Origin of the sequence: Shewanella sp. LC6, from assembly GCF_006385735.2 — a bacterium.
Classification (GTDB): Bacteria; Pseudomonadota; Gammaproteobacteria; order Enterobacterales; family Shewanellaceae; genus Shewanella; species Shewanella xiamenensis.
In genome coordinates this window covers 4,509,432-4,567,102 of the sequence record NZ_CP043902.1, presented here as the reverse complement: position 1 = coordinate 4,567,102, position 57,671 = coordinate 4,509,432, and the positions used below count along the sequence as shown (strand labels likewise).

At 46.7% G+C, this 57,671-nt stretch carries 51 protein-coding genes and 2 pseudogenes (2 of these 53 cut by a window edge); 34 read left to right on the top strand and 19 right to left on the bottom strand.

The window, feature by feature from the left end:
- On the bottom strand, positions 1-1,158 hold the 5' portion of the coding sequence (locus FJD32_RS20465) for an MFS transporter (protein WP_047535132.1). The gene continues 15 nt to the left of window position 1, outside the view; the window shows 1,158 of its 1,173 coding nt (coding positions 1-1,158); it begins with the start codon at positions 1,156-1,158; its stop codon lies beyond the left edge, outside the window.
- A 651-nt stretch (positions 1,159-1,809) separates the two neighbouring features.
- On the opposite strand from FJD32_RS20465, the gene FJD32_RS20460 reads away from it, so the two are divergent.
- Positions 1,810-3,210 carry a DASS family sodium-coupled anion symporter gene (locus FJD32_RS20460; protein WP_037413570.1) on the top strand — a complete coding sequence of 467 codons (1,401 nt, stop codon included), beginning with the start codon at positions 1,810-1,812 and terminating at the stop codon, positions 3,208-3,210.
- Between the two features lie 66 nt (positions 3,211-3,276).
- On the opposite strand, the gene trxC is transcribed toward FJD32_RS20460, so the two are convergent.
- A complete protein-coding gene (gene trxC / locus FJD32_RS20455) occupies positions 3,277-3,699 on the bottom strand; it encodes a thioredoxin TrxC (protein WP_140906839.1) in 423 nt (140 codons plus the stop codon).
- Between the two features lie 190 nt (positions 3,700-3,889).
- Here trxC and FJD32_RS20450 point away from each other — a divergent pair, with 190 nt between their 5' ends.
- Together FJD32_RS20450 and FJD32_RS20445 are read left to right on the top strand one after the other, a co-directional pair.
- Entirely contained in the window at positions 3,890-4,225 is a 336-nt protein-coding gene (locus tag FJD32_RS20450) for an FKBP-type peptidyl-prolyl cis-trans isomerase (RefSeq protein ID WP_140906838.1), read from the top strand.
- Between the two features lie 143 nt (positions 4,226-4,368).
- Positions 4,369-5,358 (top strand): diguanylate cyclase, encoded by a 990-nt coding sequence (locus FJD32_RS20445; protein WP_140906837.1) that lies wholly within the window; start codon positions 4,369-4,371, stop codon positions 5,356-5,358.
- A 46-nt stretch (positions 5,359-5,404) separates the two neighbouring features.
- On the opposite strand, the gene FJD32_RS20440 is transcribed toward FJD32_RS20445, so the two are convergent.
- The 5 genes from FJD32_RS20440 to FJD32_RS20425 form a co-directional block, all read right to left on the bottom strand.
- The gene (locus FJD32_RS20440; RefSeq protein WP_140906836.1) at positions 5,405-5,803 is read right to left on the bottom strand and encodes a DUF1850 domain-containing protein; all 399 of its coding nucleotides are present in this window, start codon (positions 5,801-5,803) and stop codon (positions 5,405-5,407) included.
- Between the two features lie 35 nt (positions 5,804-5,838).
- A complete protein-coding gene (locus tag FJD32_RS20435; RefSeq protein ID WP_140906835.1) occupies positions 5,839-7,872 on the bottom strand; it encodes a TRAP transporter permease in 2,034 nt (677 codons plus the stop codon).
- 102 nt (positions 7,873-7,974) lie between these two features.
- Positions 7,975-8,931, bottom strand: a complete 957-nt coding sequence (locus FJD32_RS20430; protein ID WP_037427369.1) for a TAXI family TRAP transporter solute-binding subunit — start codon at positions 8,929-8,931, stop codon at positions 7,975-7,977.
- A 502-nt stretch (positions 8,932-9,433) separates the two neighbouring features.
- Positions 9,434-9,556, bottom strand: a complete 123-nt coding sequence (locus FJD32_RS25285; protein ID WP_037413559.1) for a hypothetical protein — start codon at positions 9,554-9,556, stop codon at positions 9,434-9,436.
- Between the two features lie 317 nt (positions 9,557-9,873).
- Positions 9,874-11,367 carry a helicase HerA-like domain-containing protein gene (locus FJD32_RS20425; RefSeq protein ID WP_037427367.1) on the bottom strand — a complete coding sequence of 498 codons (1,494 nt, stop codon included), beginning with the start codon at positions 11,365-11,367 and terminating at the stop codon, positions 9,874-9,876.
- A 202-nt stretch (positions 11,368-11,569) separates the two neighbouring features.
- Between FJD32_RS20425 and FJD32_RS20420 the strand changes: the two genes are divergently transcribed.
- The 6 genes from FJD32_RS20420 to FJD32_RS20395 are packed head-to-tail and all read left to right on the top strand — an operon-like array spanning position 11,570 to position 15,783.
- Positions 11,570-11,803: a hypothetical protein gene (locus tag FJD32_RS20420; RefSeq protein WP_140906834.1), complete on the top strand. Its 234-nt coding sequence runs from the start codon at positions 11,570-11,572 to the stop codon at positions 11,801-11,803.
- A 10-nt stretch (positions 11,804-11,813) separates the two neighbouring features.
- On the top strand, positions 11,814-12,239 hold the full coding sequence (locus FJD32_RS20415; RefSeq protein ID WP_037427364.1) for a hypothetical protein: 426 nt from the start codon (positions 11,814-11,816) through the stop codon (positions 12,237-12,239).
- A gap of 47 nt (positions 12,240-12,286) precedes the next feature.
- Complete coding sequence (locus FJD32_RS20410) at positions 12,287-13,165, top strand: neutral zinc metallopeptidase (protein WP_037427362.1); 879 nt, start codon at positions 12,287-12,289, stop codon at positions 13,163-13,165.
- A gap of 34 nt (positions 13,166-13,199) precedes the next feature.
- Positions 13,200-13,607, top strand: coding sequence for an NUDIX domain-containing protein (locus FJD32_RS20405; RefSeq protein ID WP_037427360.1), 408 nt, complete (start codon positions 13,200-13,202; stop codon positions 13,605-13,607).
- 42 nt (positions 13,608-13,649) lie between these two features.
- Positions 13,650-14,654 carry an SEC-C domain-containing protein gene (locus FJD32_RS20400; protein ID WP_037427358.1) on the top strand — a complete coding sequence of 335 codons (1,005 nt, stop codon included), beginning with the start codon at positions 13,650-13,652 and terminating at the stop codon, positions 14,652-14,654.
- Positions 14,655-14,664: 10 nt separating this feature from the next.
- Positions 14,665-15,783 (top strand): hypothetical protein, encoded by a 1,119-nt coding sequence (locus tag FJD32_RS20395; protein WP_037413538.1) that lies wholly within the window; start codon positions 14,665-14,667, stop codon positions 15,781-15,783.
- Between the two features lie 146 nt (positions 15,784-15,929).
- Here the strand turns inward: FJD32_RS20395 and FJD32_RS20390 are convergent, their stop codons facing one another.
- A complete protein-coding gene (locus FJD32_RS20390; protein WP_088586205.1) occupies positions 15,930-17,243 on the bottom strand; it encodes an AAA family ATPase in 1,314 nt (437 codons plus the stop codon).
- Positions 17,244-17,717: 474 nt separating this feature from the next.
- Between FJD32_RS20390 and FJD32_RS20385 the strand changes: the two genes are divergently transcribed.
- The 3 genes from FJD32_RS20385 (at position 17,718) to ubiA (ending at position 22,407) form a co-directional block, all read left to right on the top strand.
- Complete coding sequence (locus FJD32_RS20385) at positions 17,718-18,764, top strand: hypothetical protein (protein WP_088586204.1); 1,047 nt, start codon at positions 17,718-17,720, stop codon at positions 18,762-18,764.
- Between the two features lie 488 nt (positions 18,765-19,252).
- Positions 19,253-21,421 carry a DNA helicase II gene (gene uvrD / locus FJD32_RS20380; protein ID WP_088586203.1) on the top strand — a complete coding sequence of 723 codons (2,169 nt, stop codon included), beginning with the start codon at positions 19,253-19,255 and terminating at the stop codon, positions 21,419-21,421.
- Positions 21,422-21,546: 125 nt separating this feature from the next.
- Positions 21,547-22,407, top strand: coding sequence for a 4-hydroxybenzoate octaprenyltransferase (ubiA, locus tag FJD32_RS20375; RefSeq protein WP_069453723.1), 861 nt, complete (start codon positions 21,547-21,549; stop codon positions 22,405-22,407).
- 75 nt (positions 22,408-22,482) lie between these two features.
- Here the strand turns inward: ubiA and FJD32_RS20370 are convergent, their stop codons facing one another.
- On the bottom strand, positions 22,483-22,875 hold the full coding sequence (locus tag FJD32_RS20370; RefSeq protein WP_047536811.1) for a DUF4156 domain-containing protein: 393 nt from the start codon (positions 22,873-22,875) through the stop codon (positions 22,483-22,485).
- Between the two features lie 91 nt (positions 22,876-22,966).
- Complete coding sequence (locus FJD32_RS20365; RefSeq protein WP_088586202.1) at positions 22,967-23,383, bottom strand: DUF2541 family protein; 417 nt, start codon at positions 23,381-23,383, stop codon at positions 22,967-22,969.
- 389 nt (positions 23,384-23,772) lie between these two features.
- Between FJD32_RS20365 and FJD32_RS20360 the strand changes: the two genes are divergently transcribed.
- Complete coding sequence (locus FJD32_RS20360; protein WP_088586201.1) at positions 23,773-24,831, top strand: nitronate monooxygenase; 1,059 nt, start codon at positions 23,773-23,775, stop codon at positions 24,829-24,831.
- 279 nt (positions 24,832-25,110) lie between these two features.
- Positions 25,111-26,217 carry an AI-2E family transporter gene (locus FJD32_RS20355; RefSeq protein ID WP_088586200.1) on the top strand — a complete coding sequence of 369 codons (1,107 nt, stop codon included), beginning with the start codon at positions 25,111-25,113 and terminating at the stop codon, positions 26,215-26,217.
- On the opposite strand, the gene FJD32_RS20350 is transcribed toward FJD32_RS20355, so the two are convergent.
- The 5 genes from FJD32_RS20350 to FJD32_RS20330 all read right to left on the bottom strand — a co-directional run bounded on the left by FJD32_RS20350 (position 26,214) and on the right by FJD32_RS20330 (position 30,506).
- Complete coding sequence (locus FJD32_RS20350; RefSeq protein ID WP_037427347.1) at positions 26,214-26,504, bottom strand: helix-hairpin-helix domain-containing protein; 291 nt, start codon at positions 26,502-26,504, stop codon at positions 26,214-26,216. The two genes, FJD32_RS20355 and FJD32_RS20350, sit on opposite strands and share 4 nt — an antisense overlap.
- Before the next feature lie 58 nt (positions 26,505-26,562).
- Complete coding sequence (locus FJD32_RS20345; RefSeq protein ID WP_037413877.1) at positions 26,563-27,141, bottom strand: nucleoside triphosphate pyrophosphohydrolase family protein; 579 nt, start codon at positions 27,139-27,141, stop codon at positions 26,563-26,565.
- Positions 27,142-27,393: 252 nt separating this feature from the next.
- Positions 27,394-27,978 (bottom strand): TlpA disulfide reductase family protein, encoded by a 585-nt coding sequence (locus tag FJD32_RS20340; RefSeq protein ID WP_037413878.1) that lies wholly within the window; start codon positions 27,976-27,978, stop codon positions 27,394-27,396.
- Positions 27,979-27,994: 16 nt separating this feature from the next.
- Complete coding sequence (locus FJD32_RS20335) at positions 27,995-28,444, bottom strand: cytochrome c-type biogenesis protein (RefSeq protein WP_055648686.1); 450 nt, start codon at positions 28,442-28,444, stop codon at positions 27,995-27,997.
- Positions 28,445-28,448: 4 nt separating this feature from the next.
- A complete protein-coding gene (locus FJD32_RS20330) occupies positions 28,449-30,506 on the bottom strand; it encodes a heme lyase CcmF/NrfE family subunit (RefSeq protein WP_181159792.1) in 2,058 nt (685 codons plus the stop codon).
- Between the two features lie 502 nt (positions 30,507-31,008).
- On the opposite strand from FJD32_RS20330, the gene sirA reads away from it, so the two are divergent.
- From sirA to FJD32_RS20250, 16 genes and pseudogenes are all read left to right on the top strand, one after another.
- A complete protein-coding gene (gene sirA / locus FJD32_RS20325) occupies positions 31,009-33,138 on the top strand; it encodes a dissimilatory sulfite reductase SirA (RefSeq protein ID WP_037413884.1) in 2,130 nt (709 codons plus the stop codon).
- 61 nt (positions 33,139-33,199) lie between these two features.
- Positions 33,200-33,640 carry a rhodanese-like domain-containing protein gene (locus FJD32_RS20320; protein WP_037427342.1) on the top strand — a complete coding sequence of 147 codons (441 nt, stop codon included), beginning with the start codon at positions 33,200-33,202 and terminating at the stop codon, positions 33,638-33,640.
- Positions 33,641-33,733: 93 nt separating this feature from the next.
- Positions 33,734-34,513: an FKBP-type peptidyl-prolyl cis-trans isomerase gene (locus FJD32_RS20315; RefSeq protein WP_037413888.1), complete on the top strand. Its 780-nt coding sequence runs from the start codon at positions 33,734-33,736 to the stop codon at positions 34,511-34,513.
- Positions 34,514-34,590: 77 nt separating this feature from the next.
- Positions 34,591-35,265 (top strand): tetratricopeptide repeat protein, encoded by a 675-nt coding sequence (locus FJD32_RS20310; RefSeq protein ID WP_037427341.1) that lies wholly within the window; start codon positions 34,591-34,593, stop codon positions 35,263-35,265.
- 86 nt (positions 35,266-35,351) lie between these two features.
- Positions 35,352-36,059 (top strand): 4Fe-4S dicluster domain-containing protein, encoded by a 708-nt coding sequence (locus tag FJD32_RS20305; protein ID WP_037427340.1) that lies wholly within the window; start codon positions 35,352-35,354, stop codon positions 36,057-36,059.
- Between the two features lie 2 nt (positions 36,060-36,061).
- Entirely contained in the window at positions 36,062-37,009 is a 948-nt protein-coding gene (gene nrfD / locus FJD32_RS20300) for an NrfD/PsrC family molybdoenzyme membrane anchor subunit (protein WP_037427338.1), read from the top strand.
- Between the two features lie 117 nt (positions 37,010-37,126).
- On the top strand, positions 37,127-37,618 hold the full coding sequence (locus FJD32_RS20295) for a nitrous oxide reductase accessory protein NosL (RefSeq protein ID WP_037413896.1): 492 nt from the start codon (positions 37,127-37,129) through the stop codon (positions 37,616-37,618).
- A gap of 10 nt (positions 37,619-37,628) precedes the next feature.
- Entirely contained in the window at positions 37,629-38,903 is a 1,275-nt protein-coding gene (nosD, locus tag FJD32_RS20290; protein ID WP_140906833.1) for a nitrous oxide reductase family maturation protein NosD, read from the top strand.
- Entirely contained in the window at positions 38,900-39,946 is a 1,047-nt protein-coding gene (locus FJD32_RS20285; protein WP_088586199.1) for an ABC transporter ATP-binding protein, read from the top strand. Before nosD ends, FJD32_RS20285 begins: the two co-directional genes overlap by 4 nt.
- Entirely contained in the window at positions 39,943-40,839 is an 897-nt protein-coding gene (locus tag FJD32_RS20280; RefSeq protein WP_037427332.1) for an ABC transporter permease subunit, read from the top strand. Before FJD32_RS20285 ends, FJD32_RS20280 begins: the two co-directional genes overlap by 4 nt.
- Positions 40,840-41,053: 214 nt before the next feature.
- Positions 41,054-42,337 carry a helix-turn-helix domain-containing protein gene (locus FJD32_RS20275; RefSeq protein ID WP_205403015.1) on the top strand — a complete coding sequence of 428 codons (1,284 nt, stop codon included), beginning with the start codon at positions 41,054-41,056 and terminating at the stop codon, positions 42,335-42,337.
- Positions 42,338-42,557: 220 nt separating this feature from the next.
- Positions 42,558-44,684, top strand: coding sequence for a M13 family metallopeptidase (locus tag FJD32_RS20270; RefSeq protein ID WP_037427330.1), 2,127 nt, complete (start codon positions 42,558-42,560; stop codon positions 44,682-44,684).
- 145 nt (positions 44,685-44,829) lie between these two features.
- Positions 44,830-45,459 carry a flavin reductase family protein gene (locus FJD32_RS20265; protein ID WP_055648679.1) on the top strand — a complete coding sequence of 210 codons (630 nt, stop codon included), beginning with the start codon at positions 44,830-44,832 and terminating at the stop codon, positions 45,457-45,459.
- Positions 45,460-46,379: 920 nt separating this feature from the next.
- Positions 46,380-47,216 (top strand): annotated as a pseudogene (locus tag FJD32_RS20260) (ISAs1 family transposase); the annotation flags it as partial.
- A gap of 95 nt (positions 47,217-47,311) precedes the next feature.
- Positions 47,312-48,211, top strand: a complete 900-nt coding sequence (locus FJD32_RS20255; protein ID WP_088585327.1) for an IS982 family transposase — start codon at positions 47,312-47,314, stop codon at positions 48,209-48,211.
- Between the two features lie 13 nt (positions 48,212-48,224).
- Positions 48,225-48,497, top strand: a pseudogene (locus FJD32_RS20250) (ISAs1 family transposase); the annotation flags it as partial.
- Here FJD32_RS20250 and FJD32_RS20245 read toward each other — a convergent pair.
- Positions 48,472-49,917, bottom strand: coding sequence for a P-loop NTPase fold protein (locus tag FJD32_RS20245; RefSeq protein WP_240199975.1), 1,446 nt, complete (start codon positions 49,915-49,917; stop codon positions 48,472-48,474). The pseudogene FJD32_RS20250 and the gene FJD32_RS20245 overlap by 26 nt on opposite strands.
- A 581-nt stretch (positions 49,918-50,498) precedes the next feature.
- On the opposite strand from FJD32_RS20245, the gene FJD32_RS20240 reads away from it, so the two are divergent.
- Positions 50,499-51,161 carry a DUF3313 domain-containing protein gene (locus FJD32_RS20240; RefSeq protein WP_037413939.1) on the top strand — a complete coding sequence of 221 codons (663 nt, stop codon included), beginning with the start codon at positions 50,499-50,501 and terminating at the stop codon, positions 51,159-51,161.
- A 283-nt stretch (positions 51,162-51,444) separates the two neighbouring features.
- On the opposite strand, the gene FJD32_RS20235 is transcribed toward FJD32_RS20240, so the two are convergent.
- A complete protein-coding gene (locus FJD32_RS20235; RefSeq protein WP_037414026.1) occupies positions 51,445-51,756 on the bottom strand; it encodes a metalloregulator ArsR/SmtB family transcription factor in 312 nt (103 codons plus the stop codon).
- 225 nt (positions 51,757-51,981) lie between these two features.
- Here FJD32_RS20235 and FJD32_RS20230 point away from each other — a divergent pair, with 225 nt between their 5' ends.
- Positions 51,982-53,163 carry a permease gene (locus tag FJD32_RS20230; RefSeq protein ID WP_037427326.1) on the top strand — a complete coding sequence of 394 codons (1,182 nt, stop codon included), beginning with the start codon at positions 51,982-51,984 and terminating at the stop codon, positions 53,161-53,163.
- A gap of 236 nt (positions 53,164-53,399) precedes the next feature.
- Here FJD32_RS20230 and fre read toward each other — a convergent pair whose 3' ends face one another.
- Together fre and ubiD are read right to left on the bottom strand one after the other, a co-directional pair.
- Positions 53,400-54,098, bottom strand: a complete 699-nt coding sequence (gene fre / locus FJD32_RS20225; RefSeq protein ID WP_037427324.1) for an NAD(P)H-flavin reductase — start codon at positions 54,096-54,098, stop codon at positions 53,400-53,402.
- 101 nt (positions 54,099-54,199) lie between these two features.
- Positions 54,200-55,681 (bottom strand): 4-hydroxy-3-polyprenylbenzoate decarboxylase, encoded by a 1,482-nt coding sequence (gene ubiD, locus FJD32_RS20220; protein ID WP_037427322.1) that lies wholly within the window; start codon positions 55,679-55,681, stop codon positions 54,200-54,202.
- 158 nt (positions 55,682-55,839) lie between these two features.
- On the opposite strand from ubiD, the gene FJD32_RS20215 reads away from it, so the two are divergent.
- Positions 55,840-56,598: a hypothetical protein gene (locus FJD32_RS20215; RefSeq protein WP_037427320.1), complete on the top strand. Its 759-nt coding sequence runs from the start codon at positions 55,840-55,842 to the stop codon at positions 56,596-56,598.
- Between the two features lie 95 nt (positions 56,599-56,693).
- On the top strand, positions 56,694-57,671 hold the 5' portion of the coding sequence (locus tag FJD32_RS20210; protein ID WP_088586198.1) for an MFS transporter. The gene runs 240 nt beyond the window's last position; only the first 978 of its 1,218 coding nucleotides appear in the window; its start codon is at positions 56,694-56,696; its stop codon lies off the right edge, out of view.

The following is a 57,671-nucleotide window of genomic DNA, read 5'->3' as shown; positions in this document are numbered from 1 at the left end:
GGGTAGGCGAGCTTTACTTCGGGCCAGTAAGTGCGCACTGAGGTAGCAAGCCGTGACTAAAAAACTTGCGGCTAAATACAGTGGTAAGCCATGTTCTACATCATCGAAACGACTGGCGGCAACCGGACCAATAACCGAACCCACAGAATAGCTGAGCAACATAATCTGAGTGGCGGAGACGATTTGGCTGCTGGGTAAATGATCGCACGCCAGACTGATGGCGATGGGATAGAGAGCAAAGGCGCAGGCGCCGAGTAACACAAAACCCAACCATAATCCCACAAGCGATGTTTGCATCAGTAACAACAGCGCCGCAGCACCCACTAAGCAAAAGGCGGTCATCAACACACTCTTTTGAATGCGGGGAGATAAATAGCTCACTAAGGGCTGGACTATCATGCCGCCCAAGATAATTAGCGCCATAAATTGCCCGGTTTGCTGGGCAAAACCCATGTCTCGCGACACATACACAGGCAATAAGCCGTAGATGGGGCCTAGTAATAATCCCGAGACTAAACAGCCGATCACGGCGGGTTTACTTAAGGTTTTTAGGTCGGAAAGGGCAATAGCGTGTTGTTCACTGGACTGTGGTTGGCCACGTTTAACCAACAGTGCAGGCAAACTGGCGGCGGCCAGCAAACCGATCACCACCAAGTAGGGTAAATTACCCGTGGTGCCTAAATAATCTACGGCGAGTTGCCCGATGGCGGTGCCACCGTAGAGGGCGGTCATATATAAACCTAAACGTTTTGCCCGTTGTTTTTGGGTATCGGCCATTAGTAACCAGGATTCAACTACCACAAAAATCCCCGCCACGGCGATGCCTGCAATCAAGCGTGCTGCTAACCAAACACTGCTCTGTGGCAGCAAAACCATCACCACAACGCTGCACAGTAAGATATTTAAGAACAAAATAAAGGCCTTACTGTGCCCTATGCGGCTGACAATCGGTGCAATACAAGGTGCGCCCAGTAATAAGCCAAGGTAGAAAATACTCGCCAGCCAAGGAGCAAGATCAAGGCTCAAATCAAAGTAAGTGAGTGAGAGTGGGATCAAACTCATCAAGTAGCCTGACGCTAAAGCAAATAGACTAAGTCCTGCCACTGGAACAAACAGCCCTGGCTTTTGATTGGGTTGAGCTAACAGCGTATTTTCCACAAGCGGTACCAAAACAGGTAAAAAAAATAAACAGAAGGCACGATTACGGTCGCGACTCTAGGCTGGATTGCTGACGGGGTAAAGTGAGTTAGATTGACTGAGATGGTGAATAATATTTGTGTTTATTATTCATATAGATATTGAAGTTTAAATGTTATTGGTTTGGGTGAAAAAGCAACATTCAACGCGTTGTTTGGTGATCACTTACTTATCAGAACGAACAAAATCTAATCTCGAAATATTAACACGCTCTAGTGCTCATAAGCTTTGTTATTAGCGATGAAAAGTCAGTGGGATGATTATCTGGATGTTATGCAATTAATTAGCATTTTATATTGTTAAAAATTAATATTAAATTAAGGCTTTTATCACTTTGAATTACGCTGTGATTTGATCTTTGTCATAGTTTTAAATATTTATTTAGTTACAGCTTTATCAAGCTTTTGTAGTATTTTTATCCGTTTGAAAGTTTTGTTCATCACTTAAGATCAAAAATAGGTGGTTTTTATCGCGAAAATGGGTTTTTTGCGTTTTAAGTCTTAGCATTTTGTTGTTGCCATGTAGCTAAAGTACAAAATAAACTGCTTTTACTAGTGTGACCTATGCCCTAAATTTGCTAGAAAAAATAATGGTATGAAGGTAGTAGTCACCATGTCCTTAACGCAATCAACGTCGGTTCCCCCTAATCATTCGCCCGCCAATACTGGGCTTGAAAAGAAAAATATGCTGGTCTTAATGGCGGATATTGTGCTGCTATTTGCACTGTATTACGGATTACCCTTTGAGCAGGGAGTGAATACGGGGCTTGCGATTTTAGTCTTTGCAGCCATTCTGTGGTTAACCGAAGCGATTCATATCAGTATTACTGCGATTTTAGTGCCTATTTTGGCGGTATTCTTTGGGGTATTTGAAACCAAAGAGGCCATGAGTAACTTTGCCAATCCAATTATCTATCTATTTTTCGGTGGTTTTGTGCTTGCAGCTGCATTGCACAATCAAAAGATTGATACCTTAATCGCGCAAAAATTACTGCTGGCCTCTAAAGGCAAGCTGAGTATTGCCTGCTTAATGTTGTTTGGGGTAACTGCGCTGCTGTCGATGTGGATCAGTAATACCGCAACCACGGCAATGATGCTGCCTCTGGCACTGGGAATTTTGCAGCAATTAGATCGTAAAACCTATCACAGTACCTATGTGTTCCTATTATTGGGGATTGCCTATTCCGCTAATATCGGCGGCATTGGTACTTTAGTCGGCAGTCCGCCCAACGCGATTGCCGCAGCGCAGGTGGGGTTAAGTTTTAGCGATTGGCTAAAATTTGGCATTCCAACCGTGATCTTAATGCTCCCAATGATGCTCATTGCGCTCTATTGGTACTTTAAGCCAGACTTGTCGGCTAAATGCGAGCTTGCACTTGAAGATCAAAAGCTCACGTTCCAAGGAAAACTGACGCTGGTTATTTTCCTTGCGACCGTATGTTGCTGGATTTTCAGTGTGCCGTTGGCAAAAGCACTTGGCGGAATAACTCAGTTTGATACCGTCGTTGCACTCGGTGCTGTGGTATTACTGGCGGGGCTCGGCTTAGTTGGTTGGAAAAAAATTGAATCGACTACCGACTGGGGCGTGTTGATTTTATTCGGTGGCGGTTTGACCTTGAGTGCCGTGCTCAAAACTACCGGTACCAGTGTGTTCCTCGCGCACTGGATGACGGATATTTTTGGCAGCACCCACATGTCGCTGTTTGTGTTTGCGGTGATCGCCTTTGTGGTAATGCTAACCGAATTTGCCAGTAATACCGCGAGTGCGGCGCTGTTAGTGCCTGTATTTGCGGCGATTGCCGAAGCATTGGGGGTATCTCCCGTCATGCTATCCGTGCTAATTGGTATTGCAGCTTCCTGCGCCTTTATGTTGCCAGTGGCGACGCCGCCTAACGCTATTGTTTACGGCTCTGGCCATATCAAGCAGTCGGAAATGGTGCGGGTGGGTATGATAGTTAACTTCCTCAGCATGATAGTGCTGGGCATTATTGCTCACACCTTCTGGGAAGTGTAATCGCCTCTGATTCATCCAAATAAAAATACCCAGCTCAGCTGGGTATTTTTATGGGCGAAGCACACATTAACCATAACGTTTTAACCATTGATCGAACGCTGGCTTAGGTAAGGCTCCTGCTTGCTGCGCGAGGAGTTGTCCCTGCTTGAAAATCATTAAGGTGGGAATGGAGCGAATATTAAATTGAGCCGCAAGTGCTTGTTGTTCTTCAGTATTGATTTTACCGAAGCGGAATCTTGGCTCCCATACTTTTGCGGCCTCAGAAAATATAGGTGCAAAACTCTTACAGGGGCCGCACCAGCTGGCCCAAAAATCAACAACTAAGGGCAACTCTGATTTATGGGCATGATTGATAAAATTGGCACTTGTGAGTTCAATCGGAGCTGCCGCAAACAGATTCTGTTTGCATTTGCCGCAGGTCGGCTGCTCAGTTAACCGCTCTTGGGGCACGCGGTTTAAGGTGTCACAGTGGGGGCAAGCGATAATCATAATCTGGCTCCTAAGCTCGGGGATAATCTAGATATGGGGTTGAATAAGTCGAATTTAAAGGAGGATAGGATCAAGCAAGATTGGTATAAGCCACAAAATCCCTACGGCACGCCGACAAGTAGGAGTGCCGATGTTAGAATAAGCACTTTGATAAATCACTGTGTTAAGTGAAGAGTAAGAGATTAATTAAATGACTGAATTAGAAATAATCGATCTGGTTGTCGGTGATGGAAAAGAGGCTGTAAAAGGCGCGTTGATCACTACCCAATACCGCGGTTTCTTGCAGGATGGTACGCAGTTCGATTCCTCCTACGACCGTGGTCAGGCATTTCAATGTGTGATTGGGACTGGCCGAGTGATTAAAGGTTGGGACCAAGGGATTATGGGGATGAAAGTGGGCGGCAAACGCAAGTTATTGGTGCCAGCTCATTTAGCCTACGGCGAGCGCCAAGTTGGGGCTCATATTAAACCCAATTCTGATCTCACTTTTGAAATCGAATTGTTTGAAGTGCTGACTCGCGACTAAGTATGACAAGATAGTAAGAGTCTGTGTAAGCTCGATAGGGCGAGTATGATCTAGGGTCTTCTCGTCCTCCTCACTATGTCACTTCGGCATTGTTTGTTTTACACTGGACGAGGTTTCCCCACGTTAAGGAAAGAGATTTTTCTGTGGCATCGGATACGGCAGCAGAACAGATTAAGCAACTTCAGGCCGAAATTGCTCAGCTTCAACGTGAAAACGCTCAATTAACGGCGTTGAATCGTCGTGCCGAAGAGAAACTATTCGCCGCCCTTGATGGCAATGGTTTGTGCTTATGGGAACAGCATATTCCAAGTGGGAATTTAACCATTTTCAATATGCGCTGGGGCGAAATGCTCGGTTTTAGCCCCGATGAGTTAGCAGCCCATGTTGATATCTGGAAAAGCAAATTACACCCAGAAGATAAAGACTGGGTAATCAAAGCTTTTGAAGACCATGTGAATGGCAAGGCCGATTATTATCAGGTCGTACATCGCATGCTGCACAAAGATGGCAGCATCACTTGGGTGTCGGATCGTGGCCGCATTGTTGAGCGTCTACCCGATGGCACGCCGCTGCGGATGATGGGCAGCCATATCGATATCACTCAAGAAAAGCGCTACGAGCTGGATTTAGCTCGGTTAGCCCATAGCGATCCGCTCACCAACCTAATGAACCGCCAAGCCATCACTAAGGCCTTCGATGAGTTATTGCAACCCGGCCAGCGTGGGGCGTTATTCTTTATCGATCTTGATGGTTTTAAAGCTTTAAATGATCACCATGGTCACAAGTTTGGCGATAACTTATTGGTGCATGTGGCGCATTCCTTAGTGGAGCATTCGGGCGTGCAGGCGAAGATCGCGCGGCTCGGCGGGGACGAGTTTGTGATTGTCCTGCCCACTTCGGATATCGACGCCTTAGGTATGCTCGCGCAATCCTTATTGGATGTTTATCGACAACGTTTCTTACTCGATGGTTGCGAGGTGGCGATTAGCCTGAGTATTGGTATCGATATTTTTGAGTACGGTGATCGTTTTGCTCAAAGCTGCGATCGCGCCGATGCCGCTATGTATCGTATTAAACACCAAGGGAAAAACGGCTACAGCTTCTCTCGGAATGAGAGCGCTATTGACCGTTAATCGGCGGCAGATGCGCCTAGCTTGCGCGTTTTTATAAAGCGATATTTCACAGCTGACAGCCCCACACCTCAACGGCGGCATCTTGTTTGTTCGGTGGGCCAATCCAATGACTCATGGCTTGGCACTGCGTCTTCCCCGAAGCCTGAGTGAAGCACAGCTCAAAATCCCCCGCCTCGGGTGTGCGCCCTAGGCGTAATCTCGGTAGCACGGGCAACTTAGGTTGATAATGCCAACTGCCATTGTTAAACACCGCATCATCTGGGATTTCCATACCCGCACCTGTACCTTTCACTCTGGCTTCAACTAACACTAAGCCTTGCGGTGTGAGCTGATAATCTTCTTCCCAGCGGATTTTTTCGATGCTGTGGTTCCACGCGAGGGTGAACTGCTCTGTGGGCACCTGTGCCCACAGTGTGCCAGCTAGGCCTAAACATAGACCTAGCATGTTATTGCCTTACCTTCGCATAAAATTCCAAAACATTACCCCTGCTCGGCAAGACGTTTCAGTTTGCGCGCTCTAAGGCTGTGCTGCACGATAAAGAGTAGCGCCAGACCAAAGCCGATTTCATCACTGAGCGGTGTCGCAAGGATTAAACTGGCTCCTGCAAGGAAGCCGATAACGCGCTCCCACCAATAGAGTTTTTGCAGTAAGAAACCGGTGAAGATCACGCCCCAGATACCAATGCCTACGGTGGCTTTTAACATCACAAAACCCGTTGCCAACCAGCTATCGCTTTGCAGCATGAGTGCTGGATCGTAAACCGCCATAAAGGGGATCACAAAGCCTGCGATAGCGATGCGAATCGCCCACAGACTGATCTTAAGCCCCGATTCCTTTGCGATTGGCGCGGCCGCAAAACAGGCTAAGGCAACGGGAGGTGTTAAGTCAGCCATAATTCCGAAGTAAAACACAAACATATGGGAGACGATCAGCGGTACACCTAAGTCCAGCAGGGCGGGTGCGGCAATCGAGCTGGTAATAATGTAGTTAGGGATGGTGGGTATTCCCATACCTAATACCAGACAGGTGAGCATGGTTAATACTAGGGATAAGAACAGGTTATCCTGCCCTACGGCGAGAATATAGCTGGCAAAAGTAGAGGCAATCCCCGTGAGCGAGACAATACCGATGATCGCTCCCACTAAGGCGCACGCAATCCCAACTGGTACGGCATGGCGTGCACCTTCGACCAATGCATGTAAGCAAATAGTCAGAGTATCTTTACCGCCCTTGATAAACCAACAGATGGCCACGAGTATGGCAATGACTCCAAATACCACGCCAATCCCCATCTGGAAGAAGCCTGCGCACAGCACGCCAAGGGCAATCCAAAAGGCAAAACGTAAGGCATTAGAAGGCAGGCGCAGCACAATGGCTGAGCCTAAGATCACTATCGAGGTCAGCGCTAAACCGACCATGCCCGAGAACAGCGGTGTTCTGCCAGAAAACAGTAAATAAACCAAAATAAACAACGGAATAAGCAGATACCAACGCGCTTTAACCGCCGCCCAAGGATCGGGACACTGATCTTTGGGCAAGCCACAAAGATTGGCGCGTTTGGCTTCTAAATGCACCATCCAAAAAACGGAGCAAAAATACAGTAACGCTGGCAGCAAGGCGGCTTTGGCGATTTCAATAAACGGCACGTTAATGGTTTCGGCCATGATAAAGGCCACTGCGCCCATAATCGGCGGCATGATTTGGCTACCCATACTGGATGTGGCTTCAACACCACCGGCAAAGGCAGGGCGGTAACCAAAGCGTTTCATCAGAGGAATGGTAAATTGTCCAGTGGTCACCACGTTGGCGACGCCCGAGCCTGTGATTGTTCCCATCATCGCCGAGGAAACCACGGCGACTTTGGCCGGGCCACCCAGTTTATGGCCGAATAAGCCCATCGCAAAATCGGTAAACAAACGGATCATGCCTGCTTGTTCTAAAAAGGCACCAAACAAAATAAACAGGAAGATATAAGTGGCCGACACATAAGTTGGAGTGCCATAAAGCCCCTCGGTGCCAAAGGATAACTGGTTGATTATTTGATCAACGCCATAGCCGCGGTGCATTAAGTCGCCGGGGAGGTATTGGCCGAATAAGCCATAGGCTAAGAAAATACAGCAAATGATTGGTAATGCCCAACCCATCACCCGCCGTGCAGCTTCAAACACTAAGACAATCAACACCACGCCAATCACCATATCGGCATCGGTTAATTCACCCGAACGTTGGATCAAGTCGGCCTCAAAAATCCATTGATAGGCGGCCGTTGCCATGCCCGCAAGGCCAAGCAACCAAGCTAAGGGTTGCCAAGGTCGAGCTTTGCCCACGGCGGGATAACTTAAAAAAACCACTAAAAGTAAAAAACCAACGTGGGTTGCCCGTAGCACTTGGGTCGATACGGGGTGAAATGCGGCGGTAATGATTTGAAAAATGGAGAAAATAAGTGCCGTATAAAACAGCGCTTTGGGCCAGTCACTGGTGCTTGCACCTAGGCCTTGTTCGGAATCGCTCATATTTATGCCTCACAGCATTAGACAACAGAGGTCGACGCAGCACTTGGGTAAATCACCCAAGTGCTTAGTTGGAAAAGGGGCGCTCAGATTGAGGTTACACCCTTAGAGTGCGCCAACTTCTTTGAAATAACGCTCCGCACCAGGGTGCAGTGGCGCTGGTAGGTTTTTGGTCGCTTTGTCTAATTGAATCGCTTTTGCCGCTGAGTGCGCATTACCGAGACGATCTAAATGTTCAAACATCAGTTTGGTCATCTGATAGGCTAAATCGTCTGACACTCCCGCGTGAGTGACAAATAGGTTTTGAATCGCAACCGTTGAGACATCAGCAGTTTGACCTTCGTAGGTCGACGCGGGGATGACTCCATGCTGATAGGCAGGATTATTTATTTTGAGGATCACATCTTCGGGAACTTCAACAAAGTTGATTGGCATCGTCGCAGCTAAATCACGGATCGCCGCCATCCCTAAGCCCGAGGATTGTAAGGTTGCATCTAACTGACGGTTTTTAATCAGCTCAACGGATTCAGCGTAAGGTAAAAACTCAACCTTGCCCATATCCTCATAGCTTAAACCAGCCGCTTTGAAGATGGCGCGAGCATTGAGTTCAGTACCCGACTTAGGTGCACCGACAGAAATACGTTTACCTTTTAAATCAGCTAAGGTTTTGATACCTGATTCTTTACTCGCCACTATTTGAATATAGTTAGGATAAGCGGCTGCGAGCACGCGAACCTTATCTAACGGTTTTTTAAAGCCTGCATCGGCATCGCCCTGATAGGCCGCAGCCACTGAATCACCTAAGGCTAAGGCCAGCTCACCACGACCGGCTTGCAGCAAGTTAAGGTTTTCAACCGAGGCTTTAGTGGCTTGTACTGAGGTCTTCGCGTCTTCAATACCTGTACCATAAAGTTGCGACAGTGCCACACCAATCGGGTAATACACACCACTGGTACCACCGGTCAGAATATTGATAAAGGCAGGTGCGGCCGCCATCGTGGCTGCACTGAGTGAGAGAGTTAAAGCTGCGCCCACGGCGATAAAACGTTTGTTGATTTTCATGCTTAAATATCCTTATTTTTTATTGTGTTATATAGGGTAAGAACAATATATACCATTGATTATTTATTTTAGTATCAGACCTTATATACCCAAAACTGTTCAAAATACAAGCTTTGACACGCCTTTCGATACAAGCTAGACAGTGAGTTTTTACGGCTAATGTGCCGAGTTAATCGGTGTAACCATGAGTCGATAATGCGTAGATTACATCTGCATCTAGGAACATATCGGCAAGTGTGTTGCGTTCAGAATGTGTGGATTTAGGTGAATAAAACCATAGCAAAAGACTCAAGCATTGTAGATATTGCTTTAGTCTAGGTGAGGTCCTAAATAAAGGCGTTCTAGCTTATTAATGTTTAAAAAATCAGTATGTTAGCGTTTTTGTGTTTGCGAAATAAATTATCGTTAAGTGGGTGAGAATAAAAAACGGGCTAATAAAAAGGGCTAACCGTAGTTAACCCTTAATCAAGATATTGGAAGCGCACCCTAAGGTGTCACAATATTACTTAACGTTATCGAGGAGGCCTTTAGTCGCGTTTTTGGCGTGCTTTGCAGCGCGTTTTTCCTTGATCGACATTAACGGCTTTTTCTTGGCCTCTTTGCGATTTTTTTGCTCTTTACTCATAGTTAACTCCATGTACTTTCAGTGGTTGTTCATCAGGCTAATCATGTAAGCCATTTGCATAAAACCCGTTCCATGATGTCCTGATTAAAGCGAAACGTTTAAACTCGAATTACACCATTTTTAAATCACAACTATTTAAAACGATTGGTAATTTATTTGAATTTGTTTGCCTCTCTGAGCTGTACTCGCAAAATAATCTTATCACCGAAATCCTAAGGAAGATCCACTCGCTGCTTAGAATAATTCACGCTAATGCTAGTGCTAATCTGTATATAAAATATGCGGTTCAGAACACGGTATTTACACATTTCATTACCTTACCTGCGCGTCGATTTTCCGAGTATACCGCCGAGTAATCCGCGTAAAATTTGTTTTCCGAGTTGATTACCAACGGTTCTCGCCGCTTGTTTCGACAAGGTTTCGGCTAATCCTTGGCGGCGTTTATTACCAAAGATAAGCTCGCTAAACCAGCCTTGCTCAGCTGCTTTGGTCGTTGGCGTACTGGTTGTTTGCGCAGTACCGCTGCCATTCGTCTGTTCGGTATGACGTTGATTCAGTCGCTCGTAGGCGGATTCGCGATTGACTAAAGTATCGTATTTACCACCAATCGGACTCTGATGACGGATAGCGGTTAACTCCTCGGTCGTGGCTGGCCCCATCCGGCAGCGTGGTGGTGCTATTAAGGTGCGCTCAACCATAGTCGGCACACCTTTCTCGGCAAGGGTTGACACTAAGGCTTCGCCCACGGCGAGTTGTGAAATTACCTCGCTGACCACCAATTTAGGATTCGATACAAAGGTTTCGGCTGCGGTTTTAACGGCTTTTTGATCCCTTGGGGTATACGCCCTGAGGGCATGCTGAATGCGATTGCCGAGTTGACCGAGAATTTCATTGGGAATGTCGTCGGGGAATTGCGAGCAGAAATATACCCCGACGCCCTTGGAGCGGATAAGCCGCATAATTTGCTCTATGCGTTTAAGCAAACTTGCTGGGCAGCCCTCAAATAATAGGTGTGCCTCATCAATAAAGAAGACTAATTTAGGTTTATCGAGATCGCCGACTTCGGGTAAATTTTCAAACAGTTCTGATAGCAGCCAGAGTAAGAAGCTGGAATAGAGGCTAGGGGTCAAGATGAGTTTATTGGCGGCTAACAGGTTGATAATGCCGCGCCCTTGCAAATTAGTGCGCATTAAGTCTTCGAGTTGCAATGCTGGCTCGCCAAAAAAGTCTTTGCCGCCATCGCGTTCTAAACCAAGGACTGAGCGTTGAATCGCGGCAAGGGATTGGGCGCTGATAAGCCCATATTTGGCTGAGATGTCTTTGCGCTCATCGGCCACTAAGTTCAGCATGGCGCGCAAATCGTCAAGGTCGAGTAACAATAAACCTTGGTCGTCGGCCAGTTGAAACACTATGTCTAAAATGCTGCTTTGGGTGTCATTGAGTTCGAGAATTCGCCCGAGTAAGGTGGGCCCCATTTCACTCACTGTGGTGCGCAGTGGATGTCCTTGAATCCCTGCTAAGTCCCAGAACACAACAGGATTTGCCTCGGTTTGATAATCCACAATCCCGATTTCAGCGGCCCTTTTTAGTAGCTTATCGTTTGGAGTACCTGCAACCCCGAGTCCTGAAATATCGCCTTTGATATCGGTGATAAATACTGGCACCCCTTGGCGCGAGAAACCTTCGGCTAGGGTCATCAGCGAAACGGTTTTGCCTGTGCCTGTGGCGCCAGCGATAAGTCCGTGGCGGTTGGCATATTTAAGATTTAAGTGAACCTGTTGCTCACCTTTACCTAAGAGTAGAGTATTCAAGCGCAGTCCTTGTCTTCATTAATGCCGTAATGAATCGATGGAGCATCGATCGTGGCTGGATAAAAAATCATCATCCAGTGTTTGCCTTTAGCCAATTTCTGTCAATGCTGATGAATGCATAATTGATACAGCTCAAGTAAAGCTTGCCAATGTTAGTTTGGCTAAGTGTAGTTATTTTGTTGCATTTGTTGAGGCGCCGAAGATGAAAACCCCATTGATTATGTTAGTCTTGTCCGCATCACTGTTGACCTCTGCCTGCGCCGAGTTAGCCTGTTCCGCAAGGACGGATGTCGACCCCTACGAGCCAATGCTAGATAAGCAGCGCTGCGTGGCTGAGGCGGATAAGCAGTTAGCTGCCCATGAAAAGGTCAAAAAGGCTGAAGAGGAACAACAGCTTAAAGAAGCTGTGGATCGGGCGATCAAACAACGTCAATAAAAGGATTGATATGAAGGGAGCGGGTGGAACACAGGGCGGTATTGGCCAGTTCTTTATTGGGCTTGCCATGATGTGTGCAGGATTTTATCTGTTATTTAATGCGATACAGGTCAGTTCCAGTTTTGGCTTGGGCTATGGCCTCTACCGCATGAATGCCTTTGGGCAGGGATTTTCGATCACCACAGGTATGGTAATGCTGCCGTTTATCCTCGGGATAGTGATGGTGTTTTTTGATGCCAAGACTAAGCTCGGTTGGCTGCTTACCTTAGGCTCCTTAGTCGCCTTAATTGTTGGCGTGATCAGCTCGATTCAGTTTCACTTTAAAGCCATGTCGGCCTTCGATTTGATCGTGATTTTAGTGTTAGCCTTTGGTGGGCTAGGGCTGTTTTTGCGCTCGTTAAAAGCGGCGCCTACTGAGCAGAATGATCCCAAATAACAGCTAAACTGAAATGTCTATTGCATACCCATAGCCGAGGAAATCCAATGCGTTGGCGTGACAGTGATCGCAGCTCCAATATCGAAGACAGACGGGACCAACAGATGGCGTCGGCGGGTGTGCCCAGCGCGCTCTTGCTTAGGTTATTGCCTTTTCTGCTGCAAACTAAAATCGGCCGAGTGGTATTGCTGCTGGGCGGGTTATATTTTGCGTTTCAATACTTTACCGGCGGATTATCCCTCGAACCGAGTAATCAAGCGGGGTTTAGTCAGTCTCAATCGGCCAGTAATACCGCGGCTCAAGATGAAAATGCCCAGTTTGTGGCGGCGATTCTTGGCACGACGGAGACCGTTTGGAATCAATTGCTACAAGGGCGATATGTCGAACCTAAGCTAGTGCTTTATCGCAATATGACCTCAACCGGATGCGGTTTGGGGCAGGCGCAATCTGGGCCTTTCTATTGCCCCGCTGACGGCAAAGTGTATATTGATTTGAGTTTTCTCGAGGAGTTGAAAAAACTCGGAGCACCGGGGGATTTCGCCTTCGCCTATGTTATCGCCCACGAGGTCGGTCACCATGTACAAAACCTACTCGGCACCAGCACTAAAGTGCGTCAGGCCCAGCAAGCTGCTGGCAAGGCGCAGGCCAATCAACTGAGTGTTGCCCTCGAATTGCAAGCCGACTGTTACGCTGGCGTGTGGGGGCATTATGTCGATAGACAGCTCAATTTGCTTGAGCCTGGCGATGTAGAAGAAGGCATTGCCGCCGCTAGTGCTGTGGGTGATGATCGCCTGCAAAAAATGGCGGGCCTAGCCGTACAACCCGAAGCCTTTACCCATGGTAGTTCGGCTGACAGAGTGAAATGGTTTAATATCGGCTTTGCCTCCGGCAAACCTGCCAGCTGTAATGCTTTTAATAGCAAATAGCGAGCTGGTAATCGCGCCAACGTAGGATGGGTAGATGGCATTTGAAGATAGGTTTCGGCTCAGTAGTCATGCAGTTATCACCAATGAATTAGGGCAAGTGCTGCTGCTCAAAGCGAACTATGGCAATTTTGCTTGGGGTTTACCCGGCGGCGCCTTAGAGCTTGGAGAGACCATTCACGAAGCGCTGCTGCGCGAATGCCAAGAGGAATTGGGATTAGAGGTGAACATTCACTATCTTAGCGGCGTTTATTATCACAGCGCCTATCAATCCCAAGCTTTTATCTTTCGTTGTGAGTTTGCATCTGCCGATGTGATGATTCGCTTAAGTCATGAACACTCAGAGTTTGCCTTCCATGATATCGACACGCTTAGCGCGGTTCAGCAGCAAAGAATCAAAGATTGCCTTAATTTTAACGGTGTCGTCGTGAGTGCAAAGTTTTAAGGCTTTGCCAGTAAGTATCTACAACAATAAAAAGAGACAGCAATGAAACTCGGTCGTAACGATCCTTGCCATTGTGGCAGTGGTAAAAAGTTTAAACGTTGTTGTATGAACAGCGTTTTCCAGCAACATGCCCAAGTGTTCGATGATGTTGAGGCCATGTTGGCAATGAACCCAAATTTGAGCCTTGATGAACTTAACGCAGCTTTACAATACAAAGTGCAAGACCGCAATAATCAACCTCATCCCGATTTTTGTGGCGTAACACCAACACAAATGGCCAATTGGCTTTATGCGCCGTTTGAGCAATTACAGTGGGTGACAATCAGCACACCAGACGATCTTTCAACCAGTCCGGTGATGCGTTATCTAGCGCTAATTCTTGATGAGGCCATGGCGCAAGAAGGCTCCTTCAAAGCCACAAGTAAAGGCAGCTTACCGACTAAGTTGGTTAAACAGGCCAGTGAGTTATTACCTGAGTTTGCCGTTGCTCAGTTTCCAATAAATATTAGCATCAGCGAGTTTGCGGGCAGTAACGAAGATAAATTTAATGCCTTGCACTACACCCGAGTGTTAGCCGACATTTGCGGTATTATTTACCTTCGTAGTGGCCGTTATCACGTTAAAAAGTCAGCGCAAAAGCAGTATCAAGCTCTAGGCATACAGGCATTTTTTAAACCTATGTTAGAGGCCGCCATCAGCCAATATAACTGGGGATATTTGGACGGTTTTGAATACGATATCGACTTGCGACCCTTTTGGCTGTTTATGCTGTGGCGCCTACAAGGTCATCACAGTGTAGAAAAGCTGGTGAAAGAGGTGATGACAGCTTTCCCCGATTTACTTCAGTCCTTGCCTACGGATGATTACTTCTCGCCAGAAAGAAGTTTAAGCATGCTCATCGAATCAAGATTTATTGAGCGATTTTTACAGTTTTGGGGATTTTTGATCATTGAGCCAAGGCGTTACAAAGGCGCTGAACCGATCGGCAGAGTTGTTAAGGTACAGCCTTTGTTAAAACAAACTTTTCAATTCACCATTAACGCATAGCAAGGCCATCGTGAGCGAATATCAATACTATAAATTCGAGCGTCTGGATGGTTACTTAGATGCTAAGGCGCGCCAAGCACTCAGAACCATTTCAAGCCGTGCGGACATCACTGCTACGTCCTTTCAGGTGTATTACACCTACAGTGACTTAAAGGCGGAACCTTCTACGCTGATGTTAAAATACTTCGATATCGGGTTTTACTATGCCGATTGGGGCTCAATCGATGTATACATCAAGTTACCTGCCGGAACGATCCCTGAAGCGTTGCTTGCCTTTTCAAGCGATGGGCTTCATGTACATCAAAGCGATGAGTGGCAACTGCTGATTTTTTCCATCGAAGAGTATGGCGAGTATTTTGACGATGAACAGGCTGACGACTTTTTCCAGCATTTAGCTGGGTTACGTAGCGAGTTAATCCACGGGAATTGGTGTCTTGTGTACTTTATGTGGCTCAAAGCGTTTGATTGTAATGAAGAACCTGAAGAAATACCGTTAATTCAATACGATTTTGAGCATCTCAGTGAAGAGGTGCAGACGTTTGCGGCGCTGTATGATATTCCGTTAGCATGGGTTAAGGCACTTGCGATGGTGCTGAACGAACAACCAAGTCACCAAGCCAAACAAGCCCAATTTCAGTTTGATGCGTGGCTGCATAATCTCACGGATGCGGAGAAAGACACGCTATTACGCACGCTGTTTGAGCAAGGCCAGCTAACCCGTCACCAAGCCTTAGCACTGACGCGAAAAGAATCGGCCAACACCGACGAAATCTATCAATACTGGTTAACCCCCGACCTGATTTCCCCTTTCATAGAGCAAGCGCAAAGCCAATTACAGCAAGAGCAAGCTGAGGCGCTCGCAAAAAAATTAGCCATCGAAAAAGCGGAAAAAGAGAAGATGTTGACGGATATCTACAATCAGCGTGAGCACAGCTGGCAGCAAGCACAAGAGCAAGCGAATCGCACCTGCGCCAGTGGCTATGATGAGGCAGCACGCTATTTGCATCAGCTGTTTGAGGCCTATCAGTTTAAAGCGGATAACGTGGCGTTTGAGCAACGTTTTAAGCGCTTTGTTGTGACTAATAATGGTCGTAAAGCGCTGTTAAACCGGTTAAGTGATTTGCTTTAAATAATGGGGTTACAGACAGGCCAAGCGTTGTTAGCAAAAAATATCGTTCAGTTTTGATTGGCTGAAAGCTTGTATGCTCCTTAGGTCTACAGATTGTTACTCATAAAGTCACTTTGTGTAGACCTCGGGATGCTAAGCAAGGCTCTTTACCATCTCTGTGGTAAATACTGGGTGAAATACAAAGGCATTACAATATTGGTTTGTTCTAACGCCGATGAGCCTTGTGTGCCAGTTAACTTAAAGGTTTTACTTGGAGCACATTTTTCAACGTAGGATGCCAACGATTTAGCTCTGGTACGTTTGCCACTTTTGACTTCAACAGGGATGATATCGCCTTCATCGGTTGCCAAAATAAACTCGATTTCGGCGCGAGCGTCATTCCATGAATAGCTTGGGTCAACGCCAATAGCAGTGAGCTCTTGTTGTACAAAGTTTTCAGCCACATAGCCTTTGTATTCGTAATTTTGTTGCTTAATCTCTTTATAACTGCTGCCCAGCATATGATTGAGCAGCCCCACATCAAATAGAAACAATTTAACCATATTTTCTTTTTTATAGGCCGCCAGCGGCGATTTCGGCAGCCCTTCAATAGGGTAGTTTGGCAAGGCTAAGCGGCAGCAGTGAAGCCAATGGATCGCGGTCTCAAAATCGCTATAACGCGATTTACGCTCATGCACATGTTTAAATTTAAAGCGTTTAACGGACTCATCGCTGACAAGTGATAGCTGCGCTGGAATACTGTTAAACACAGATTCAATCAGTGTGGCATCGACCTTGCCCGCGTACTTGCCAAAATCGCGGCGATAACCTTCAACTAAATCGGCATGAATTTTTGTGACTTTTTCAACCCGCTCTAAAATGCTCGCATCTTTCAACCTATACCAAGCGGAAACGGCTTCTGGCATACCACCGGTAAAAAAGTAATCTGTAAGTTTATCCATCAATTTAGTGTGCACCGCCGGTGTGCTTGCTTGGGCTTCAAACGCTTTGATCAGTGCTTGCTCGTTGGATGCGTAAATAAATTCTTGGAAGGTCAGAGGTCGTAAATTGTATTGTTCTACCTTACCTACAGGGAAGGTGTTGAGCAAACCAATGTTCGAGCCGCTTGCCGCGACAAAATAGGACGGTGCTTTTTCAGCAAAATACTTTAGTGAGGTAACGGCACGCTCACATTCGCCAATTTCATCTAATATCAGCAGATCGGTTTCTGGGTTGAACGCCTGATTGGTCAACAGCTCAATGTTCATTATTAGCTCGTCAGGTGACAGTGAGCCATCGAATGCTTGTTTGTAGGCGGGATTTTCAAGAAAGTCGATACGCAGGATGTTGGTAAAGGTGTTACCAAACAACTCTTGCAGCAGATAGGTTTTACCCGTTTGCCTTGCGCCATCGATCAATAATGGCTTGCGCACAGGTTGGTTTTTCCATGCTATTAAGGCGTTGAGTAGGTTGCGCTGCATTGTCATTTCCCGTCAATTAAGATTGTTAACGGCCTATACTATAACTCATTCTACACTTTTGTGCGCATAAAAGTGCGGAATTTTACACTTTTATGCGCATAAAAGTGATGGCCCGATCTGTTTCATGCATGTTACTCTTTATTTAATTCAAAATTAACGAGTTACCGATTGTTCAATTTATAAAATCAAAGTCAAAGTCGTGGGGTTTCATCCCCTGATTTTTAATCAAGAGTCGACCAAGAAGGACTGCTCGTCCTATCCTCCTTTGATTATGAAGTTTGCTATTGGTCACTTAAAGCATCAAAGAGTTGTGGATGTTCTGTTTCACCCACAAAATTTAACAGTGGGTGTCTCGTTAAACTCTTTCGCTGCCAAGTGACTTGTCGTTGCTGCCTGCCCCAAAAAAGTACATTATGTTGCTGTTTTATAATGGATGGCCTGATTTATTGGTTAAATAGATTCTAGGAGGCTTCATTGAAAGGTTGTGCACTATTTCAGTTCTTTTACCCTGGAAATATTCGAGTTCTGCCCGGTGAAGCTTCATTCGATTATGAAGGGGAGTGTTTTGTTCTGGGCATTGGTAAGCCTATGAATTCCGTAAACACCTTATCAGTGAATGACAGGATAATCAAAGTTGAACATGATAACTCTGAGGGCTTCAAATATGCTTTTGAAGCATCACGACAGACAGGAGACAACCAGATTTGCAACGCTGTTCAGCGGGATGATGGTTCAATTGATGTTAGTTTATTAATGGATACTGAAAATGGGCACACACAGTTTAGTAGCTCCAGTATCACCACACTTGTGCGTGTTGCCGTTGAAGCCGATGGCCTTTCCGAAGATTTAGAAATTAAAGCTTTAGATGCCCTGAATCATTTTATCAGGGTCTATCGTTACGCCACACTAGACACGTCAATCAAGGAGGTAGCCTTTATGACGGGCTTTAAACCCTACATTGTTACTGGGTTTAAGCCGTACAACGAACAACACTTGGCGAAAGACCCTGATCAACGAGTCAGTGAACTGTTCGATGATTGGGAGCCTGATGCTCAAAGGTTCACTTCTTTACAACCGATGAACCTAGCAGATCATGAATTGCCTAACTTCAACCGTGCTAGAAGCACTAGACACATTGCCCATTACCTTACGACAGGGGACTTTCCTAGCTGGCGTGTAACTCTGATGCGGGCATATGAAATGGCGAATGAACAAGATAATTACAGTGCGGCTGTGTTGGAGTCATTCATTGCACTTGAGTTGTCTTTGTACAACCTACTAAACGTCTACAGAGCTAAAGGTAATAAGATCAAAAAGTATGGGCGCATTCATGATGTGATAACTGAAGCTTTGCCAAATTTGTTTAATAAAGAAGTGGATGGTTTGGTGAAGCAATTGCTTAGGTTCAAGGATATAAGGAACGACGTCGTTCATGATGGCTATAAACCAACTGAAACAGAGTGTTCAGAATGTCTTTCGATAGCTGATGAAGCATTCCATTTTTGTGATTCTAAAGCCTGATTATTGAAGGCAAACCAACCAAAAAAATCTAAGGGAAGCACCAAACAAATTAACGAGCCACCCATTGTTAAATTTTCAGAGTGCATGCTTGTAAGAATGGGTTCAGATTACTGTTGGGGTTGGCAAGATTAAGCGCTGTCATGGAAGTGACCGTTGACGGCATGGATGCCGTCGTCGAGCCTATAGGGACATATTCACGGCGTGTCACTGGAATGACAGTGCTTAATCGTTGAAACAGAATGATGAACACCCTTTCTATGAATCATTAATACAGCTTTGCCCTTGTTTAATTCCTACTCGAGACAAAGAGCTGGATTCCCGCTCACAAGCATTGCGGGAATGACAGTGCTTAAGAATGGACTGTTCCATACCGATCATCTTATGGCTATTGTCTCGTACCTCTTGGCTTATGCCTCTTGTCTTGTGGATCAGGCGCGCAGGTGGGATTTCTTCTGTTATAATGCCCCCTCGATTTTTTGGAGGCGAGAATGGACGTATCTTCTTTACTAGACGGCCTGAATGATAAGCAGCGCGAGGCTGTCGCGGCACCGCAATCTAGCATGTTAGTGCTTGCGGGGGCGGGCAGTGGTAAAACGCGGGTGTTAACCCACCGTATCGCGTGGTTAATGCAGGTTGAACAGCAGAGTCCTTACTCGATTTTAGCCGTGACGTTTACCAATAAAGCTGCGGCCGAGATGCGTGAGCGGGTTGAAAAAGTCGCTGGCACCAATATGGGGCGGATGTGGATTGGCACCTTCCACGGGCTGGCGCATCGTTTATTACGCACTCACTTCCAAGATGCGGGTTTACCGCAAAGCTTCCAAATTCTTGATTCAGACGATCAGCTGCGCTTGCTGAAACGCATCCTTAAAAGTTTGAATCTGGATGAAAAACAATATCCTCCCCGTCAGGCGCAGGGTTATATCAATGGTAAAAAAGACCAAGGATTAAGACCAAAACATATCGATGCGGGTGGTTTTCCGATTGAACAGAATCTACTGAAAATTTATCAGGTTTATCAAGAGTCTTGCGATCGCGCTGGCCTTGTCGACTTTGCCGAAATCCTATTACGTGCCCACGAGCTTTGGCTCAATAAGCCGCATTTGCTGGCACATTATCAAGAGCGCTTTAAGCATATTCTGGTAGACGAGTTCCAAGATACCAACGCCATTCAATATGCCTGGATCCGCGTGCTGGCCGGCCAAACTGCCAATGTGATGATAGTCGGTGATGACGACCAATCTATTTACGGTTGGCGTGGCGCTCAGGTTGAAAACCTGCACCGCTTCCTGAAGGATTTCCCCACGGCGACCACGATTCGCCTCGAACAAAATTATCGCTCCAAGGGCAATATTTTGAAGGCGTCGAACGCCCTTATTGCCAATAACCCCGAGCGTTTAGGTAAAGAGCTGTGGACCGACGAAGCCGATGGTGAGCCGATTTCCCTCTACTGCGCCTTTAACGAAATGGACGAGGCGCGCTTTATTGTCGGCCGGATCAATGATTGGTACGAAAAAGGCGGCAATTTAAGTGATTGCGCGATTTTATATCGCTCAAATGCCCAGTCGCGTGTGCTCGAAGAAGCCCTATTACACAAAGGCTTAGCCTATCGGATTTACGGTGGCCTGCGCTTCTTCGAACGCCAAGAGATTAAAGACGCTATGGGTTATATGCGGCTAATCAGCAATAAAAATGACGATGCCGCCTTCGAGCGCGTGGTGAATACGCCGCCCCGTGGCATTGGCGATCGCACTCTAGATATTTTACGCACTACCGCGCGTCAGCAAGAGCTCACGTTATGGCAGGCCTGTTTACGGCTGCTGGATGAAAAAGTGCTTGCGGGCCGCGCAGCCTCAGCGGTGAGTGGCTTTATGGATCTTATCGTCACCCTGCAGGAAGAAACTCAGGATATGGCGCTGTACCGGATGACGGACACAGTGATCCAAGCCTCTGGCCTCAAAGCCATGTACGAAGCGGAAAAGGGCGAAAAGGCCCACGCTCGTATCGAAAACTTAGAGGAACTCGTCACCGCCGCGCGCACCTTCGAAATGCCTGAAGAACTCGAGGATATGGGTGAGCTTAACGCCTTTTTATCCCATGCGGCCTTAGAGGCGGGCGAAGGTCAGGCCGACGCCTTTACCGATGCGGTGCAACTGATGACACTGCACTCGGCCAAGGGGCTGGAGTTTACTATGGTGTTTATGGCGGGTGTCGAGGAGGGGATTTTCCCGAGTAAGATGGCGCTCGAAGAGGGCGACAGACTCGATGAGGAACGCCGACTCTGTTACGTGGGCATGACCCGCGCGATGGAAAAACTCTATATCACCTATGCCGAGTCCCGCCGTATTTATGGCCGTGAAGATTACGCCCGTCCATCGCGTTTTATTAAGGAAATCCCGCCGCAATATGTGGACGAAATTCGCTTAAAGGCGCAGGTGTCGACGCCGATGGCCAATAATCGCTTCAGTGCGCAAAAGTCGGCGGTCGCCAACGATACTGGCTTTAGCGTCGGCCAAAGAGTGCATCATCCAAAGTTTGGTGACGGCAAAGTGACTAACTTTGAAGGCAGTGGCGCACAGGCGCGGGTACAGGTGAATTTTAGTGATTTTGGCAGTAAGTGGCTGGTGGTGGCTTACGCGCGCTTAGAGGCGCGTTGATTGGTATGAATGTCATGATTTTGTGACAGTTTCAGCCTGCGCAAATTCGCTTAAAAGGGGGCTAGGGTATATGATGTTTACCCTAGCAACCGAGATAAAAAATTAGGTTTGGGAGTAGTTAGTTAATGAATCTAAAGCAGAAGTGGGACGTGTATTCCCGCCTGACTCGACTCGACCGTCCTATCGGCACCTTGTTATTACTCTGGCCGTGTTTGATGGCGCTGGTGCTAGCAGCAGGTGGTATGCCCGATCTTAAGGTACTCATTATCTTCATTATTGGTGTGGTGATTATGCGTGCCTGTGGCTGCATTATTAACGACTATGCCGATCGCGATCTCGACTCCCATGTTGAACGTACCAAATCCCGCCCTCTCGCCAGCGGCGAAATCAGCACCAAAGAAGCGTTATTACTGTTTGTGATCTTAGGTTTAGCCGCTTTTGGTTTAGTCTTACTGCTCAATGGCTTAGTGGTTAAATTATCCGTTGTAGGCATTATCCTCACCATTATTTACCCCTTTACTAAGCGGGTAACAAACATGCCGCAGATGTTTTTGGGTGTGGTATGGAGCTGGTCTATCCCCATGGCCTATGCGGCGCAAACCGGTGAAGTGCCCATCGAAGCCTGGTGGTTATTTGCGGCGAATTGGTTTTGGACTGTGGCCTACGACACCATGTACGCCATGGTCGATAGGGATGATGATTTAAAAGTCGGTATCAAATCAACCGCCATTCTTTTTGGCCAATATGACCGTCAAATCATTGGATTATTTCAACTGGCTGCACTGCTGTGTTTTATCGCCGCGGGTTGGAGTGCCGACCGTGGCCTGCTTTATGGTCTAGGATTGCTGACCTTTGTTGGTTTTAGCACTTACCAACAGATGTTGATTTTTGGCCGCGAAAGAGCCCCTTGTTTTAAAGCCTTTCTCAACAATAACTGGGCAGGATTAGCACTGTTTGTTGGTTTAGGTGCCGATTACCTGTTTTAGTTTTCCTCACCGTTTGAATGAGTGCTATCAGGCGTGTCGCCTGATAGCCGCTCAAAAATTAGCTCAAGCCGCGACTCACTGACTCGAAGTGGTATCCTGCGTCGCATCAATTTGCGGATACTGACTGGCTGAACTTTGGATGTCAGAGCATTGGTAAGCATTTCCCATCATAGTCACAGAGCCTAAAAACTTAAGCGGTTGATAGAGATAAACAGTATCGGCGCCGAGCGCATGGCTTTTGATGCGCATCTCGTTGAGTGTACCCCACACCATATCCCTATCACTGTGCAGCCAATAATCATAGAAATGCCCCTGCGAACCAATCACTGTGCCTTTATAAGTACAGTTTTCAATAGCTGCGGAGTTTTCCCATAATATTTTAACGTGTGCCGATTCCTCAGTAGGAAAGGTAACACACGCTGTTACATTAAGGCCGAGTAATAACATTAATATTGTGCGAAAATTCATTTGTTTATGACTCATATTCAGACTATTAATAAAAATCGGCTAGCTGAAAGAATATTATTAGCTGATTAATACTTATTGTTGATGACTTAAGTTATTTACGTCCTAATACTTTTATCCCAGCTTTACTACGATCTGAGTTTCCATATACTTCAATTTTTTTAACACAGCGGCGGGAGCCTAATGATTTCCATTCCGAGTGTTCGTCTTTCTCGATATCGGTATCAAATTTGATGGTGCGGGTTTTATCATCCCCATAGGTGACGACAACGCGATCGATACTCACATCTCTTTCTGCTTTGATTTTGATATATTTTGCCTGTCGGCAAATGATCAAAGGTATGGTGGCTGGATGATCGCCAATGCCGAGTAATATGGTGCGGCCAAGGGTGATTTCATCGTCATTATCATCTTTTTTTGCATAGGCAACGGATGTGGTAAACATCAAGAGTAAGCAGATAATTATTCGATTAATATTGAACGTCGAAAATAGACTAGATTTTATTAACATATGGCCTCCAAAAAATGGGGGCGAATCATAAAGTATTTAATGTAACCTAAATAGTTTTTTTATCGCTTAGTGCGGTTGATATCACGGGTTTTATTTGAATAAGGTCAATAAGTGTTTTGCATTATGATACAAATGTAATTTAAATTATGCCGATATTATTTTTACTTTTAATTAGACTTAAATATCCCTTAAGGCATGACATTTTATGATCTAAGCCAATTTACCGATTTTCAATATTTGGCAAATACTACAAGTTGCGTGCAGTTTTCTGGTAGATTGTGATAAATGCCACTCAGTTTGGTGGTAGTCGTTGTTTAAGCTGGCGGTCTCGGAGTGAGTAACTGCTGCGGAGTGAGTGACAGCAGGATTAAGTTCAAAGGAGGTGAAGTATGCCGTGTCGACTTACACGATTATTTGGGATTGAATTTCCGATTATTCAAGCGCCTATGGCAGGAGTGCAAGGCAGTACGCTTGCTATCGCCGTGTCTGAGGCGGGTGGTTTAGGTTCATTACCTTGCGCCATGTTATCCCTCGAGGCGCTTGAAGCTGAGTTAACCGAAATCCGAGCTAACACGACTAAACCTATCAATGTGAACTTCTTTTGCCATAGCGAGCCTCTGCCACAGGCGGCCAAGCAAGCGACTTGGCTCGAACAGTTAGCCCCCTATTTTGCGGAATTTAATCTCGACTCAAGTGTGCAGCCTGCTGGCACCCAGCGTACACCCTACAGCAAGTCACAGGCCGAGGTGTTAGCCAAATTTAAGCCCGAGGTGGTGAGTTTTCACTTTGGTTTGCCCGATGAAGAATTGCTGCTGGAAATTAAAGCTTGGGGATCAAAAGTTATCTCTACGGCGACAACCGTCGAGGAAGCACTCTGGCTTGAGGCCCACGGCGCCGATGCGATTATTGCCCAAGGCCTTGAGGCGGGTGGGCACAGAGGACACTTTTTATCCGAGGATTTAACCGAGCAGCTCGGCACTTTTAGCCTACTGCCGCAAATTATTGCGGCGGTGGATATTCCTGTGATTGCCGCAGGTGGCATTGTCGATGTAGCCACAGTGCGCGCAGCCATGACGATGGGCGCTTCGGCCGTGCAGGTGGGGACGGCCTATTTGCTCTGCCCTGAGTGCAATACCAGTGCAATCCATCGTGAGGCGTTGCAAAGCGATGCCGCGCAACATACAGCGCTGACTAATTTATTTTCTGGTCGACCTGCGCGCGGCATAGTAAACCGCTTTATGGCTGAAATGGGGCCGATGAATGAGGCTGTACCGGATTTCCCCTTGGCATCCTCAGCGGTTGCAGGCTTAAGGACGGCGGCGGAGCGACAAGGATGTGGCGATTTTAGTCCGCTGTGGTGCGGGCAAAATGCCAGTGGTTGCCAAAACATTCCCGCAGCTGAACTGACACGGCAATTGGCTTTAGGCTTTGGGTTTAATATCCAATAAATAGTTACAGGTGCAAAGCCTGCATCTACTGTTTACTTCCAAGGCTCAAGGCCGCGCCATAAGGATTTTCAGCCATTCGGCCTTCGAGACATTCGAATACCTTTGGGGATGCAAGCACCACTGATACACTACTCACGCTTTTGTTAAATGTCGTTGCCCATGGAAAGCACTGCGCAATAAACTGGCTAACAGAATGGGGAAGACCCAAAGGCTGGTTGTTGCTTGGCACTCTGCCGAGTTTTTCACCTTGTTGTTGGATTCTATTGTGGGAGTATGTGGATGGCACAGATTATCAGTAATGCTGCGGTGGGTCGTACCCTATTGATTTTATTGCTGTGTGCTGGTGTTTTCTTTTTTATCGATTTTTTAGTTCCCGCCTTGGCCGCCCTGATTGTCTGCTTCTCCAGTTGGCCGCTGTATCAAAAATTATTGGTTAAATGCGGTGGTCGCTCGGCGCTGTCTGCCACTATCGCGTTAGTTTTGATTATTGTCGGGCTAATTACACCGCTGATATTTGTTTTTTCCTATGCTTTACAAGAGATTAGGATATGGGCTGAATGGTTGGTGTATGCTAACCAGCATGGCGCGCCCGTTCCCCTTTGGATTAAGGATTTACCTTGGGTTGGTGCGTGGTTTACCCAGCAATGGCAACAGTTTATCGGTGAACCCCATGAACTGGGCAAGATAGTCAGTGCAATTAGCGGACAAAATTTGACAGGCATTTCTCGTTGGGTGCTGCAATTGGGCTGGAATACTTTAGGCTTGCTGCTGACCTTGTTGTTTATGCTGATCACCTTGTTTTTCTTATATAAAGATGGCGCGTCGGTGGCGAAGCAGATTGATATTGTCGGTGAGCGTATTCTACCCGCCCGCTGGTATCGCTTTTCCCGCGTGGTGCCCGCGACGGTAAGTTCAACCGTTATCGGCATGACGCTTATCGCCATCGGTGAAGGCATAGTGCTGGGGATTGCCTACTGGATTGCTGGCGTGCCTTCGGCCGTGGCCTTTGGGGTGTTGACTGCTTTTATGGCCTTAGTGCCAGGCGGCGCGCCAACCATGTTTACCCTGATCTCACTGTATTTAGTTGGCACTGGCGATATGACCGCTGGGATCGGCTTATTCCTCTGGGGCAGTATCGAGCTGTTTATCGTCGATAAAACCCTGCGCCCTAATCTGGTTGGTGGGCCTATTAAGCTGCCTTTCTTACCGACTTTTTTCGGCTTGATTGGTGGAGTGAAAACCATGGGCTTTGTGGGTCTGTTTGTCGGCCCCGTGTTGATGGCGCTGTTAGTCGCTATCTGGCGCGAATGGTTAAGGGATGACCCTGATAGTTCGGTTGTAACTGAATCCCTTGAATCACCGCAGGAACACGGTCATTCAAATTAAGGATGAGTGAGTGCTTGTTTGCGCTCCTCGGTATAAAACCACCAAGGTTGAGGATCGTCGCCCGCCATAAAGCGGGTAATCGAAATAAACACATCGAGCATACAGGGATCGTGGATTTGCCCCGTTTTGTCACACAGGGTTTGATACATTTCATAGGGATTTCTCCCAAGCAATTGCGCCGGAGTCTCTATGCCGAGCAGACGTAGATCCGCCGCGCTCGCTTTACCAATATTCGGTAAATCCGTTAATTGTTTGACCTTGGCACGCACCACTTTTGCTGGATTCATGTAGTTTTCCTAGTGATAAAAGCATTGGCCGCCAGTGCAAGAGAAGATTCACTACACGTTACGCTTTTACTAACTGAGTTAAATCCGCTGGGCGATAGTACACCGACTTTAATACCTTGCCTTGGCGCACGACTTTACCGGCCATTTCTACATCTTTAGCGCATTTGGCGATGATAAATTCGCCCTTTTTACTGCCGACGATGTCAACGCCTTGCTCGGCATAAAAAGCAATGGTTTCGGCTAGCTCTTGCTCGTTGCGGCACACTTTGCTCATATTGCTCGAATGGACTTCGTCCCAGCAGGCGATAAAGTCAATTTCACGGTTTTTGGCGACACACAGCAGCAAGTCGATAAGGTAGCTGATTTCTAATTTGTCATGCATGTGCTCGGCGCCTAAGTGCACTAAACGCCCCATCAACACATACACTGAATCGACAATCGCATCGGCTTGTTCGATACGGCTATCAGCTTCGGCAAGTTCAGTTAACTCTTCAATAATCAGCGAAGTATGTAAGGTGTCAGCCTTATCATCTAATGAGCTGGCATCGTTGACGGCGAGGTCGAAGGTACTGCGAAACTCACTGATATCACGATACAAGTGGTCATAAATAGGTTGAGTTAAACAGCTGAGTTTCATCGGAGTGCCTTAGATTTTATCAATAGGTTTTACAAATAGATTGGTGAAATCGATTTATGGATAACTGCGGCAATTCTAAAGAAAGGTGGCGCAGAATACAAAGTGTGCTGGCCTTGAAGTAAAAAATACCCGCTGCCAAATCGGGGAGCAGCGGGTTTCGGCAAAGATTAGGGTGGACACCGAATGGAGATTTGATTAACAGGCTCGGACTAAGTCACTAAAGACCTCGTCATTGACCGCTGGGTTAACGGCTTATTGCGCGTATTTGGCGATCAGCTTATCCAAATAAGGGGCAACCTCTTTGTCAGACCAATCTAAATAGCCACGAACAAATCCAACAAGATTACCTTTTGCATCAAATAAATAAGTCGCAGGAACCACATTGGCAGGAATGATCTGCTCGATATTTTTGTTGGGGTCGAGCCAAGTGCTGTATTGATTAAAACCATGCTGATTAAGAAACGGGCGTACTTCTTTTATCTCTTCATCAATTGAAATTGGCACAATAGCGATTTTTTTATCGGCAAATTGCTGTTGTAGTTTTTGCAGCTCGGGGATTTCCCTTAAACAAGGGACACACCAGGTTGCCCAGAGGTTTACTAGCGTAAGCTTACCTTGATGTTGTTTGAGGCTTTGTGCTTGCCCAGCTTCATCCATAAAAGGCACTTCGGGTATCCCGCGGGCATGTTGCATCTCAATAAAACCCGTCATGACTCGTGGTTTTGGAATTGCTTCGCCAGTGTCATAGAGTTTGTTTTGCAGAGAATGGGCTTGCACGACGCAGCTCAGCAGCAATGAAGTGCAAAGGAGGGTGAGCTTGGCTGTGGATGATTTCATGGGTTTGTCCTTATATTCAAACTGAGCGAGTCGCGTTGTTAGCGGCAGGTGACTTGCGTTTTATCAGGGTAAGACCTAAGCCTAACCCTATGATTAATAACGCCAGTGGGCCTAGCCAAAGCGCCAGTGTTGAGGGTTTTAATTCTGGCTGATAACGGATTTTTTCACCGTAGCGCTGTACCATAAAATCGAGGATCTCATCCCGTTTATAGCCTTGTTCAAGCAGCGAAAAAATTTGCCCCTTGAGCTCATGGGCGATAGGTGCCTGTGACTCGAATAAGGTTTGGTTGGTCGCCATTGGGCAACGCAGTACTTTGCTGATCGCTATTGCCTGTTGCTGATAGGATGTGCCCATATCCGAGCTTTCCTGTGCCGTCGCGAGAAAGGTTGTCCCGCCAAAACAGAGGATGAGTGACAACAACCAAAACAATAAACTCAAATAGGGGGAGCGAAATAATGGATTCATGGGGTTACAGTCTCCCTAGCTGAGGGGTGCCTGCTGCCCTCAGTGCTTCTGTGTGTTCGACATGGCGAACTTGTCTGACGGGCCACGCAGCGATTGCTCCTGCGAGCATCATCAACATGGCGCCTAGCCAAATCCAAGTCGCCAATGGTTTATAGCTAATGCGGATCAGGTACTCAGTGTCGCTCAGTTGCAGTCCCATTGAGACGTAAATATCGCGCCAAAAACCGTGGTCGATGCCCGCGTGGGACATTTCCATACCATTGCTTTTAAAGGTTTGTCTTTGTGGTTGGATATAGCCCAGTACTCGATCGTCCTGCTTGGCATCGCGTACACTGATATTGGCTTGAATAGCAGTAAAACTTTGGCTCTCAACTTGCTCGGTACTCTCATACACCAGCACATAATTCGCTAACGGTTTACCCTGGCCTGGCCCCATTCGTAGCAGGGCTTCCTGTTCGAAAAAAGACACCGATGTTGCGCCGATAATCGTCACTACAACCCCGAAGTGTCCGAGCATCATGGCGACCCTTGCGCGCTTTGATGCTGACGGCTGGATTGGTCGTGCTGTGGGTAAGCGTTCTGGGGCGCCGCGTGGTGGCTTGAGTATCATCTTTAGACTCAAACCAAGGCATAACAATAAAAATAACGCGCTGGCACTGCCAAGAACGAGGAATAATGCGCCATCGCCTTTAGCTTGATAACCCAGCACTGTTGCAATAATGGCAATGGCTACAGTGGGGACAGCCAATACCTTGAGTGGTTTGTGGGTGGATTGCCCCCAATTGAGTAGCGGGGCGAGGCCCATTAAGACGACAGCGATAAAGGTCAATGGGACAAAAATCGCATTAAAATAAGGTGCGCCCACCGATAAAGTACCTAGGTTTAACAGCTCATATATCAGGGGATAAAAGGTGCCAAGTAGTACGGAAAAAGCCGCGACTACCAGCACGATCACCCCAAGCAGTAATAAGGTCTCTTTGCTTAATAGCGCATGGGTGACTTCTCGTCTCAGTGCGGGGGCTTTTATCGCAAAAATAAATAGGGCAGCACCAACAAAAAGCACTAATAAACATAGGATTGACATACCTCTGGTTGGGTCAGCAGCAAAGGCATGTACCGATTGCACGATACCGGAACGCACCAAAAAGCTGCCTAACAAACTAAGGGAGAATGCTAATAAACATAAAAACAGTGTAGTAAGAGTAAAGCCCTGTGTTTTTCGGGTGAGCACTAAAGAATGCACCAGCGCTGTCGCAACCAGCCAAGGAATAAATGATGCGTTTTCAACGGGATCCCAAAACCACCAACCGCCCCAGCCCAGTTCGTTATAAGCCCACCAAGAACCAAAGGCATTGCCCCCTGTGAGGAAAATCCACGCCAATAGCACCCAAGGGCGCATGTATTCGAGGTGGCGAGTCGGTAACTTTCCTCCCAGTAACGATGCCAGTGCTGCGGCAAAGCAAACCGTTAGCCCGACATATCCCAAAAACAGCATAGGTGGATGCAGTATTAAGCCTATGTCCTGCAATATGGGGTTAAGGTCGCGCCCTTCGACTGGAATATTTGGTAGCAAGCGGGCAAAGGGATTGGAGGTAAAGAGTAAAAACAAATTAAAGCCGAGGATCACTAAGGCCAAAATTGCGAGGACTCGGCCAAAGTAAGCCTTATCAGCCTGTAAACTGGCACTATCGAGATTAACCTTATTCGTTGCTTGGCGCCAATTGATCACTGCGCCCCATAGGGCAATGGCGAACACCCAAAATAACATTGAGCCTTCATGGCTGCCCCACACGGCCGCAATTTTATAGCCCACAGCGAGTTGACTATTAGAATGGTTGGCAACATAGGCGACTGAAAAATCATCGCTAATAAAGCTAAATATTAAGCTACACAGTGCGGCAAATAAGGTAATAAATAGTGCGTAAAATAATTTATTGCCAAAGTGGATTAGGTAAACGTTATTCCGATAGCTACCAATTAAATGATTCGTTGCCGACAATAATGCAAAAACAGTGCTCATGATTAGCAATATGTGCCCTATTTCTGGAATCATATTTATCATTGATATTTCCTGCATGGCATTAGTTATCGATTTACATTAATACTGAAATTAATGAGAGGTTACTTTTTAGCGGTTAATCGGTACAGACTTATTTGTTTTTATCTAGGTAAGTTAGATGTGAAGTCTTTACCCATTCCACGATTGGCTTGCAGGGTAACTGAGTTTTAACGGAAGGAATGTGATCTGTCTCGGTATTAAAATCGTCATTTGTGGCTTTGGTTCTTTTTGAAAAATCAAAGCTGTTTTTAGGTTTTTTTAGATGTAAAAAAACAGATTTAAAATCTAAAAAATCACTAATAAAATTTTATCAAGTTTATGATTTGTTTGTATTTTTTGGTTTTTAGCTCTATTGATTTCTGAATCAAAATTTAATGTGCTCTAGCGCAGATTTTTTGCTTTTTCTCTCATTCATTATGCCGTCACTGGTCAATTGTTTATGTCGTTCAGTGAACAGTTAGGTTCAGTGGAAAATATAAAACTAATGATAAATTAGGAGTGAATGATGAAGCGATGGAAAACCAAAACAGCCTTAGGCGTGCTGTTTTGTTTAGGTTCTGCCGTAAGCGCTACCACAATCGCATCCGATGCTAAATCGGATGGTAAAGTGGTCCCTGGTGTGGGTAATAAACAACAAACTCACTATACTCAAGATATCTTGGCTAACCCCAATTTAAATGAAAATTTAATGGAGAAATCCCGTGGTGTTAAAACACTGCAGGATTATATTGTTCAAGAGCAAGAATTGTTTGATTTTCTATTTGAAAATCACCCAGTTTTTAAATATGACGCAGAAGGTCGTTTAAAAGGCACTTATAAAGTCAGTGATCGTGGTGAAGAATATTTACACGGTGGTGACAGTGTTGCTTACAGTAAACACAGTAAAGAAGTGAACTCAACTGATGGCACCGCTGTACGTTATAGTTCTTATAACGATGGTCAGCGTCCAAAAGCACTGCAATACCGTTTAGGGGCAAAATCGATTTTAGATTTCCCTAACAAGTTTGTGGGCCCAGAAAAATGCGGTGAGTGTCATGGGCCGCAATACGAAAAATGGAGACGTTCACGTCACTCTAAGACGATTCGCTTCCCTGGCGAACATCCAGAAGTCGATAACGACCTGAAAAAAACCATGTATACCACCAAAGATACCACGATTCTGCCATCGGGTATTACGCCAGACGCTATCTACGCGACTGTGGGTACGCCACGTACTAAATATGGTTTTATCGACGCCTACCTAGTGCGCGGTACTTACCATGTGAAAGACGGTCTGTTGAAAGATGGCACTGGTACTATGGTCGCTGGTGGTAACCAATTCTCCCGCGGTTGGGCTGAGTGGTTAACTCCTGAAATGGCTGCAAAAATTAACAAAGCTATTCCAAGTTTCCCCGTCAAAATGGAAGATTTTGGTACCAGCGGTTCACACCAATGGGGCATGAGCTCATACGGTGCTAAGTATGAGAAGGAATTCCTATTCCAACCAGCTAGCTCCTATTGCGAAATGTGCCATAGCTTCAAGTTTGACTTCCAAACGAAAGATGAATTCTTCGCTGCTTTAGGCAACCCGAAAGAGCTGCAAAAACACACGATTTCTAAAGGGATTACCTGTGAAGAGTGTCATGGCGCAGGCGGCCACTTAGACGGCGGTATTGGTGGCGGTATGCCATCTAACTGTGAACGTTGTCACCAACGCTTCAACTTTGTTGAAGAGTTAGCTGAAACGCCACAGGGTAAAGAGAAGCTGGAATATGCCTTCAACGTGAAGATGAAATCTTCTTGCCCATCTTGCGGTACTGAAGGTTCACAAATGTTTGCCTCTGCTCACTATGACAAAGGTATGCGTTGTTCAACCTGTCACGATCCTCACGAAGTGACCGATGGTGATTGGAAGTCAGGCATTACTAAACCAAAAATCATCAAAGAGTGTACTGAGTGTCATACGGCTCAAGCCGAGATTGCTAAGAACACTAACACCCACAGCAACCAAACTTGCCAAAGCTGTCACATGCCAAACATGGGAAGCTGTGAAAACTTCACTGCGATCCAATTCCCAGATATGGCGGGCTTCGACAACGTTCGTAAGTCACACATGTGGAAGATTGATGTCGATCCACTGCGTAAGACCCTTAACCCACCAGAAGGTAAGTCTCGCGATGCGACGACCAAAGGTTGGACTGTGGCGAAAGATGAAAACGGCTACAACTACCTCGACCTAATGTGGACCTGTGCCCGTACTTCGGCTTCAGACCACGATGTAGTGGAAAACAAAGGTTGTCACAGCCAGTTCCAATCTGAACTTGAAGTGGGTCTGCACTTTGAAGACCAGATGGAAATCTACGGTGAAGTTCAAAAGTGGCAAAAACCAGTTAAAGAAACTTTTGCCCAAGTAGAACAAGCCCTTGCCCGTATCGACAAGCTGTTAGAAGTCACCAAGCTGTCGGTAGAAGACAAGACTCAAGTGCTGATGTTGACCGACAAAGCCCAAGATGTTGTTCGCCTGATCAAGGCTGACGGCTCATGGGGTGCGCACGGCCCAACTTACTCACTGAAACGTCTCGATGCAGCCTTAACCTATGTCACTCAAGCCCAAGCCATTATCGATGGTAAAGGTCTGAGCGCACAGAAAATCTAGTTCGACTCGAGTCTAACTTGTCCCCGGCACATCCGTGCCGGGGAATATACGAGGCCAAATAATGAATAACGTGATCCGACAAAGCCTGATAGGCGGCTTAATGGCACTGAGCTTGGGTGGCATCAGCCTTCCAGCCATTGCAGGGGGCGGTTCTGATATTTCTGAAGCACCCTATAACGAAATTCAGTTGAATCCTATTTCCATGCGGGAAGCAGAGACCTTAGTCGGTAAGCAAGGGGTTTATTTTTTCGACGTAAACACGCTGGAAATCTGGGCGGAAGGTTTTATCCCCGGGGCGGTTTTTTTCAATGTTCAAAATTGGAGAGAGTTACTTCCAAAGAATAAAGATGCGGTGATGGTGTTTTATTGCGCTAACCGCCTTTGTACCGCCAGCAACATGGCTGCACGGGAAACCATGAAGCTAGGTTACACCGGTGTACGCCATATGGCCGATGGTATTTTCGGTTGGCGCATGTCTGGAAGAACAACAGAAAAACCCTAGTAATCAAATAAATATATTAATCGGTTATGGGCAATGTCCATACGTTTTCGGCTAACGCACCAAGCCCTAGGGCTAAATTGTAGAGAACATAAAATGAAAACATCTATGCCAACGTCTTTTATCCCAAAAACCATCACAGTGGCGACCTGCGCCGCACTGTTTGTGTCTATGGCGAGCTTTGCCGCCCCAAGCCTTAAAACCGATGCAGATAAAGCGTCTTACAGTATCGGTGCCTCTGTCGGTAACTACATTTCTGGCCAGGTTTATAACCAAGTGGAACTGGGCGCAGAAGTGAATGTGGACTTAGTGGTTCAAGGTTTTGTGGACGCGCTGAAAAAACAACAGCAATTAACCGATGAAGAAGTGGTGACGTATCTCAATCAACGCGCCGAAGAATTAAATCAAGTGAGAAAAGCCAACGCTGAAAAATTAGCTGCTGAAAATACCAAGGCGGGTGAAGCCTTTCTTGCTGAAAACAAAAAGAAAGCTGGCGTGATTGTGACTGAATCTGGCCTGCAATATGAAGTGTTAACCCAAGGTACCGGTAACAAACCTAATCCTGAGGACGTGGTCACCGTTGAATACGTTGGCAAGCTTATCGATGGTACTGAATTTGAAAACACCGTTGGCCGCAAAGACCCTACGCGTTTTGCCTTAATGACGGTAATCCCTGGTTGGGAAGAAGGCTTAAAACTGATGCCTATGGGCTCTAAATACCGCTTTGTTATCCCAGCAAACTTAGCCTATGGCAATGAATTTGTGGGTGAAATTCCACCGCAATCTACCTTGATCTTTGAAATCGAACTGAAAAATATCGAAAAGCCAAGTGAGAAAAAAGAAGCCCGCATGATGGGCATGATGCCTGCTCACTAAGAGCAAACATCGGGGACTGAGCGTTCGGTTTTGTTCGCTCAGTCATAAGCTTGGAGCGGCAAGCAAAGAGGTTAGGTATGGCAAGTTTAGGGTTCACCATCGCACTCCTATTAAGCGGATTTGTTGCTTGGATATTTTGGCAACACGCACGCTTAAATCAACAGCAAACCGTTGCGGGGCTGCCTTTAGTCTCCTCTGGGTTGCCAGTGCTGTGCAGTGGTGTATTGCTTGCTATGACGCTCGCTATCTACAGCCAAACGGGGCGTTACCAGGATTGGGATAAGGGCATAGTCAATGAACATATTGACTACTTAGTGGCAGCCGATATCACCAAAGCCGTTCGCCTGGTGGACGATCAACCACAAAACCCGCTGGCATTGATGTCACTTGCCCAGGCCTATAGCGCGGGTGGTTTATATAGCGATGCGGTGCAGACCTTGGACAAGTTGCTTGCGTTGGTGGGAGAGGATGCCGAGGTGCTCGGTGCTAAAGCGAATGCACTCTATTACCGCGATGGTCGCCAAATGACGCCGCAAACCCAAGCGCTGATTGCACAGATCTTGGCATTTGCGCCCTTTGAGCCGCAGACCCGCATGTTACAGGCCACCGATGCGTATCTTCATGGGCGTTACCAAGAGGCGATAGACCATTGGCAGGCACTACTGTCACAGCCAACGGCAGAGATTAATCGTGAGGCCATTTTAAACGCCATTGGCAAGGCCCAAAGCAAATTGAATGAAAGTGGATATTAATCAAGTCGCTAGCCATTTTCAGGCATGTAGGAACGATAACGATATAAATAAAAACGTCGGTATAAAACCGATAGATGGAGGATGTTGTGAGTGAAAATATAGAGAGACGGAGGTTCCTTAAAAGCGCTGGCATGTGCTCTTTGATGTTAACACCTTTAGCGGGTTGTTCGGTCAAAGAAGATGCTGACAGCGCCCATAAGTCCCATTACGTCATGGTGTTTGACCAAAATAAATGTGTCGGTTGTGGTGATTGTAAAACCGCCTGTAACCAAGCAAACAACTTACCCGCGGGTGTTTCTCGGGTGATCCTTGAGCAGCAAAGTGGTCGTGTTGAAGGCCAAGCCTGCCCTCATTGCGGCAAGATGAGTTGCGACTGTGAGCGTAAGTTTGTGCGGGTTTCCTGCCAGCAGTGTAAAAACGCCCCCTGTGTCACTGTTTGTCCAACGGGCGCGGCGCACCGCGACGCGAAAACGGGCATCGTGACTATGGATGCGAGCAAATGTGCGGGTTGTAAGTACTGTATTGGTGCTTGCCCTTACAACGCTCGTTACATCAACAAAGAGACGGATGTGGCGGATAACTGTGACTTCTGTTTGCATAGCAAGCTGTCTAAGGGCGAGCTACCCGCCTGCGTGCAGAGCTGTAAGTACGACGCGCTGATCTTTGGTGATGCCAATGATCCTCAGTCCTATGTGAGTAAGTTATTGGCGGTAAAAGACTCAGTGCGGATTAAGCCGCAGTTTGGTACTGAGCCGAGCTTACGTTACATACCAATCGTCAAACTGGGAGTGTAAATATGGATACCAGTATGGAATTTACCCTCGGCTTATCCCAAGGCGTTGCTTGGCCTTGGCCGATTGCAGTGTATTTATTTTTCGCGGGGATTTCGGGCGGGGCGTTAACCATTGCGCTGGCGCTGCGTTTTTACCTAGGCCAGGTTGAAAATACCGCCTTCTTAAAAGCCGCGACCTTGCTGTCCTTTGTGACCATAAGCTTAGGGATGTTATGTCTGGTACTCGACTTGACTAACCCCTTATTCTTCTGGCGAATTTTGGTGTTTTATAACTTAAATTCTGTGATGTCGATTGGTGTTATTGCGCTGTCGGTATATATCCCGTTAGTGGCAGTGGTAGCACTTTTAGCCCTCGAAAAAGAGCTGATGGCCATCCCACAATTGAAGTTTTTAGCGCCGATTATTGCCAAGTTAAAAGGCTTTAGACGCCCAATGGAAGCGCTCGTTTTAATACTGGCGTTATCAGTGTGTGCTTACACAGGCTTCTTGATTTCTGCGCTGATCCGCTTCCCGCTGATCAACACCTCGGTACTCCCTGCGCTGTTTATTGCCTCGGGTCTATCCGCGGGTGGCGCTTCAGCCAAAATGCTGGCGGTGTGGTTATTTAAAGAGCCCCTGCACAGCGGCGAAATGAAGATCCTGCACGGCGCTGAGTGGCCCATTATGTTTGCCGAAGCCATGTTTATTTTCATGATCGCGACAGCACTATTAACGGGTAATGCCGGTGGTCAATTTGCTTTTGCCGCCTTCCATGAAGGTGTGTGGGCAAGCGTATTCTGGATTGGTGTTGTGGGTATCGGCTTTGCCGCGCCACTGCTACTGAACTTTGCGACGGGTAAACATTTTAGCCATTCGGCCAAAGCGTTTTATATGTCGGGAATGTGTGCGGTAGTGGGGATGATGTGTCTACGACTCTTTATCCTGTTAGCGGGCCAAAACTACGCGATTTAACGATGTACTAAGGCCTCGGCCTTTGATGAACCATTTTTTTATCAACCCTCGTCGCAAGAGGTCTGTCCCTGCAAGGTGCCTTGGCGAGGCGTTGATATTTTTCAAAGGATTAACAGTATGAAAAAGTTCTTTGGGTTGTTACTACTCGCTCCTTTGTTATTAGGCTGCAATAAGAGCGAAGCGACCGATCACCAACACAAAGCCGAGATGATCCACGAGCATGATCGTTGCCACCTATGCGGTATGGTGATCACTAAATACCCTGGACCAAAGGGGCAAGTACACCTTAAGGCCGAGAAGATGGTGCCTAAGTTTTGCTCTAGCCGCGATATGTTTAACTTTGCCTTACAGCCTGAAAATAAAAGACAAATTGCTTACATGATGGTGCATGACGCCGCGACAACCGATTGGGAACAGCCTGACGATGGCGCCTTTATCGATGCCGCCAGCGCATTTTATGTTTACGGCACCAGTAAAAAAGCCGTGATGGGGCCAGCCGTCGCACCTTTTAGTACTAAAGCCGCCGCCGAAGCCTTTGCAAAGGAATACGGTGGACGCGTATTAACCTTTGAAGATATCACTCTCGAATTACTCGCTGGCGATAAGTAGGCGATTGATCATGCTGCGTTTATTGCTCCTCTGTTGGCTCTGCACCTTATCCTTTATCGGTGTGACGCAGGAGTTAAGGGTTAAAGATACTGCCTCTTTAACCCAAGCATTGGCGCAGGCGCAGGACGGTGACACACTCGTACTTGATACCGCAGTGTATGAAGGTAATTTCAGTGTCACCCGCTCCATTCATATTAAGGCCGAAGCGGGCGCGACCCTCGATGCCCTACGCCAAGGCAGCGCCCTCACCATTACTGCACCCAAAGTGATTGTCGAAGGACTCAATATCCGCCATTGGGGGCGGGATCTTTACTATCACGATGCAGGCATTTTATTGCTGCCTGGGGCTGACGAGGTGCTAATCAAGGGCAATCGTTTCGTCGGTGATGGCTTTGGGATTTATGGCGAACAACTCGCATCGCCCCGCATTCTTGAAAATAGCATCAGTGGCAATGGCGCCATCTATGTCTTGGACAGGGGCGATGGGATTTTCCTTAAGCATGTGACCGCGCCCGATGTGCAACAAAATCATGTTATCTTTGTCCGCGATGGGGTATATCTCGAGTCGGTGACGGACAGCAAAATTCACCATAATCAATTCGCTAAGCTTCAATACGGCATCCACTACATGTATACCCGAGGTGATGAAGCCTCAAACAATCAAGCGATTAGCGTCGACGGCGGCTACGCATTGATGAATTCACAACAAATCTACCTGCACCATAATCGCGTCAGCCAAGCGCGGGACTTTGGCATTCTGCTCAATATCACCAACGACTCTCATATTCAGGCGAATATCGCTACAGACGTGAAGCATCCCCAAGGTTCGGTAGAACTCGGTAACGAAGGCAAGGGCATTTTTATCTACGCCGCGCAGAATAATCGCATTCAAGATAATGAATTTAGTCACGGTGATACTGGGATCAGCATGGCGATGGGCGGTGAAGCAAACCGCCTTTGGCATAATCGTATTTTGGCCAATCAGACCCAAGTTAAGTACGTCGGCGAGGCGCAGCTGGAGTGGAGTTATCAGGGGCAGGGCAATTACTGGTCTGAATACCGCGGCTGGGATGCTAATGGCGACGGAGTGGGGGATGTTACCCACAGACCTAACGACAATTTAGACAAGCTATTTTGGCTCTATCCCGAGGCGAAACTACTGATGGAAAGCCCGGTGGTATTGCTGCTGCGTTGGGTAGAGCGGCAGTTTCAGCCAACGAGTGTCAGCGGTGTGAGTGATAGTTTCCCCTTAATGCGACTGACCACAGAGGGAGATGGAATATGAGCCATTTTACCAACAACGCTATTAATCCACAGGCACTGACATTAATGACAAAGCAAACTGCTGCCCAAGGGCAAGTGGCTGTTAAGGCCGTGGGATTGAGTAAGCGGTATGCTGAGTTTGAAGCGGTAAAAGATCTTAATTTTGAGGTGTGTACAGGCCAAACCTTAGCGCTGCTAGGCCATAATGGTGCTGGTAAATCTACGCTGATCAAAATGATTTTAGGCTTGGTATCCCCAAGCGCGGGCCAGTTATTTGTGCAGGGGCAAGAGGTACAAGCCAAGCGGGTCAATGCGAGTTTATCTTTAGGCTATTTGCCTGAAAATGTAAGCTTTTATGACAATATGACGGCGCATGAACTCTTAAGCTACTTTGCCAAGCTTAAGGGCGTTGCACCTGTGCGAGTCAACCTTTTACTGGAAGAGTTTGGCCTGATGGCGGCTAAGGATAAACGGCTGCGCACCTTTTCCAAGGGGATGCGCCAACGTTTAGGCTTAGCCCAAGCGGTGCTTGCTGATCCTAAAGTGTTGCTGCTGGACGAACCGACAGTCGGGCTCGACCCTCTGGCATCGGCCTTTTTGTATCAAAAAATGGCGCAACTTAAGGCCCAAGGCTGTGCGATTATTATCAGTACCCACGAGTTAGGTTTAGTGCAAGATCAAATGGATAGCGCGCTGATTTTAGGCCAAGGCCAGATGCTTGCCTCAGGGAATTTGCTCAGTCTTAGGGCTGCAACCTCGCTACCCAGCCTGATTGAATTGCATCACTTTACGCCGCTGCAATATCAGCAGTTGCTAAGCCAAGCGTTGTTCGCCTCACTGTTAGAACCCTCAGCCTCAGACCGAGTGTGCTTAAGGGTGCCTGATGCGCTAAAAGCCAAGGTGATACAGCAATTACACTCCCTGAAGATCCATGAGTTTTCTATTGTGCCGCCGAGTTTACAGGATATTTTTCATTGTTATATGGCGAATCTTCACCCCCAGAGCGCGTCCAGTTGCAACACCTTTGCTGGTACAGAAAACCTTAATTCGGAGTTAGTGGCATGAGCCAAATCTGTCAGTTAGAAAAGCAGCAAGGCTTGTCGAGTTTTCGTCCTCCTATGGCGCTGACATTGATTCAAGCCGTTGCGGTAAAAGAATTTAAAGACAATCTGCGTAACCGTTGGTTATGGCTTATGGCGGGTATGTTATTGATTCTTTCGCTGTGTGTGAGTTTTATGGGCAGCGCAGTATCGGGCAGTTTAGTGGTATTTGAGAGCGCGCAAATTTTTTCTGGTTTAGTCACGCTCGCGGTGTTTATTTTACCTTTGGGTGCCATTTTACTGAGCTACGATAGCTTTGTTGGTGAGCGGGAATCGGGCACCTTGCTGTTGTTGCTGACTTACCCCTTGGCTCGTTGGCATTTGGTTTGTGGCAAATTACTCGGCCACGCCTATGTGATGGCCACTGCCTGTTTATTGGGATTTGGCTTAACGGCCTTGTTGCTGCTTGTCCTTGGAGCCGAACACGCACGGCTGGCCTTAGTGATTGGCTTTATTCATCTGATGGGTAGCGGAATTTTATTGTCCTTAGTGTTTGTACTCTTAGGTTACTGCGTGAGCCTGTGTGTGCGGGAAAAAGCCAAAGCTTTAGGTGTATTACTGCTGCTTTGGTTTGTGTTGGTGTTGGTCTACGATTTGGTACTATTAACAGCCCTCGTCAGTATGGCTGAAGTACTGAATCGTCAACTATTTAACCTATTGATTTTAATCAATCCTACCGATCTTTTCCGGGCTTTAAACTTACTCGCAAACCCTGCCGATACCTTATCGGCAAAGAGTACTCTCGCCCTAATTTCCCAAACGGGTATGGGCTTGCCCTTAATGTATGGTGTATTTGTGGGCTGGTTGACTGTTTTGCTACTGGTTTGTTGCGTTATTTTTAATCGCCAAGAAGTTTAGATACCCCTGCATTAGTTTAAATTTACGCTTAAAAAACAATAGGTAAACTGAGTGTAGAGTCACAGTATTTTATGTTGTTAAAAGGTAAAATAAGCCATCTTGATTTGGTAGCCACAAGTCACGGTTGCTCTCGGGTGAAACTGAGTTTCACTGTGTTTGCCCGTTGTTAGCGCAATCATAGTCTATTGTTTTGGCTTAGTTTTGGGCGCTTAACATGCATAAAATTACTTCATACCTCATGCTAGATGAACAGGCCAAGCTGCTGGTTGACCATGTTCATGGAACCGAGATCGGCCTGACTTTTTCAGAAGCCGCCGTACTCGTGTTGCTGCTGTCATCGCCGAATGCCATTTTTACCAAGGAAGAATTGCTGCAAGTAGGCTGGCCAGATCGCGTGGTCGCACCAACCTCTTTGACCCAATGCATCAGCACATTACGTAAAAAATTAGAGCCTTATACCGAGGTACAGCTCAAAACTGTGGCGCGCCGCGGTTATCAATTACATGTCTCAGAACAGTCCCATGTAAAAATGTTGGCGATTAACGATGCCGATGCTATCCGCGATGCGATTGTGGGTGTCTCTGCTTGGACTAAGGTTGCTGGTATCGTCATGCTGGGGATGATCCTCACCTTGATCTGGTACTGGAGCGATCACCATGCTGTGGTGAAGCATGTCGCGAAATGGAATGCCGATAAATATATCAGCCTGAATATTGGTGGCACCTTAGGTACGGCGCAGGTGTTGTATATCGATGATGAAGAGCATTTACACCCCTCGTGGTGGCAAAAACATTTAGCCCCAGAAGGCAATCATATCGATGGCTTACCTTATTTCAGTGCCTTTGCGTCAACGGATGGTAAAAACTATTCGATGGCAATATGCCCTGCGTTAGATGCCAAGGATTGTACTGGCAAAGGCATCATCAATATCACTTCGATTGATGCTAAACCCGCTGGCCTGAGTATGGCGGAATTTATTCCACTTAGTAAAAAGATGGAAGAGCGGATCCGCTATAACCGCGTAGTCTTACCTGTTGATGATAAAGGGGTTGGGGAGCTACTGGAGCATAACTACCATGCGGATATTTTTTTTCCGGTGGCGGGTGAGTTATTGGTTCGCACGGATCTCAGCATGTCGCTGGTGTACGAGGGGCAAAGTCGAGGCAAGTTTTACTCCACCTCATGCATTACCGATCAGGACTGTTTAACCACACCGATTAAGTACACCATTCGGGGCGATTTTGAGCAATATCAAACCCAGATAGGTGATCTCAATGTGGATGTTTTTCATGTCAAAGTATCACAAAAAGAGCTGACCAAACCCGATGAGGTGAGTCACTCGGCCATGCAATTTTACCGCGCGATTCGTAAGCACGATATTCGCGATGAAGATCTGTTCTATTATCGGGTTTATCAAAATAAGGACACTGCCGTTTGGATAGTCCCGCAAATGGGGCAACTGCTGGCGTGGACTCAGTACACTCAAGTTAAGCTCTAACTGCTCATGTTACTCAAACAGCCGATAGTCATCGGCTGTTTTGTTTTGGGCTCGCCGCTCAAAAGCGTGTATTAAAGACTTTGCATTAACTTTCTATCATAAAGTGTGAGTTTCTTTTACATCCCACCATATCGCCAGTTACACTGCCAGACCATGCTAGCAAGCATCTAGATTAGCCAAAATACCAAAAATACAAGAATAACAACGGAAGGAGTCTCTTATGTCGGACCGCCTGATCCCCGCCTTATTACTGTCAACAACAGTACTGACGGGATTAACTGCCTGTGGTGATAACACCAATCAAACCGTCGCCAGCGACAATGCTGCAAAAGTACAAACCAGTGCTGTGCCCGACGCCAGCGAACCCGCTATGCCGATTGGCATTAACCTCGCGGCCATGTCGCCCAAGGTGAAACCCGGTGATGACTTTTATACCTACGCCAATGGCGAATGGATGAAAACCACAGAGATCCCCGCCGATCGCTCAAGCACGGGCGCCTTTTTAGTGGCTTTCCAAGAGACGGAAAAGCATAAGACCAGCCTGATCGCCGACTTAGTCAAGGCCGAACACGCCGCTGGCAGCGATGATGCGCGCATTGCCGATTTCTACAAGGCGTACACTAACACTGCGGCAATCGATGCGGCGGGCATAAAGCCAATGGAAGCCGATTTAGCCCGTTATCAAGCCATTGCGGACAAAAAAGACCTGTCGGCGGCGCTCGGGGCCAATCTGCGCGCCGATGTGGACCCGCTCAATGCCACCGACTTTTTCACCGAAAACCTCTTCGGTATTTTCGTCACCCAAGGTCTGGCGACTCCGGGTGAAGTATTACCTTATTTTCTCCAAGGCGGTTTAGGTTTACCCGAGCGCGAATACTATCTGTCGGACGATCCTAAAATGGTCGAGATCCGCACCGCTTACCGCGCTTATATCGAAACCCTGCTGACCGATGCGGGTATTAGCGATGCTGCTAGCCGTGCAGATCGTATTTTTGCTCTCGAACACAAGATCGCTAGTGCCCACGCCAGCCGTGAAGACAGTGAAGATTTCACTAAGGCATCGGGTGTGTGGAGCCGCGCCGACTTTGACGCTAAAGCCCCGGGTATAGACTGGGCCGCCTTTTTAGATGCCGCCCAGCTTGGCAAGCAAGACAGATTTGCCGCTTACCATGCCAGTGCCATTACTGGCCTGTCGGCGTTGGTGGCCTCTGAGCCGTTGGATGCGTGGAAAGACTGGCTGGTGTTCCACCATATCAACAGCCACGCCGATGTATTGCCATCTGCTATCGATAACGCTTCTTTTGCCTTTAATGGCACTAAGCTGTCAGGCACACCCGAGCAGCGCAGCCGTGATAAACGCGCATTGAGCGCCTTGGATCAATACCTTGGAGATGCCGTGGGCCGCGCCTACGCCGAGCATTATTTCCCGGCCTCGGCCAAGGCCGAAGTCAGCACTATGGTGGATAACATCGTCAGTGCCTTTGGTAAGCGGGTCGAAAAACTCGAATGGATGGACCCTTCAACCAAGAAGGAAGCCTTAGCTAAGGTCGCGACCATCGCCGTTGGCGTGGGTTACCCTGATAAATGGCGTAATTATGATGCTTATGCCGTATCGCCAACCAATGCCTACGCCAATGCCATCAATGGTGAAAAGGTGGAATATGCCCATCAACTCGCCAAAATCGGCAAACCAATGGACAAGGGCGAGTGGTGGATGACGCCGCAAGTGGTTAACGCAGTTAACCTGCCGGTGCAGAATGCGCTTAACTTCCCTGCGGGGATTTTACAGCCGCCATTCTTCGATGCTAAGGCCGATACCGCCTACAACTATGGTGCGATTGGTGCTGTGATTGGCCATGAAATCAGCCATAGCTTCGATAACAATGGTGCGGCGTTCGACTCGACGGGCGCGATGCGTAACTGGTGGACGCCAGCGGACTTTGCTCAGTTTGCCAAACAAGGTGAGGCACTGGCTAAGCAGTTTGATGCCTATGCGCCATTCCCAGATTTGCATGTAAACGGCAAGCTGACCTTAGGTGAAAACATTGCCGACGTGGCGGGCTTAGCGGCCGCACTCGATGCTTACCATGCTTCACTTAATGGCAAACCCGCGCCGGTTATCGATGGCTTTACCGGCGACCAACGCTTCTTTATCGGCTTCGCCCAGACTTGGGCAACCAAGATGCGTGACGAAGCCCTGCGTGCCCGCGTGGCGACCGATGGTCATGCCCCTGGCATGTACCGCGCGCTGACCGTGCGTAACTTAGACGCTTGGTACACCGCATTCGATGTGAAGCCCGGCGATAAGTTGTACTTAGTGCCAGAGGATCGTGTGAAGATCTGGTAAGTTCATCGTCTTAAACAGCATCAACTAAGGGGAACATATTGTTCCCCTTATACTTTGCGCTATTCAGCTATTAGAATATTTAGCGGTTCGCCGAAGTCCTGTAAGATGATGCTTGAGTATTTACATTGTGATTAAGGGATGAGGCATGAGTGTAGAAAACCGCTATTTTTACGAGCCGAGTAAGGGACATGGGTTATCGCACGATCCCTTAAATGCCATTATAGCCCCCAGGCCCATAGGTTGGATCTCCTCCCGCAATGCACAGGGGCAGCGTAATCTCGCGCCCTATAGTTTTTTTAATTGTTTCAACTACAAACCACCGATCATTGGCTTCGCTAGTACGGGCTGGAAAGACAGTGTTGCTAATATCGTCGAGACAGGGGAGTTTGTGTGGAACCTCACTACCCGCAGCCTTGCCGAGAAAATGAATCAAACTTCCGCCATGTTACCCCGTGGGGAGGACGAGTTTGCCTTTGCCGGACTCACCCCAAAGGCTGGCACTATCGTTCAAGCCGAGCTGGTGGCCGAAAGCCCAGTGAATTTTGAGTGTAAGCTTTCTCAATGTATTCAATTAACTGCCGCCAATGGCGACAAGATTGATACTTGGCTAGTCTTAGGTGAAGTGGTTGCCGTACATATCGCCAAGCATTTACTCGATAGTGAAGGGGTGTATCAAACCGCCCTCGCCGAACCCGTACTGCGCGCCGGCGGCCCATCCGCCTACTATGGGATTTCGGAAGAATTAAGGTTTGATTTGCATAGACCTCAGGTGTAAGGGTTGCTCTGGTGCCGCAGGGCTGTGGGTGTTCAAACTTCATTTGAGTTTTAGGCATTAGTTTAACTGTTAACTTTTTAAATCAAAATCTAAGTCAAAGTCGTGGGGCTTCACCCCACACCCGACCAAGGAGGACTGCTCGTCCTATCCTCCTTGGATGCTCCAAGACGCCCCTAGCGAAGTTACATGCATTGATTAGTGGCTTCGTGCTTATTCGAAAATCGCTAACGCTTCCGATGGGTCCGCTTTACATCCCTGTAAAGCACTCCAGTTCGGCAGTCCCTGCCTCTCGCTCATAAGCTCGAAAATCACTGATTTTCATTCGCCCCTTCCCCGAAAGCTACGCAGACTTCCTGTCTGCGTTACGCGATTTTCTTCAACGCCCTTCAGCAACTTCGCAGGGGAAGGTGAACTTCTGTAACCTTGGTGTATTGTTCATCTCCAAAGAGTTATGCCAGTCCTATCTTTTTTCTGTTAGATCCTCTCGACCCATCCAATCAAGAGGGGATGCCAACTCGACAAAGTCTTTATATTCATCCATACCGATATCTTCGAACTGATTTCTAATATAGAGAAAATTAGCCCACAGAATAGCTGACGTTTGGAATAGATTATCATCGTATTTAGAACTACGACTTTTCTCAATAAGGGCCCTACAAGATTTCTGTAACGGAGTGTCTTCTCTTTCTGTATGTCGGGACGTATCGTTTATAAAAAAAACAGAAAGATGTCTAGTTGTTGAGCCAAAGTGAGAAGAGAAAATTTCTTTCAGGTATTCAAGTAAATTAAAACTATATGAGCCTGAGTGATAAGGTATATTCATCGACTGACCAGGGCGGGATCATACTTTGTTAACTGACGGAAACTTTTAGGCTTAAGCAGGATCAGAGCCTGCATGTTATGCTAACGGCCAATTCCCAATGTCACTGTTTGAACACTTGAAACTCATCGAAGACCCTCGCTCTCACATCAACCTAGACCATGATTTAGTTGATATTATTTTTCTTGTTTTAGCCGCAATCGCTTCAGGTTGTGATGGCTGGCAAGCTATCGAAGAATTCGGCAAAGAGAATCTATCTTGGTTGCGTAAACATCGAGATTTTGACAAAGGGATCCCGACTCGGCATTCCATTGCCCGGATTATTAAAGTCATCGATACCGAAATCCTTGTTTTGACGCTCTTTCGTTGGGCAAATAGCTTAAGAGAAACATCATCCAAGCCATTGATCGCTATCGACGGCAAAACGTTGCGTGGTGCTGTTAATCAAAATGGCGCTAAAAATGCGCTACACCTCGTTTCGGCCTTTGATACCGAACAAGGAATTGTGCTCTATCAGCAAGATACACAGACCAAAGGTAACGAAATAGCAACGGTTCAAGCGCTGTTGCACATGTTAGACATTAAAGACGCTGTTGTAACCTTTGATGCACTTCACTGCCAGCGGGAAACGCTTCAACAAATCATCAAAGCTAAAGGCGACTATGTTGTTCAGGTCAAAGGTAACCAACCTCTACTTAGGCAGGCCATAGAGGTGCAGTTTCAACCCCACTGGGATAACAACGGCGTTGACATGTTAAGTATCGAAGAGGATGACAAGGGGCATGGCCGTAAGGAGCGTCGCACGACGTTTCAAGTCCCAGCAACGCTGCCACAGGCGCTCGCGAAAAAGTGGCCGTCAGCCAAGTCGCTAATTGCCGTTGAGCGTCAACGAAAACATAAAGGTGTTACAACCATTAATACGGATTATTACTTAACCTGAGCTTCGGATAAGAATTTAGCTCCCAAAAGGAACTAAATGCTCGTTCCCTGATCCGATCATTCGACCAAGAGTGATTAGAAAAAGGAACGAGCATGAACAAACTAGTTGAAACTTACTGTGATGTCGATGATTTCTGTCAGTTATTTATCCCACATTGGCAACGCTTATTGCTTGATAATGGTGAAATGAAGCGTAATAGACCTTGTCGCCTTTCTCCCGCAGAAGTGATGACCATTATCATTCATTTCCATCAATCACATTACCGAGATTTCAAAAATTATTATCTGCACTATGTTTGTCGCCAGCTAAAACCCTATTTTCCAGAGTTGTTGAGCTACACTCGTTTCCTTGCATTAATGCCTAGCGTCGTTGTCCCTATGTGTAGCTATCTGACTTCAAAGCTTGGAAAGCCAACGGGAATTCAGTTTGTCGACTCCACTAAAATTGAAGTCTGTCATATTATTCGAGCGAAGCGAAATAAGGTTTTTGAAGGCATTGCCGAACATGGAAAGGGAACTATGGGCTGGTCGTTTGGATTTAAACTGCATCTTATTATCAATCACTTGGGTGAAATTGTAGCGTTAAAACTGACGAAAGGTAATGTCGATGACAGGCAACCTGTCAGTGAAATGGCTGAGTCTCTTTTTGGTAAGCTTTATGGTGATAAAGGCTATATTAGCCAAGCCCTAACAGGTGAGCTTTTGGAAAAGGGCGTTGAGTTAATCACCACAGTTCGTAAGAACATGAAGAAAAAGTTTATTTCTCTATGGGATAGAGCAATCTTAAAAAAGCGATTCATCATTGAAACAGTGAATGACCAATTGAAGAACATTTCCTATATTGAACACTCAAGACACCGCAGCGAGCATGGGTTCATGCTCAATCTACTTGGTGGATTGATTGCATATTGTTTAAAAGAAGAAAAGCCATCGTTAAATCTAACAGCTCAGGAGCTTGAACTGTTAGATAGCTCTAATTTAGTGCTGGCTTAACCAGATCTGAGGTTACTTAAGTTCTTTACCTCTGGACATCGAACTTGCAGCCAAAGCGGTGCGTCAGCATTGGCACATCGAGAACCAGCAACACTGGGTGCTTGACGTCACCTTTAGGGAAGACTGTTCAAGGATTGGTGACCGTGAAAACGCGAAGAAGATGGCGCTATTTCGGCGTATCGTGCTGAATCTTTTAGGGCAGCATCCGCTAAAAGCCAGTAAACCTACCAAAATAAGAAAGGCAGCATGGAATGGTGATTTTAGGAGCGAGATTTTCTTTGGTTAAGAGATTTAACAAAGCTTAATCCCGCCCTGATCGACTGACGATGTGAACCATATGTAAACAGATTATCCGCATATTGCTGTGGGTCGAAGTTCATTTCAATAAGGCGGTTATGAGAACTTGTTGGTATGTAACTTTCTATCCACTCAGCTAAATAGATAGTTTTAGTACCATCACCTTTCTGGATAACTTTTTCAAACTTGCCATTTACGATTTCTTCAAAAAGTTTATTGTCCTTTTCTTTAATACAAAGCAAAGTCGTCAACATCAATATATCGAGCTTGGAACCTCTGGGCATGTTTGATATGGTCGCCAGTATTCTATCTGTGATTTGAATTGCTGTGCGCGGAGAGGCATTAAAGGCCTCAAGAACAATTGATATATTTTTAAGTGTTATTTTAGCATCAATATTAGGAGGGAATATTTCAATGTTGACTCTCTTTAAATAATCCTCTGAAAGCTTGTTGGCATCGCTGTGTACGTCTAAAAAATTTTCTAAATTAGGTGACTTGAGGCTATAACGACTATTGAAAAAGCGGCCTAGGTAAATTTTGGCGTCAAAACCCTCGCCGTATACCGCTTTAACGGCATGCTGAAGCTGCTCTGTGTCTGTTGCAACGACAAATACAACCCCTTCAATATCAAAAATATGTTTAATGGTTTCTAGCATTTCAACAGCATAGCTAGGCCTGCAACGGTCTAGTTCATCAATAAAAATGAAAGCGGGATAGCTATTTTGTTTATGGCCTACAACAGCTCCAACCCATTCAGATACACTTTTTTTAAGGCTATCAATCGCTTTGGATTTTGCATCATGTTCATCAATTAGATACTTAACCGCTTCTGAAGCGGCAAAGCTCATATCAATTGGGTTACTATTCGTATCTAATAGATCTTGGCCATTTTCCCCCTTGATGTGACCAATATTTTCATTATCGTCATCTGCATTCATAATTTCGACAGGATCTATGCCGACATATCGCTTAAATAATCCTCGACCAATACCAGGGGCCGCTGCCTTTAATAAGCCGATCAACTTACGAGGAGCTTTGAATTCTGGAGAATCTTTATCTTTTCCTGCTTGCTTTCTTAATTGGTCAATAATGGATGAAATGACTGTCATCAAAGGGTCATCTGAGTAGTCCTTTTTCCATGCATCTACATATACGACAGGATAATGCTCTTTTAGGTCTTCGGACCAGCGTTTGAGAAAGTAGGTTTTGCCTGCACCCCACTCAGCATTGAGATTAAGCACATAATTCCGTTTTTTGTCACCATCAGTTCTCTGGTCATCATAACCTTGAGAGGCTAGCAGTTTAGTTAGAAAAGTAGCGTACTTTTCTCTTCCTAGCTTATCTTCTGGAAAGAATTCATCATCAATAATTTTTCCTTGAGTCCAATCCAAGATAACTTGCTTAACCATTTAATTATCCGAGTGTTATTATTTAATAAGTTCGGAGTTTATGACTATTTATAACAGGCTGCAAAATATATTTTTGGGTAGTTGATTGATACTCTTTGATATTAAATTTCGCGCATATATTAAAATGGTTTCGTTCAAAGAAATATCGGACTTGCACAACTCTTTTGAGATTGAGGGCCAATGCCGAGATCACAGAAGTTCACCTTCCCCTCGGGATGCCGCAGGTACTGGTCCTGCTGCATTTAAAACAACCCTACTGCGAAAAACGGTATATCTGCAATCTTCTTTAGTGAAATGTTGTGTTGGGTATTATTTCATATGAAAGATGTTGTGTTAGCGCTATGGCACATACCTAGTTTACAGATAAATGCTTCCACGACTTTCTAATCGCTAAAATCTAGGTTATTACTATTCTATCAGTAAGATAAAGTGAGTTCTGTTGTCACTGTTTGAGTCGTCGATACGGGCTGCCTTGTCGTGTCCACTGTGGAAGGCTGTTGGTTGGAATACTACCTAGGAGAAGGCCCGCTTATCGCGGTGTTCATCCTAAAAACAAATTATTAATCAGTGCAGGAGCAAATATGAAAAAAGTGGTAATGATTGCCATGGCGACGGTCTTACTGGGGATGGGTGGATGCTCGGTAAAGGAAAGGGCGATGAGTGGGTTTCAAGTTGTGCCCTTTGATGCGTTCAAAACGAGTGAAACTAATCCCAATCAGCGTATTTATAAGGAGCAGGGTGTAGATCTGCGCCAGTACAATCAAGTGTTGCTCGATCCATTACAGTTTATTCGTCAAGAGAATGGCCAGTGGTATCTATTAACGGCTAATGAGCAGAATGAGATTGGCCGTTATTATCATACGAAGTTTAAAAATGAATTGACGAAAAATGGAGTCAAGATTGCGACTGAGTCGGGCCCAGGCGTGATTAGAGTTCAGGCTGCGGTGACAAATTTCGATTTAACTCGACCAGAGCTTAAATTACGCGATCTATTACCCGCGAAGATTGCCATTGATGTGACAAAAGAGGCAATAGGTATGGAGCCTTACTTGCTCAAGGTTGGCAGCATGTCGCAATTGCTCGACTCACAAAGCGGTAAGTTATTAGTGCGAGTTTTAGATGCTCGCGAGAGTGAAGACACTACCCAAAAAGATACCCCAATTAGTGCAAGCGAGCTGGAAAAGATGATTGACCAGTGGGCTGCGAGTCGCGCTAAACAGTTAGCTGATAATTTGGGAAAATAAGCGTACAAGTCTATTCCTAGCCATCAGTGATACTTGTCGTTGTTGATCAATTAATATAAACCCCAGTAAAAACTGGGGTTTATATTTTATCGATAGGATAATACTCGAGCCGTGACAACAAAAAAAGCATGCAGTGGATAACCTGCCTTTAGTGATGCTCACAGATATTGAGCGTTAGGTTGCTGGGTAAGGCGAGCCAGCGTATTGCGGAGCATAAAACGTCCTTGTTTAATGCTTGTGCAAGACACTTCGGAGATTAGCAAGTAGCAGTATGAAGGTGTGTTTATGCCTCTTCCTCTATTTTAGGGCGCTGGGCACTGCAACATTGATCCTGTAAAAAATGTACGAGTCCTTGTAATAATTGATAATCGGGTACGCAGTACAATACTCTTCCTTCACGTCGCTGCGAGATAATCCCCGCTGATACTAAGGCGCTAATATGATGCGAGAGTGTAGAACCCGGGATCTGCAACTCTTCTTGTAGTTGCCCCACGGCAACGCCTTCGTAGCCACCCTTAACCAATATCCTGAACAGGGCAAGACGAGTAGGATGTCCGAGTTCTTTCAATACTTTAGCTGCATTTTCAATATTCATATTGATACTGTTGTTTTCGTTCATGCCATCAATTTATTCGATAATACCAGAATTATCTATCTTTAAGCGGCTTCAAAAAGCACTGCCATCCCCAATGAGTATGAACTTTATCTGTTGTTGATACTGTGTTCACACTATATTTCTGCATTTATGGAAATTTAGTGTTGAAAATTGTCGTTATCATAACTATTATTCTAGAAAATTCGAAATGTTTTAAGGGTAGAAATGAATCCACAGCTCATCACTATGCTAAAAGAAACGGTAAATATGTTTGCGTTTCTTGCGCTTGAGTTAACCTTGTTATTCCTTGTGATTAGCTATCTCGTTGGTATGCTTCAAGAGTTTGTTACCCCTCAAAAAGTGCAATCCATTTTGAGTTCGCGTAATGGCAAAGGATATTTGATTGCTGCTTTACTTGGATCTATTACGCCATTTTGCTCTTGCTCAACGATCCCATTCTTAAAAGGTTTACTCAGGGCTCGTGCTGGCTTTGGTCCTATGATGGTGTTTCTATTTGCTAGCCCATTACTAAACCCTATCATTGTGGGATTATTCGTGGTCACTTTCGGAGTGAAAGTCGCGGTATTTTACTTTGTCATGGCAATGGGAGTATCGGTCATTGCGGGCTATACCCTTGAAAAACTAGGATTCGAACGATATGTGCGTAAAGAGGCTTATGGTCAAGAAAATGTAGAGCACTCAAGTTGCTGCGATACAAAAGCAGCACCAGCCTTATCTTCATGCGTTGAAACCACTAAATTAGCGCCGATTGTATCCCTGTGTAGTGATGTAAAGTCTTCACCTAAGATGTTCCTTTATGCTGATGTTAAGCCTACTTCAGCACTATCTTCCTGCTGTGAAACCAAACCTGCACCGTTAGCATCTTCCTGCTGCGAAACCAAGCCTGCACCGTTAGCATCTTCCTGCTGTGGGACAACATCGGCGTCGGTTACTCCTGGTGCTGATATCCCGACTGTACCGCCTAAACTCGATATTGTGAGTCGTTCATTGCGGGTTTGGCGCACCACGTGGAAGGACTTTAAGCATGTATTACCCTATCTTTTTGTCGGGGTGTTACTCGGCTCATTTATCTATGGCTTTATTCCCACTGAATTTATCGTGAACTATGCCGGCGAGGCCACTTGGTATGCCATTCCTGTTGCTGCGGTTATTGGCATTCCCCTTTATATTCGTGCCGAAGCCGTCATCCCTCTCACTGCGGCATTAGTTCAAAAAGGTATGGCAATGGGCTCTGTGATGGCATTTATCATCGGCAGTGCTGGCGCGAGTATCACTGAAGTGATTTTGTTAAAAGCAATCTTTAAAAATCAAATGATTGCTGCCTTTCTCGGCGTTATTTTAGGTATGGCTATCGCATCAGGATTTCTTTATGGTTTAGTCTTTTAAATTAAGCCTTCTATCCACAGTAAACCTAATACGCTTTTGATGTGTCTTTAAGTGGTGCGAATGGAGAGGCTTGGGGAGTAACCAAGTCGTTAGATATGGGCGTTGTTCGACAAGGACTCTCGTTCGTGAGTCGGTTAAAAAAGCGATCAAACCTAAAAGCAAAACCCCAGTTTTCACTGGGGTTTATTGTTTGAGCCTAGGTTGGCAAAGGTTATCCTGCCAAGCTAATCAATGCGTTATTTGATAAACGCGAAGGCATCGCCGTAGAGATGGGCTTCTTCAACACCCATTTCGCGGAAGATTTCGCGGGCGGCACCGACCATATCGAAACGACCTGCGATATAGATGTCATAGCCATTGAGGCTAATAAAATCCTGTTTGATTTGCGCGAGCAGATTGGCGGTTTTGCCTTGCCAGTTTGCTGGGGCCTCTTCAATAACGGGCACAAAATGCAACCAAGGGTGAGCGTCGTGCCATGCGCGGGCGATGCTTTCGTAGTACATCGCATCTTGGGTGCGGCAACCCCAATACAAGGTTGTTTCGACCTGTTGGCCGAGGGCGATTTGTTGCTCGACAATACTCTTGATGTAAGAGAAGCCTGTGCCACCGGCGATCAATAAACGTGGGCGCAGGCTGTCGTGGCGTAGGTGAGCGTCGCCACCTGGCGCTTCGATGTCGATATGCGTGTTATTACGCAATCTTTCAACTACTTGCATTGGATAACTTTCGCTGACGGCCGCACCAATATGAAGCTCAATCACTTCGGCATTAGGGGCGGACGCGATAGAGAAGGGACGTTTATCTTTTTCACCCATCACAACACACAGGTATTGTCCCGCTTGAAACTCCAAGGGGGTATCAGGCTTTAACCACACCTGATATACGGCGTCGTTAAAGGGGGTTACTTTCTCTATCTTACAACGTATGGTTTTCATCAAACTTCCTTTGCACCTTTTTATCTAGTTAGAGGTGTCACATTAAGGCCATTCGCGGCCAATTCTCTTGGCTTAAGTGGGTACGTCGTGCTTAAGCTGAATTATAGGGTTGGGCTGTCGTCTATGCCTAACTCATCCCAGATTGAGTCGATCTTTTGCTTAACCTTAGGGTCCATCACAATCGGCGTACCCCATTCGCGGGTGGTTTCGCCTTCCCACTTATTGGTGGCATCGAGACCCATTTTGGAGCCGAGGCCCGCTACGGGAGAGGCAAAGTCGAGGTAATCGATAGGGGTATTATCGATCATCACGGTGTCGCGTTTCGGGTCCATACGGGTGGTAATGGCCCAAATCACATCGTTCCAGTCGCGGCAATTCACATCGTCATCGACCACCACAATAAATTTGGTATACATAAACTGGCGCAGGAAGGACCACGCGCCCATCATCACCCGTTTCGCATGGCCGGGGTATTGTTTGCGAATCGAGATCACCGCCATCCGGTAAGAACAACCTTCAGGAGGCAGATAAAAATCAATAATTTCAGGATATTGCTTACGCAAAATCGGCACAAACACTTCGTTGAGTGCCACGCCTAACATGGCGGGTTCATCCGGTGGACGGCCAGTGTAGGTGCTGTGGTAAATCGGATCTTTACGGTGAGTAATATGGGTCACAGTAAAGACGGGGAATTTATCCGTCTCGTTGTAGTAACCCGTGTGGTCGCCGTAGGGGCCTTCTTCGGCCATTTCGTCAGGATCGATATAGCCTTCAAGGATAATCTCGCTGCTGGCGGGCACTTCTAAATCGCAGCTTAAGGCTTTGCAGACTTCGGTGCGTTCACCGCGCAACAATCCCGCAAAGGCGTATTCGCTCATCGCATCAGGTACTGGGGTTACCGCGCCTAAAATAGTCACTGGATCTGAGCCTAAGGCTACAACTACAGGGTAACGCTCACCGGGGAATTGCTCTTTAAAATCAGCAAAATCAAGCGCGCCACCACGGTGGGATAGCCAGCGCATAATGAGTTTATTCTTACCTAGCAATTGTTGGCGATAGATCCCAAGGTTTTGGCGATTCTTACGCGGGCCTTTAGTAATGGTTAAGCCCCAAGTGACCAGTGGCGCGACATCGCCCGGCCAACAATGCTGAATCGGTAACTGGGTTAAATCGACTTCATCGCCAGTTTTTACCACTTGCTGACAGGCGGGATTACGCACCGTCTTGGGCGGCATATTCAAGGCTTGCTTGAACATAGGGATTTTTGAAATCGCGTCTTTAAAGCCGCGTGGTGGCTCAGGTTCTTTTAAAAACGCTAATAGCTCACCGACTTCGCGCAGCGCTAACGGGTCGTCTTTACCCAGCGCCATGGCGACACGTTTTGGAGTACCAAAGAGGTTAGCCAGCACTGGCATGGAATGATTGGTTGGATTTTCGAACAGAAGTGCAGGGCCTTTGGCACGCAGAACGCGATCGGCGATCTCTGTCATTTCTAAATGAGGATCAACGGGGTAGCTAATGCGTTTGAGTTCGCCATTGGCTTCCAGATGATCGATAAAGCTGCGTAAATCCTTAAAACTCATGTGGAAATAGCCTCTGCAGTGGAAATCCGTGTGGCGCGCACTATAGCATTTTTCTGTTTTAGGGTTAACCTATTCAGTGATCTTCCAGCTTTGGAAGCGTAAAATACTTGTCCTAGGTCGGTGTTTATTTGACCAACGCCCGGTATATCGAGGTTTATATGAGATTCTATTCATTCCTTGCTAAAGATAAATGCCTTAAACATCAATCGGTTTGCTTAAGTAAGCACGCGGAGCCTTGGCATAAAACAGGCTTGGCTTTGTCTTTACTCGGCGCCTTGTTGATCGGTGGTCTTGCCGCGCCAGATTGGGCGATTGCGGGGGATCGAGGCACAAATGATCGCTATAGCGAGAGTTATGGGCGCCAAGATAATCACTATAAAAAGCATCATAAACATAGTGATAGCCATCGTTACTATCGCCCATATTACCGTCCCTATTATCCTTGGGGATTGGGTTTAGGAGTTGGCTTAGCGACGGGCTGGAACCTTGGCTATGGCTGGAATGATGGGATATGGAATGACGACTGGCGTTGGAATCGCGAGCGTTACTGGCATTCGCCTTATTCGGGCATCGGTTTGTCGATCCCGACGGGCTATGATGATACGCCAGTGGCCATTTCTGCGCCTGTGCGTGTTACCACCAGCATGCAATATTCGCCGAGCGAAGGTCGGATGGTGTCGAATATGCCAACCAATAGCGCAACTGTAATGTCGGCGGCCTCGACGGCGAGAGCTTCAACAGTCTCAGCGGAGCCAACTGCCGCAGTTCCCCGGGCGCGGGCGGCGCGCAGTGTATCTAGCCTGCCGAGCAATGCCAGAATAGTGCAGCAAGATGGCCGTACCTTATATGAATGGCAAGGCACGCTTTATGCCTTTGATTGGAATAGCCAAACCTATCAAGAACAGTTAGTTAAGTAATCCTTTTTTATCAACGCTTCTATAACTGGAGCCCCGAGTGGGCTCCTGTTTTTTTCTTAGCCAGTTGTCGTTTTACAGAATCGCGGAGAAATCGTTTGCAAGCAGTTCAACCCAACTCTCAACCCCCAGCCCAAAGCAGCGCGCTTTGGGTGTTGTTAGCCTTGGCATTAGGCACTTTTGCCCTAGGCACCACAGAATTTGCCGCCATGACCTTAGTGCCTTATATCGCCAGCGATTTAAGTGTCGATGTCGCCCATGTGAGTTATGCCATCAGTGCCTATGCCCTTGGGGTGGTGGTGGGATCGCCCATCATTATGGTGCTGGGGGTGAGGATTAAGCGGCGCACGCTGTTAATCGCCTTGGCCGCCATGATGGCGGTTGCTAATGGTTTAAGTGCCTTGGCGCCCAGCTTGAATTGGTTAGTGTTTTTCCGCTTTTTAAGTGGCTTGCCCCATGGTGCATATTTTGGTGTCGCTATGTTACTGGCGGCTTCCTTAGTGCCGCCAGAGATGAAGGCTCGAGCGGTTTCTCGGGTGATTATCGGCTTAACCTTAGCCACTATCGTTGGCGTGCCCTTTGCGACTTGGATGGGGCAAACCGTCGGTTGGCGCTCAGGTATCGGCATAGTGGCGATTATTGCCGCCGTTACCGCCGTGATGCTGTATTTTCTCGCGCCGAATGTCGCCGTACCGCAAAATGCCAGCCCTAAAAAAGAGCTGCAAACCCTTAAGAACCGTGAAGTTTGGCTCACGCTCGGCATTGCGGCTATCGGTTTTGGCGGGATTTTCTGTGTGTATACCTATCTGGCCGAGACACTGATCCAAGTCACCCAAGTCGAGCCCTTTAAAATCCCGGTGATGATGGCGGTCTTTGGGATTGGTGCCACCTTAGGCACTTTAGTCTGTGGCTGGGCGGCGGATAAGTCGGCGCTGGCGGCGGCATTTTGGTCGCTGGTGTTAAGCACCTTAGTGTTGGCGTTGTATCCAAGTTTGACGGGATCTTATTGGGCATTAATGCCAATTGTATTCTTTGTGGGTTCGGGGATTGGTCTGGCAACCATAGTGCAGGCGCGA

Excerpts from the sequence above, each read along its gene's own strand:
- FJD32_RS20405 (WP_037427360.1), top strand. The coding sequence starts at position 13,200 with ATGGCATTTGAAGATAGGTTTCGGCTCAGTAGTCATGCAGTTATCACC.
- FJD32_RS20365 (WP_088586202.1), bottom strand. The coding sequence starts at position 23,383 with ATGTTAATAAAATCTAGTCTATTTTCGACGTTCAATATTAATCGAATA.
- FJD32_RS20245 (WP_240199975.1), bottom strand. The coding sequence starts at position 49,917 with ATGGTTAAGCAAGTTATCTTGGATTGGACTCAAGGAAAAATTATTGAT.
- FJD32_RS25285 (WP_037413559.1), bottom strand. The coding sequence starts at position 9,556 with ATGAGTAAAGAGCAAAAAAATCGCAAAGAGGCCAAGAAAAAGCCGTTA.
- ubiD (WP_037427322.1), bottom strand. The coding sequence starts at position 55,681 with ATGAGTTTTAAGGATTTACGCAGCTTTATCGATCATCTGGAAGCCAAT.
- nosD (WP_140906833.1), top strand. The coding sequence starts at position 37,629 with ATGCTGCGTTTATTGCTCCTCTGTTGGCTCTGCACCTTATCCTTTATC.
- FJD32_RS20340 (WP_037413878.1), bottom strand. The coding sequence starts at position 27,978 with ATGAAATCATCCACAGCCAAGCTCACCCTCCTTTGCACTTCATTGCTG.
- FJD32_RS20265 (WP_055648679.1), top strand. The coding sequence starts at position 44,830 with ATGAGTGTAGAAAACCGCTATTTTTACGAGCCGAGTAAGGGACATGGG.
- FJD32_RS20430 (WP_037427369.1), bottom strand. The coding sequence starts at position 8,931 with ATGAAAATCAACAAACGTTTTATCGCCGTGGGCGCAGCTTTAACTCTC.
- uvrD (WP_088586203.1), top strand. The coding sequence starts at position 19,253 with ATGGACGTATCTTCTTTACTAGACGGCCTGAATGATAAGCAGCGCGAG.
- FJD32_RS20330 (WP_181159792.1), bottom strand. The coding sequence starts at position 30,506 with ATGATAAATATGATTCCAGAAATAGGGCACATATTGCTAATCATGAGC.
- FJD32_RS20320 (WP_037427342.1), top strand. The coding sequence starts at position 33,200 with ATGAATAACGTGATCCGACAAAGCCTGATAGGCGGCTTAATGGCACTG.
- FJD32_RS20415 (WP_037427364.1), top strand. The coding sequence starts at position 11,814 with ATGAAGGGAGCGGGTGGAACACAGGGCGGTATTGGCCAGTTCTTTATT.
- FJD32_RS20315 (WP_037413888.1), top strand. The coding sequence starts at position 33,734 with ATGAAAACATCTATGCCAACGTCTTTTATCCCAAAAACCATCACAGTG.
- FJD32_RS20275 (WP_205403015.1), top strand. The coding sequence starts at position 41,054 with ATGCATAAAATTACTTCATACCTCATGCTAGATGAACAGGCCAAGCTG.
- FJD32_RS20390 (WP_088586205.1), bottom strand. The coding sequence starts at position 17,243 with ATGCAGCGCAACCTACTCAACGCCTTAATAGCATGGAAAAACCAACCT.
- FJD32_RS20310 (WP_037427341.1), top strand. The coding sequence starts at position 34,591 with ATGGCAAGTTTAGGGTTCACCATCGCACTCCTATTAAGCGGATTTGTT.
- FJD32_RS20230 (WP_037427326.1), top strand. The coding sequence starts at position 51,982 with ATGAATCCACAGCTCATCACTATGCTAAAAGAAACGGTAAATATGTTT.
- FJD32_RS20345 (WP_037413877.1), bottom strand. The coding sequence starts at position 27,141 with ATGAAACTCAGCTGTTTAACTCAACCTATTTATGACCACTTGTATCGT.
- sirA (WP_037413884.1), top strand. The coding sequence starts at position 31,009 with ATGAAGCGATGGAAAACCAAAACAGCCTTAGGCGTGCTGTTTTGTTTA.
- ubiA (WP_069453723.1), top strand. The coding sequence starts at position 21,547 with ATGAATCTAAAGCAGAAGTGGGACGTGTATTCCCGCCTGACTCGACTC.
- FJD32_RS20285 (WP_088586199.1), top strand. The coding sequence starts at position 38,900 with ATGAGCCATTTTACCAACAACGCTATTAATCCACAGGCACTGACATTA.
- trxC (WP_140906839.1), bottom strand. The coding sequence starts at position 3,699 with ATGATTATCGCTTGCCCCCACTGTGACACCTTAAACCGCGTGCCCCAA.
- FJD32_RS20240 (WP_037413939.1), top strand. The coding sequence starts at position 50,499 with ATGAAAAAAGTGGTAATGATTGCCATGGCGACGGTCTTACTGGGGATG.
- FJD32_RS20295 (WP_037413896.1), top strand. The coding sequence starts at position 37,127 with ATGAAAAAGTTCTTTGGGTTGTTACTACTCGCTCCTTTGTTATTAGGC.
- FJD32_RS20335 (WP_055648686.1), bottom strand. The coding sequence starts at position 28,444 with ATGAATCCATTATTTCGCTCCCCCTATTTGAGTTTATTGTTTTGGTTG.
- FJD32_RS20255 (WP_088585327.1), top strand. The coding sequence starts at position 47,312 with ATGAACAAACTAGTTGAAACTTACTGTGATGTCGATGATTTCTGTCAG.
- FJD32_RS20440 (WP_140906836.1), bottom strand. The coding sequence starts at position 5,803 with ATGCTAGGTCTATGTTTAGGCCTAGCTGGCACACTGTGGGCACAGGTG.
- FJD32_RS20410 (WP_037427362.1), top strand. The coding sequence starts at position 12,287 with ATGCGTTGGCGTGACAGTGATCGCAGCTCCAATATCGAAGACAGACGG.
- FJD32_RS20420 (WP_140906834.1), top strand. The coding sequence starts at position 11,570 with ATGAAAACCCCATTGATTATGTTAGTCTTGTCCGCATCACTGTTGACC.
- FJD32_RS20355 (WP_088586200.1), top strand. The coding sequence starts at position 25,111 with ATGGCACAGATTATCAGTAATGCTGCGGTGGGTCGTACCCTATTGATT.
- FJD32_RS20370 (WP_047536811.1), bottom strand. The coding sequence starts at position 22,875 with ATGAATTTTCGCACAATATTAATGTTATTACTCGGCCTTAATGTAACA.
- FJD32_RS20215 (WP_037427320.1), top strand. The coding sequence starts at position 55,840 with ATGAGATTCTATTCATTCCTTGCTAAAGATAAATGCCTTAAACATCAA.
- FJD32_RS20270 (WP_037427330.1), top strand. The coding sequence starts at position 42,558 with ATGTCGGACCGCCTGATCCCCGCCTTATTACTGTCAACAACAGTACTG.
- FJD32_RS20460 (WP_037413570.1), top strand. The coding sequence starts at position 1,810 with ATGTCCTTAACGCAATCAACGTCGGTTCCCCCTAATCATTCGCCCGCC.
- fre (WP_037427324.1), bottom strand. The coding sequence starts at position 54,098 with ATGAAAACCATACGTTGTAAGATAGAGAAAGTAACCCCCTTTAACGAC.
- FJD32_RS20350 (WP_037427347.1), bottom strand. The coding sequence starts at position 26,504 with ATGAATCCAGCAAAAGTGGTGCGTGCCAAGGTCAAACAATTAACGGAT.
- nrfD (WP_037427338.1), top strand. The coding sequence starts at position 36,062 with ATGGATACCAGTATGGAATTTACCCTCGGCTTATCCCAAGGCGTTGCT.
- FJD32_RS20360 (WP_088586201.1), top strand. The coding sequence starts at position 23,773 with ATGCCGTGTCGACTTACACGATTATTTGGGATTGAATTTCCGATTATT.
- FJD32_RS20235 (WP_037414026.1), bottom strand. The coding sequence starts at position 51,756 with ATGAATATTGAAAATGCAGCTAAAGTATTGAAAGAACTCGGACATCCT.
- FJD32_RS20450 (WP_140906838.1), top strand. The coding sequence starts at position 3,890 with ATGACTGAATTAGAAATAATCGATCTGGTTGTCGGTGATGGAAAAGAG.
- FJD32_RS20435 (WP_140906835.1), bottom strand. The coding sequence starts at position 7,872 with ATGAGCGATTCCGAACAAGGCCTAGGTGCAAGCACCAGTGACTGGCCC.
- FJD32_RS20400 (WP_037427358.1), top strand. The coding sequence starts at position 13,650 with ATGAAACTCGGTCGTAACGATCCTTGCCATTGTGGCAGTGGTAAAAAG.
- FJD32_RS20280 (WP_037427332.1), top strand. The coding sequence starts at position 39,943 with ATGAGCCAAATCTGTCAGTTAGAAAAGCAGCAAGGCTTGTCGAGTTTT.